Raw genomic sequence first — 57,671 nt, forward strand, 5'->3', positions numbered from 1 at the left:
CGGACGCAGGCCAATACAGCAGACCAGAATCACAGCTACACGCCGGAGCAGCAGGCTTACGACGGCGGAAAGATGGATCTGTTCCCGAAATATACCGGATCAGCAACATCTGGAAGCTCGGGTGCTTTCGGTACGAAGGGCCAGGTTCTGGGTTATTTTGATGGCAACACGGTCACAGCACTGTGGAATTACGCCCAGCATTACGCAATGAGCGATAATAACTGGACCGACACTTTTGGTCCGTCCACGCCGGGTGCTCTTGAAGTTGTGGCCGGGCAGACTAACGGTCTTCAGCCGATCGCGGGCAGCAAGCTGGGGAGTGCCTACATCAACGATGGCCAGGGCGGATATACCCTGATCAACGACGAAGACCCTGCGTACGACACCTGCTCGACCTCGACGCAGATGCTGATCAACGCCAAGAACATTGGTGATCTGCTGAACGAGAAGGGTATTTCCTGGGGTGGCTTCATGGGCGGCTTCGATCTGACGCTCACGAACGCGAACAGCACCACCGGATGCAGCCGCAGCACGTATTCCGACACTGTCGGCACGCGCACGGATTATATTCCGCATCATGCCTGGTTCCAGTATTTCGCCAGCACGGCCAATCCGACGCATGCCCGCCCGAACTCTACGGCTTCGATCGGTTACAGCACCGTTCCGGGAACCTCGACGCCCGAACCCGCAAATCATCAGTATGATACCGAAGACTTTTACGCTGCCGTAAAGGCCGGGAACTTCCCCGCAGTCTCGTATATCAAGATGCAGGCCTATCAGGACGGTCACCCGGGAAATTCCGATCCGCTTGATGAGCAGAATGGCATCGTCACCCTCGTAAACTTCATTCAGAGCCAGCCGGAATGGGCCAGCACGGCGATTATCATCGACTATGATGACTCGGATGGCTGGTATGATCACGCATTCCAGAAGCCACTGTGGGGTTCGTTCGACAGCACGGCGGACCAGCTCAACGGTGCCGGAATCTGTGGGACCGCAGGCTCAGCTCCGAAAGGCGTGGGCGGCAAAGCCGTCAATGGCCGCTGTGGCCCTGGCACGCGTATCCCGCTCATCGTGATCTCCCCGTATGCCCGCAAGAACTTCGTCAGTCATCGCATCACGAGCCAGGCGTCGGTCGTGCGTTTCATTGAGGACAACTGGCTGAGCGGCAAGCGTCTTGGTGGTGGATCGTTTGATGCGGCTTCGGGCCAGATCAACACGATGTTCGACTTCACACAGACGCCGAACACGACACCTCTGGTTCTGGATCCGGATACGGGTCTCGTTCAGTAAGGCTGGACGCTCCTGGGGAGGATCGTCAGGTTCTCCCTGAAGCGGACAAGGGGCGTGAAATGGCGAAAGCCGTTTCGCGCTTTCTGTCGCTTTGAGGTGCGACGGGTTCTGGTCGTCGCTCGTTCCGTGGACTGCGTTTTGGTTTCAGTTTTCCGTATTGGGAAACAAGGACTGTGCCGCATCCAGAACTTTCTGGCGGTAGCTCTCGTTCAGTGCCGGCGTATGGGAGTGGTAATCACCGATCGCCTGCATGACGTTGCCATGCTCCTGATTGATAAGTGTACGAAGAATGAGAGCCGCAGCAGCGACATTGAAGCAGGAATCGGAAACCAGCCGTGCGGCAGTCTGCGTCTCGGGAAGATGAGCGACAGCCGCGAGAGTCTGTATCCATCGTGTGTTGATCTGCATGATTCCGAGATCGGAGCTGCCATCCTTGTTGGGATGCACCATGCCCACTGCCCCACCTTCGACTCTCTGGATTACGGGAAGCACTCTTGGGGGAAGATCGTAGCGGATTGCACTGGCAATCACGCAGGCAAGAAGAGGGAAGGGCATGGGGTGACGATCTCCAGCGCGCAGGCAAAGCACGGCAGGTCAGAAAAGCTGTCTTATAGTCGGACGTCACATTTGGCGTCGTGTGAGGATTTTATGAAAAAGGTTGAATCCGGTTCAGGCGTAGATGAACGGGAGGGTGGCTTCACCCTGCTCGAGATTCTTGTGGTGCTTGCGATTCTGGCACTGCTCGTAGGCTTGGTGGCGCCAGCAGCGCTCAGGCAGCTTGGTGGCGCGCGCGTTTCAGTTGCCCGCCAGTCCATCGCACGTCTTGGGACGGTGCTGGATCTTTACAAGCTTGATGTCGGCAATTACCCGACAAGCGAAGAAGGTCTTGAAGCACTGATCCACAAGCCTTCCGGCGTGGAAAACTGGAATGGTCCGTATCTGAAGGACGGGAATGCGCCGAAAGATCCCTGGAATCATCAATATACATACCAGTTTCCGTCGTCCCGTGAGGCCCATGATTACGATCTGTGTTCATCGGGCGTACACGGAACAGGAGATGCGTCCCCCGGTCAGGCGGACGCTATCTGTAACTAGGCCGTGTTGACAAAAATTCCATATGATCTGCTTGAGATCTCATTCACTTTTTGGTTGGAGGATAGCACGTGGAGAGAAGATATATGGCGCGAGGCGATGTGACGGATAAGGAATAGGTAATTATTGGCCTGTTTCTGCTGCCTGAGCATGGCCGTTTGGTGCTTCTGTCCGGAGACAGACGCCAGTTTTTCAGTAGCATGCTGCATGTGCTGCGAACCAGTCGCCCGTGACGAGACATACATAGGAACTACGGCAAGTGAGACTCGGTCTATGTCGAGGTCCTGTCGTTGAACTGAATAGGGTGTGAGGGACGTCTTCTTGGCCTTGTTCTCACGGAGGCCAAGTCTCGGATTAAAAGCCACAGAGGTCCTGAGGAAAATACCAGCTTCAAAAGCAGAGCCATGCTGATCATTCCATTAGCAAAGGCAGAAGTACGCCCCAGAAATAGACTGGCGGCACTACCGTGATAGCAACTGCATTAAACGGATGTTCTAACCTTCTTAATGCAGTTGCGCGCGCATCGCGACCTGCTACGACAAGACAGCCTAGTCTTTTATTAGTTTCCTCAACCTCACCATCGTAAGATTCTGGATCAGGTCTTTTTTCAACGTGACTTAAGGGGAGTCTTTCCGTTAGCTTAAGCACGAGAGAAGTAATAATGGAAATCTAATTAAAAATAATAAATTCCTAAACGATAAACAAAAGATTATTCGCCTTTTGCTGCCCATATCTCTGATTCTTCTAAGCGGTAACAAAGATGATCTGGATTATCTTTTGAGAAACCAAACACTTGAACTTGATCAAGGTGCAAATAATTTTTTCCTATTATTTGAACGCGTAAAAATCTAATTTCTACAGGTACTTCTGGCTGCCATTTGTAAGGATTTCCATCTATTCCTCCAAATGGAAAATTTTCATCTCTTATAGTAAGAACTTCCCAATTTTCACCATCATAGCTCCCTAATAGTTTCAAACGTGCAGAGCGATGTTCTAAACCTTCAAATCGATTAAACAAAAGCACTCCTGTCACATAGGATTTTTCTTCAAGATCAACTTGCCACCATGCATTTTCATCGAAATCAGTATGAAACTGATAAGTGCCTTTTAAGAAACCGCTTACGGCTCCAGCAGAATCTAATTCTACTGTGTTCTTTTTTGACCACAAACTAATAGAGCTTTGCGTAGTTGGTTTGTCTTTGGAGATTATTTTCCCATTAATAAATGGTAATTCACTCTTAGGTTTATTAAGTAAAGGAGAAAATCCCTTTATCGACAACAAATTGTCAACGTTGACTGATAATTCATCAGCAACTCCAATTGGGTCGGTGATAATAAAGTTATTTCCAAAATATTCATCTCTTCCGATATTATATATATTACCTTTTGGATAAAAATAAATTGAGTTATTTTGGTTTGCTTTATCAAATAGCAATTGATTTGACCAAATTTCATTTCCATAGGAAATTCCAATTATGTTGTTTTTTGGGGTAAATATTCCTGTATGAAGAGCTGACCCCATACTTCCAAGAACTATTGGGTGTTCCCTAAATATCATTACTTGTTGCCTAAAATTAAGTTTTTCAGGAAATATTATTTCTATACCATTTTTTTTGAGTCTTTCACAAATAATATGTTCATTTTTTATTCTAGAAACACCTGAATTTATTTTTGTTTTCGCCAGATAAACAGGTATCTTCGAAATAGAAGCCGGATTGGAAACTTCAATCTCATCACCAATATGATTACAAAATTTGGCGAAAATTTCATAAACGAAATTATTTTCTTCGAAAGAGGGCTCGGGTATGGTAATTTTTTCAAAGCGAACAGGAATTGTAGAGTTTATAAAGTTACTTTCTTTTAGGCCTAATATATTAAAAATTTCGCCTATATATGGTATGGAAAACAGATCTTCTGGGGTTCTTTTGTCAGAATACACTATTTTTATATTATCTTCGATATTATTATTTAATACCCACCACAGACGACTAAGGGTTATTGTTAAAAAGTGACCGTAATGTGTATTGATGGGGCCAAGATAAAAATAATGCGCTGTTTTTTCTGCGAATTCATAATTCAATGCATCTAAATTGGTGAAGTAATCACCAAATATTAAATGATTATCGGGTATACCCAAGAAGACTCCAGAGGCTGTTATTAATTTTTTTCCTCTATCGTAACATCCTGGAGCGGAATCCATATAATTTTCAGGAACAAATAAAATATCCTCGTAGGAATCAATTCTTGGTGCTCCCTTTAATAAGGTTTCCCCCCCGTATACGCTATCGCAATGAGATAAAATCATTTCCTCGCCCATCTCGTATTTAAATTCGATCCTTAAAATATCCCTCAAAAGGATACATGATCAATGCATATATTTTAAGGATAATCAAAAATAGCTTTTTATCTAAAAATATGGATGTTTTTTATAAACCTGATTAGCTTCATTCAATTTTTCTTTATAACACGACATTTCTAACGTCCCTAGGGCAGTGAATACCAACGCTGAAAAAGCGACTCTTCAGACGGTCCGTGTCTCTGAGAAGTGGCAGAATAAGTTGGTAAAAAATAAGAACATGCTTGCAGCAGATCTTTCCAGCCCGTTTTCGGTTATAAATCCCACAGTCTCATCGGTTCAAAATTCAAGCTGATCGACGGCGGCGTCTGCGACCAATGGTCGCATGAGACTAAGAAAAAGATTACTTGATCGCAGCAACACAACGCTGACGTTTGGGCGTAACCATTCGGGCTCGAATTAGGGTGTAGCCTTGAAGGGACGACGGTGGAGAGGAAAACGGCCCATCACTCACAAAGCCAATAAAATTTTTATGGAAGACGGGATCTTCTTTCGAAGAACCATCGAAAAAACTGTATCCCACATTTGTGTTTTAATTTTAATATAGACGCGTATCAAATCTGGGCGAAGATTGAGCATATCTTGTCGATCAGAACTTAAAGAGAGGTTTTGCATCCACGGTGTAAGCTTCGATTAGGCCATCACGAGATCGGGCTGCTCAATATCATCTATAACTTACACCTATCCCTTTGCATGGAGGGATCAGTGCCAGTCTAGAGTAATCTCAAATAGCACAAAGTCGTCAATCAGAGCTTACACATGTTATTTGGTTATACTTAAAAATATTTTCTAGAAACAGAATATTTATTTACAATTTTTAAGTATTTTCAATATATTCTAAAAGACGATTTACATCATTTTTCGCTAATATGGGGATAATTTTATTTATCTTTTCATCTGGTAAATCCCACCAAGATGCAGAAATTAATCTTTTTATCAAGCTTTCTTCAAATCTATATTTTATAATAATGGCAGGATTTCCTATACTGATACTATATGGCGGTACAAATCCCCTGATAACTGTTCCAGCACCTATGATTGCACCATGTCCAATATTTGATTTAGGTAGAATGATGGCTCCCTCTCCAATCCATACATCGCTACCTATGATTACATCCCCTCCCGTATGGCATGCTGTGTGTTCGTCCGCGCCAGGCCACCAAGCCTTCAATGCATCAAATGGGTATGTAGAAACATTATTACCTTCGTGAGATCCCAATATAATTGTTGATTTTGCAATAGAACAAAATTTTCCAATATAAAGCTTTCCCCTATCCTTTTCTAGGACAGTTGGATTTCCATATGTATGATTTCCAATCTCCCATCCAAAGTTATGGATATCTTCAGACATACAAATTTTAGTTAGTCCAACATAGGGGGGATTTAACATTTCTCTTTCTCCAAAATAGTAAAAAATGTTCTTCGTAAATTTCATATAAAATACTTACAGATTTTATGGCTTAGATTTAAACTAATGACAAGGTCAATAAAGCTAGCCCTTCGATGGGATAAAACGGTTTAGCAGCCTCCTCAAGCCGCATTCTGAACACACCAGATTGATCATCTTACGGACTTTGAAATCTCTCGGGCGATCATGGTGTCAAAAACCTAGCACTAACTTTAATCAGATCTCATTTATCACCTACCATGCCGCACAGTGAGGTGGACCCGTCCGTTCGGACAGTTTTGTGGGCTTGATAAGCTATACCCGGTTGTCGTTATGCCGCCATTCTGACNTCTGGTCCGGGGTTAACCCCGGACCAGAGGGCCTCGGCACGTCATGATACGCCTCATCGGGCGTACGTCCAGCCAGCGCCGTATGCGGACGCTTCCCGTTATAATGGGCGATCCATCCGGCAAGCCCGGCCCGTAGCTCTGATCCGGTCTCGAACGCATGCAGGTAGACGCATTCATATTTCAATGATCGCCACAAACGTTCGATGAACACGTTATCCAGCCAGCGACCGCGCCCATCCATGCTGATGCGAACCTGGCGTCGTTCCAGAACCTCGGTGAACCGGGGCGTCGTGAATTGTGAACCCTGGTCCGTGTTGAAAATCTCTGGGGAGCCGTAGCGCACCAGCGCATCCCGGAGTGCCTCGACGCAGAACTCCGCATCCATTGTGTTCGACAGACGCCAGGACAGCACCTTGCGCGTGTGCCAATCCATCCACCGCCACCAGATAGAGAAAGCCCTTGTGCATCGGGATATAAGTGATGTCGGAACACCAGACCTGGTCAGGCCGATTGATGACCAGATCCCGCAGCAGATATGGATATTTCCGATGCTCCGGATGGGGCACGGTCGTGCGCGGCTTCTGGTAGATCGCCCGCAGGCCCATGATCGCCATGAGCCGCCGGACCCTCTTGCGGCCCACTTCATGTCCCAGGCGGCGCAGATGCCATGTCATCTGCCGTGAGCCATAATACGGCGTTTCCAGGAACTGGGCGTCGATCAGCCGCATCAGCTCCAGATTGGCCTCGCTCTGTGGCACAGGCCGATAGTAGACGCCCGACTGGTTGAGTTGCAGCAGCGTGCATTGCCGGATTATCGGCAGACGCGCTCGCTTCGGGTCAATCATCTGCCGCCTCTGATCACGCCCAACCGAGCAGAGGCATCGCGCAAAAAATCACGTTCCACCAGCAATTGGCCGATCTTCGCATGCAGCTTCTCCACATCGGCCGGGCTGGCTGTCGCTTCCGGTGCTGCCTTGCCAGAAAAGAGGCTCGCCATGCCCTCGATCGCCTGGCGCTTCCATTGGGCGATCATCGTCTGATGCACGCCGTGCTTCGACGCCAGTTCCGCCAGCGTCTGCTCACCACGGATCGCCTCCAGCGCAACACGAGACTTGAACTCACCCGAATACCGTTTCCGCGTAACCTTACCCATAAACCCGTCCTCTCTCAGATCGGATTATAGCTTATCGTCCTGTCCGAAAAATGGGGGCCACCTCACAGGTAGCATTTCGTCTTTCGAGTAATCTTGATCATAGAGGCTTTCTGTTCTGGCTGATCGTAGAGTCTGCACCATGTTGTGATATGAGTGAGGCCCTACTACCGAGGGTCAAAAGATTTATGGTGTGACTGCGATACAGATCTGTCTAATGCTGAAAGCTCTGGTCGGCTTTGCCTTGCGCCAGACGACACGTGGAGGGATCGAAGAACCGCTAACTGACGCGCTTGGCTTTCGGTATTTCAATTTGTGGTTGCCGTGATGACTTTTGATTTGCGTCTCTCACAGATCGGGAATTATCATCCTCTGGGTTGCTACGCCGTGGCGCTGATCCGTTTCAGGAAGGGAAGAGGTGCATATTATAGATGATATTGGCCAGCCCGATCCTTATGGTAGCTCGGGCGATGCCTACGGTCCGGATGAACAGTCCCGTCTGTAATTTCTGATCAGCAAAGACATGCTCGACAAGCGATCGAATGACCGACTTTTCGTCGTTAAATCTTTGGATATGCCAGGACATAAGCTTGAGATGTGGCTTCTTCCTGTAGACCTTCGAGACAAAGCCCTGCTTCTCCATGAAGTCTTCATTGACTTTCGAGCAATAGGCTGTGTCGGCCCAGACCGTTGAGGCCGTGTTGGTTTTATCCAGCAGGCCTGCGCGCAGTCTGGCGCCATCACTGGCGGCCGCATCGGTTGTTTTCCACTTTCGCATCAGACGGAAACTTCTGCTCGATGGAAAGATGCGATCTGTAGCCAGAGAATAGGATGGCGAGATCGGTTGGAGGGAGCGTCCCATCATCCTGACGCTTCGCCTTGGTGAACTTCAATGTCCAGCGGGCGTGCCTGTGCTTGTGGGGCAGTTTGGCTCACTTGTCTTGCCACTCTTTGAGAATACGCTCCGCAGGTAAACCCACTTTCTCAGTGTTAGTGGTGCGCTGCTGGGGGTTGCAACCAATGTCGCGTCTAGGATTTGGACTGACATGGGGAGATAACCAGTCTTCCCGAAACCTCGATTTCTCACTGTCGGAGTTGGGTTGCTCTGGGCGCGCGGGTGGAATTGGCGGGGACATAGAACCGGTTGAGCAAATTGTTAGCAGATTATAGCGTTCGGGAATCTCTACCTATGTCGCCGCTGTCCGGAAAAGGCTAAGGAATGTTATATAATACACGACAATTATCCATATGGGCGTTGTCGCATAGCTTGTTAGGTAGTAATGGCGACAAGACAGACCATTTATGATCGGCAAATTCGCAACACTAGCACTTCAGTAAGATTTCCTCAGTCCAAAGACTTGGGTCAAGGCAGCCGTTGAAAACCCATAATTTTTATAAGCTTGCGACCTAGAAAATTTATAAAAAATGTATAATGATGCAATACAAAATGAAAATCAAGGAAAACAAAAAAGTGAGCGATACATATAAATATAAATATTCAATTATGACGTGCTGTCGCTGGGAGTATAATAATATATCTGAGTGGGTATCCTTCTATAAAAAATTAGGATTCGATCATATTTATGTATACTGCAATGATGATGACCCAAGGGATTTATACACAAATTGTCTTCCATTTCTTTCAGGAGAAGAAAAATATATAACATTTGTTCATTACACAGAGGTTGGAAATCAAATTGGAATGATATTGGATTTTCTGAGGAGATTTAAAAACCAGACGGAATGGATTACGTTTTTAGATATAGATGAATTTTTGTTACTGAAAAATATTAATAACATTAAAGATTTTATGGTAAAATTCGAGGAGAATGATGCTGTTTACTTTAATTGGTCTATGTTTGGCACAAACTCTTTTGAAAAAAGACCTGAAGGAAGCGTTCTTCTGAATTATTGCTATAGAGAAGAAAAACTTCACCCGCTCACAAAAGTAATATCTAGAACAAAAATATATTCAGATGAATGGATTGAAAAAAATCCAGTTGATTCTATTCATCACGGAATAAGCAAATATCTTATGGATTTTAATTGTGTCAATGTTATTGGCAAAAATATGAATGAATTCATTGATAGTCCTATCGAAAGGCATATTGAATATTTATCTCTAGAATCTAATGCTATTAGAGAGATTGCTGTATTAAATCATTATTTTATGAAGTCTACTGAAGATTTTGTCCGGCGTTGGCAGCGAAGTGTAAGTAAGACCTTTTCGGGGCAGACGATTTGGAAGGATGCATTTGATAACGGCGGGTATAAGGATATAATTAAGTTATCCAATATAAAAGATACATATTTACGCGATTTTTGGAGAAAGACAACAAACGGTGCTTTTGATATTGCCGTAGGAGATAAGGATGTTGTTATTTCTCTAGGAAAAAATTGTACACAAAGTTCTTTATCGGAATGGTCCAAAGGGTCCTCCTTGGAAGAAGATGCGGGTCTGTTGGTTGGTGCTATAGATGATGGTGCTTACAGCAACCATACTGCTTTTGAAGAAAATCCTTGGTGGTCAATAGACCTTGGATCTATAAAAGAAATAAAAGAAATAAAGATTTACAACAGGAATGATTCTTCTTCAGATAGAATAAAGAATATATCTATTTATTTCTCGAATTTTGGAGATGATTGGAGAAATAAAATCTCGGTTAATGATATAAATTGGGTTGATGATAACGAGTTTTCTATAAAATTAATGGAAAATACAATAGATGCAAGGTTTATAAAAATAGAAGTTGTTGGAAATAATTTTTTGCACTTCAGGAGGGTGGAGATTTACTAATTATTGTTATTTGTTCGGTGGTGCACATTAAGAGTATATATTTATTTTCAATGGAGTGATGCATCTAATTTTGGCCAATTCTAACACTACAGTTGTGTTCTCAAAATGGTAGGCGTAGGCGGTTCTCTAATGCTTTCTTCGGGAATGTGACTCATGCTGGATATGGTTGAGAGAAATCCGTAGTTCGCCTGTGCTCTGATTTCGCCCATCAAGGCACAGGCAAGCATGATAGACGACACGTAATGACGGCCGCCCGCCCGCCAAGGCCACGCTTCATTGAGATCGAGGTCAAATTCTTTTTGTTCGTTTTGAAGCCTTCCTCGCTCCGCCAGTGTGTCCCTTGGACTTGGACAGGTGTTTTAGCCGGCGTTGTGCCTGACGAACATCAGGCGGTAAAATGCGAGAGATATCCAGCGGCTGAATTGTGCTTCAAAAGTAGAATCAAGATCTAGGCTCTGGAGCACCTGCGATATCGTCTACTCTTCCGAGGTGGGTGAGCGGAGATCAAAACTACTCATACTAGCCGCTGCCTCTCTTCCCATGTCCAACTGACAAGAATCAACTCGCGTTGATAAAAGATCTACTGGCCCTAGTTCTTTTCCAGACGGACCGACAGGCTGAGCGCATGGGCGTCCAGCCCTTCGGACTTTGCCAGAGCCACGCCGGCCGGACCGATCCGGCGCAGGCCGGCTTCGTCGGTTTCGATCGTGGTCGTGCGCTTGATGAAGTCGAAGACTGACAGGCCGGAGGCGAAACGCGCCGTGCGGCTGGTCGGCAGGACGTGGTTCGGGCCACCGACATAATCGCCCACGGCTTCGGGGCAATAGCGGCCCATGAAGATCGCGCCCGCATGACGGATCATGGGCGAGAACTCACGCGGGGCGTCGAGCATGACTTCCAGATGCTCGGGTGCCAGCGCGTTGACGATCTCGGCGGCTTCTTCCAGCGAACGTACCACGATGATTGCGCCGTGGTCTTCCCAGCTTTTCGTGGCGATGGTCGTACGGGGAAGCGTTTCCAGCTCCTTGCAGACGGCTTCGGCAGCACGCTCGGCAAAGGCGGCATCCGTCGTAATGAGGATGGCCTGCGCCTGCTCGTCATGCTCCGCCTGGGCCAGCAGATCGAGCGCTACGAGGCGCGGCTCGTTTTGGCCATCGGCCACGACCACGACTTCGGACGGTCCGGCGATGCTGTCGATTCCAACATGGCCAAAGACCTGCCGCTTGGCTTCCGCGACATACGCATTGCCCGGGCCGACGATGCGGTCCACCGGGGCCATGAGGTCCGTACCAAACGCCATTGCGCCGACGGCCTGTGCGCCACCGATGCGGTAGATTTCCGTAACGCCGCAAAGCTGCGCGGCTGCGAGAACCAGCGGGTTCAGCACACCATCCGGCGTCGGGACGCACATGGCCAGCCGCTTCACACCCGCCACACGGGCGGGTAGGGCGTTCATCAGCACGGAAGACGGATAGGCCGCCTTGCCGCCTGGAACATACAGCCCAACCGCATCCAGCGGGGTCCAGCGCATGCCGAGGCGAATGCCGTCCTCATCTGTGAAATCCAGATCCTTGGGCATCTGTGCGGCGTGAAACGTCTCGATCCGGCGGGCGGCGGTGCGTAAGGCATCCATCAGATCCGCAGGGACGCGCGCGGCTTCGGACGCGATTTCTTCAGCGCTGATCCGCAGCTTTTCAGCCGGAAGCGTCAGGCGGTCAAAGCGGGCAGTATAGTCGCACAGGGCTTCGTCACCCCGGCTGCGCACATCGGCAAGGATCGCGCGGACCGGCTCGGCCACGCTGCGTTCGTCGCTGCCACGCGCGGCCAGCAGTGTTGCGAAGTCTTCGGCGAAACCGGTAGCGGACGTATCGAGGCGTTTCATCAGACCGTCCCCTCCGTGGCGAGGGCCGCACGGAAGCGTTCGATCAGGGCGCTGATTTCTTCGGGACGGGTCTTGAGCGCGACACGGTTGACGATCAGGCGGCTCGTGACATGGGCGATGGTCTCGGTTTCCATCAGGCCATTGGCGCGCAGTGTGGAGCCGGTATCGACCAGATCGACGATCACGCTCGCCAGATCCAGCGTCGGCGCGAGTTCCATTGCACCGTTCAGATGCACGATCTCGGCGTTAATGGCGCGGGAGGCGAAATGGCGGCGGGCGATGGTGGGATATTTCGTGGCGACGCGCAGACGGGACTGGCCGGTCGCGGGGTCTTCCACCATGGCCTTCGGGCGCGCCACGCAGATGCGGCAGCCGCCAATGCCCAGATCGAGCGGGGCGTAGATGTCCGGATAGTCAAATTCCATCAGCACATCCGCGCCGCACACGCCGATATCAGCGCCGCCATAGGCCACGAAGGTCGCGACATCGAAAGAGCGGACGCGCACGACGTCCAGATTTGGATCGGACGTGCCAAAGCGCAGGCGGCGGCTGCTTTCGGTCAAACAGTCCGGGTCGGGCTCGATGCCCGTACGCGTCAGGACAGGAGCGAGCGCCTTGAGGATGCGCCCTTTCGGCAACGCCAAGATCAGCGGCGTGCGATGATGCGCGATCGTGTCCGTTCCGTTCCGGGGTATGATCGGGGGGTCGGTCTGGAGCGCTGTCATGCGACGTCTGGTCCTTGGCTGTCCGCAGTCACTGGGTAGGCAGCGCATATCACGAAGCCGGAATCTTCCCAAGTCTTGGCCGTAGGCGATGGCTCGGCCAGACGCGCCGACGGGGTCAGCGGCTGAAGCTGGCGACCATCTCCAGCAGGTTGCGCTGACGCCGCGTTGCAAGCCGCGCGGCTGTCAGAACCGAGCGGGCCTGCGAAATCGCCGTGTCCAGCTCCGAGTTGATGATCGTATGATCGAACTCGGCCCAGTGGGAAATTTCATCCAGCGCTGCCTTCATGCGCTTGGCAATTTCTTCCGGATGGTCTGAAGCGCGCTTGTTCAGCCGGCGCTCCAGTTCTTCTAAGGAAGGCGGCAGGACGAACAGGCTTACCACATCGTCCGGCAAGGCGGCGCGCAGAAGGCGGTGTCCCTGCCAGTCGATATCGAAGACCATGTCATGCCCGGCATCCAGTGCTTCCTCGACCGGCGCGCGTGGCGTGCCATATCCCCGACCAAAGACCTCCGCCCATTCCAGCAGTTCACCATCCGCAGCCATGCGGCGGAACTCCGCGATATCCCGGAAATGGTAATGTACACCCTCGACTTCCCCCGGACGCGGCCCGCGCGTCGTGACCGAGACGGAATGGCGCAGGGTTGGCTCCGAAGCGCGCAGGGCGTTGGCAATGGTGGACTTGCCCGCACCAGACGGGGCCGAGATCACCAGACAGACGCCACGGCGGGGCAGTTGGGTCATGGGGTCTCCTTGGAATAATGAACCGGACAGGAATGTTCTGCCGAAGCGTCTAGCGTAAAGGGGGCGGCTCTGGCCAGATATTCAGGGCGCTGCCCTGAAACCCGCCAAAGGCCGGGGGCCTTTGGAAACCGCTTGATTTGGAATCGGGATCAAAGGGGCGAGCCCCTTTGTGGGGCGCGGGGCAAAGCCCCGATCCTCACGGTTCTGACTGCAACTGCGCAACAATGGCACTACTGATCGTCCGCCTCGTCGGGCCGCCCAGCACATGGCCGAGCGGCGCCAGAACCTCGATATGGTCACAGACGATCTTGAAAACCGCGAGCATTGGCACGGACAGGAAGGCGCCCGAAATGCCCCACATCCAGTCCCAGAACAGCAGCGATCCCATGACGAAAACGGGATTGAGCGTGAAGCGCCGGGCCAGCAGCATGGGCGTGATAGTCTCGCCTTCCAGCACATGGATCAGCAGATAGATCGATGGCGGCAGGAGCGCGTAAAGCAGCGAGGGGAAGCTGAAGAGCCCGACCACGAAATAGACCACGACACCCGTGAGCGGGCCGATGATGGGAATGTAGTTCAGCAGGAAGGCTAGAACGCCCCACAGGAGCGGATTGGGCATGCCGGTCGCCCAGCACTGGATCATGTTCACCAGCCCGACACCCAGATTCATCATCGTGATCGTCACGAGATAGAGCGAGACGTTCTGCTCGATCTGGGTCGCCATTTCCACGAGACGGCGTTTCTTGGCGTAGGTCGGCATGATCTCGACGCAGCGCCGCAGAAGCGTGTCGCCTTCCGTCATGAGGAAGAACAGCATCAGCAGCATCGAGAAAAAGCCGCCCGCAAGTTCGCGCGTGCCAGCCAGAACGGAAGAGCCGAGCCGCGACAGGGCCGTTTCCCCACTGATCGGGGCGGTGACGCCATGAGTGGTGTGCGTACTGCCCGAATGTCCGCTGAACATGGCAGACAGACGCATGTAGTCGCGCTGAACGACGTCGATCGGCCCGCTGAGCACCGCCAGCTTGCTTTGCAGGGCGGGGAGCGTCTGTGGGGCGCGGGTGATCCAGCCGGCGGCAGGAACGGAAATGGTTGTGGCGATTCCGCCTACGACTCCGAACATCATGACGATCAGCAGCAGTCCCGCCAGATGCCTGGGCAGACGCAGGCGCTGGGTCAGGAATCGCATGGGTGCGATCATGAGCAGGTTCAGAACGAGCGCGAAGACGAAGGGCAGCAGGATGGGTGCCGTGAAATACAGCGAATAGAACACGGCCAGAATTGTCAGGATCAGGACGCACATGTCCCGGATGTTCAGGTGTTCGCGCAGCAGGTTCCGGTCGAGGGTCGGATCTGGAAAATCGCCGTCGGGCGCCAGTCTTTCACTGGGTTTTCCGGATGGGGGCGGACTATCGCTACAGGCAGGGTCGGCGGAAGACGCAGAGGGACGGCCGGACATGTTTTTTTGCCTGTAACGAAGACGGATCGTCTGGATCAAACGATCCGCGAAAGGACACAGTTGCGTGTTCTGCCCAAAAACCCCCTTGAACTCCAGTGCCATCAGGTCACTAAATAATGAGGAGCGCCTGTGGGTGTGCATGGATGGACCATCTGTCGCATTCACCGGTTATCGCAGACTTAAGGAGAACCATTATGGCCTGGAACACACCGAAAGTTACCGAAATCCCGCTGGGCGCAGAAATCAACTCGTATGTCTGCGGCGAGAAGAAATAAGCTCTTTCCCCAGGCCCCGTCCTTGAGGAATATGGCACGGCCGCTCCCCCATGGAGCGGCCGTTTTCGTTCATGGGTGCCGCAGGGTGCCCCAGTCAGACGGTTTGTGAAAAAATGATTGATGTCATCGTGCTCGGCGCGGCGGCAGGGGGCGGTTTTCCGCAGTGGAACTCCGCAGCGCCCGGCTGTGTGGCCGCCCGCACGCGACAGGGCGCAAAAGCCCGGACCCAGGCCTCCATTGCCGTCAGCGCCGACGGAAAACGCTGGTTCATTCTCAACGCCTCGCCCGATCTGCGTCAGCAGATCATCGAGACCCCGGCCCTGCACCATCAGGGCAGCCTGCGTGGCACACCCATTCAGGGCGTCGTGCTGACCTGTGGCGAGATCGACGCCATAACCGGGCTCCTGACATTGCGTGAGCGTGAACCTTTTACGCTGATGGGGAGCGACTCGACCCTTCAGCAGCTTGCGGACAACCCGATTTTCGGCGCGCTTGACCCCGAAATTGCTCCGCGCGTCCCGCTTATTCTTGATGAAGCCACGTCCCTGATGAACAAGGACGGGATCCCGTCCGGTCTTCTGCTCACGGCGTTTGCCGTTCCCGGCAAGGCGCCTCTTTACGCGGAAGCCGCAGGCTCACGCCCGGACGAAACGCTGGGCCTGTCCATTACGGATGGAAAGAAGACGCTGCTCTTCATTCCCGGCTGCGCGCACATCACGCCGGAGATCGTGGAACGGGTCGCTGCGGCCGATCTTGTGTTCTTCGACGGGACGTTGTGGCGGGATGATGAAATGATCCGCGCCGGATTGAGCCCCAAGAGCGGACAGCGGATGGGGCACGTGTCGGTGAATGACGCCGGTGGGCCGGTCGAATGTTTCACAACATGCGAAAAACCTCGCAAGGTGTTGATTCATATCAACAACTCAAATCCGATTCTGTTTGAAGACAGCCCCGAACGCAAAGACGTCGAACGCGCCGGATGGACGGTTGCGGAAGACGGCATGACTTTCAGACTGGACACACCATGACGCTCCTTACGCCCGACCAGCTTGAAGCAAAGCTTCGTCAGATCGGTGCCGAGCGGTATCACAACCGCCATCCGTTCCATCGCAAGCTGCATGATGGCAAGCTCGACCGCGCGCAGGTTCAGGCCTGGGCGCTGAACCGCTATTATTATCAGGCCCGCATCCCTGCCAAGGACGCGACGCTTCTCGCACGTCTGCCGACGGCCGAGCTGCGCCGGGAATGGCGTCGCCGGATCGAGGATCATGACGGCACGGAGCCCGGAACGGGTGGTGTCGCGCGCTGGCTGATGCTGACGGACGGTTTGGGACTGGATCGCGAGTATGTGGAAAGCCTCGACGGTCTGCTTCCGGCGACGCGCTTTTCGGTGGATGCCTATGTGAATTTCGTGCGGGACCAGTCGATTCTGGCCGCCATCGCATCGTCGCTCACGGAACTGTTCTCGCCGACGATTATCAGCGAGCGCGTGTCCGGAATGCTGCGGCACTATGATTTCGTGTCGGAAAAGACACTGGCCTATTTCACCCCCCGTCTGACGCAGGCGCCGCGGGATTCCGATTTCGCTCTGGCTTATGTGCGCGAAAACGCCCGCACTCCTGAACAGCAGAAAGAGGTTCTGGGCGCGCTGGAGTTCAAGTGTTCCGTGCTGTGGACGATGCTGGACGCGCTCGACTACGCCTATGTGGAAGGTCATATTCCGCCAGGCGCCTTCGTTCCATGACGGAAGCCCCCCCGGGTATCGCGGAGGAGACAGTGCTCTCCTTCGCCCGTGGCCACCGGCTCCAGCACGATCGCGTGCGGGATCTGTGGATCGTGCAGGCCCCTGAAAAAGCGTTTGTGATTGAGGGCTCCGCGCCGCATATTCTGCGGCTGCTGGATGGGAAACGCAGCGTCGGCGATATCATCCAGCAGCTTGCAAACGAGTTTTCCGCCCCGCGTGAGGTCATTGCGAAGGATGTCCTCGCGCTTCTTTCTGAACTGACAGAAAAGAACGTTCTGCACATATGACACTTCCTTCGCCGCCGATGAGCCTTCTGGCTGAACTGACGCATCGATGCCCACTGTCCTGCCCCTACTGCTCCAATCCGCTTGAGCTTGAACGCAAGGCGGCAGAACTCGATACAGCCACCTGGCGCACCGTGCTGGAGCAGGCTGCCGAGCTCGGTGTGCTGCAGGTTCATTTCTCCGGCGGCGAGCCCATGGCCCGTCCGGATCTGGTTGAACTGGTTTCCGTTGCCCAGAAGCTCAACCTGTATTCCAACCTGATTACGTCAGGCATCCTGCTGGACGAGCCAAAGCTGGAAGCGCTCGACAGGGCTGGCCTGGATCATGTTCAGCTGTCTTTCCAGGATGTGACGGAAGCGGGCGCCGAGCGTATTGGCGGTCTCAAGGGGGCGCAGCAGCGGAAGATCGAAGCAGCACGGTTGATCCGGGCGTCCGGCATTCCGATGACGCTGAACTTTGTGGTGCACAGGGAAAATGTTGCCCGTATCCCCGAGATGTTCGCATTGGCGCGGGAGCTGGGGGCGGGGCGGGTCGAGATCGCCCATACCCAGTATTATGGGTGGGGTCTGAAGAACCGTGATGCGCTGCTGCCCAGCCGCGAGCAGCTACAGGAATCCACGCGCGCCGTGGAGGTGGAGCGTGCGAAGGGCGGTCTTTCCATCGATTATGTGACGCCGGACTATCATGCTGACCGACCCAAACCCTGCATGGGAGGCTGGGGGCAGCGGTTCGTGAATGTTACGCCTTCCGGGCGTGTGTTGCCGTGCCATGCGGCCGAAATCATTCCCGATGTCTCGTTCCCGAATGTGAAGGATGTGAGCCTGTCCGAGATCTGGAACGCCTCGCCGCTCTTCAACATGTTCCGTGGTACGGACTGGATGCCCGAGCCCTGCCGGTCCTGTGAACGCAAGGAACGGGACTGGGGTGGCTGCCGGTGTCAGGCAATGGCGCTGACGGGAAATGCAGCAAACACTGATCCCGTCTGCAGCCTTTCTCCGTTCCACGACCGGGTGGAACGGGCTGTGACCGAGGCGTCAGAAAGGCCGGAACTTCTTTATCGGCGTTTCTGACGGAACGGGCATAAACCCCTTTTTGGGATGATCAGGGCTGGCCGGGAACGTTGCGCAGGAAGGCCACGCTTTCGACGCAGGCTGCGGCGGCTTCGCGGCCCTTGTTTTCGGCGTCCTTGCGGGAGCGGTCCACGGCCTGCTGCTCGGTGTAGGTCGTCAGGATTCCGAAGGCGATCGGCACTTCTGTTGCAAGCTGGGCCTGCATGATGCCAATGGTCGCGCCCAGCGAGATGAACTCGAAATGCGCAGTGTCACCCTTGATGACGCAGCCCAGGCAGATCACGCCTTCATACTGGCCGGACTTCGCCAGACGCTGTGCCAGAAGCGGCAGCTCGAAAGCGCCGGGCGCGTCATAGACGTCCACATCCGTGATGCCGCGCTCTTCGAGCCATTCGAGCGAGCCGTTCTTCAGGCCGCCCGTGATGTTCGTGTTGAAGCGGCTGACCACGATAGCCATTTTCGGCGCGGGCGAAAGACGCAGATCGGGGGCTACGGGGATGTGCTTGCTCATGCCGGCTGTTCCTGAAGGAAATGGCCCATCCGCGTGCGTTTGGTCGCAAGATAGGCGCGGTTGAAAGGATTGGCTTCGATTTCCAGACGCTCGCTGGATTTCACGTCAAAGCCGAAGCGGACGAGGTTGGATTCCTTGTCCGGATTGTTCGTCAGAAGGCGCAGCGAACTCACGCCCAGATGGCGCAGCAGGTCGGCCGCCGCATCCCATTCGCGGGCATCGGCGGGCAGGCCGAGGGCCTCATTAGCCTCGACCGTGTCCATGCCGTGATCCTGAAGTTCATAGGCGCGGATCTTGTTGGCCAGGCCGATCCCGCGGCCTTCATGGCCCCGCAGATAGACCAGAACGCCGGATTCCGACGCTGAAATCCGCTCCAGTGCCTCGCGGAGTTGCGCGCCACAGTCGCAGCGCAGGGAGCCGAGCGCATCGCCCGTCACGCATTCGGAGTGCAGCCGGATCAACGGCACGCCTTTGGATGGGTCGCCCTTCACCAGCGCGACGTGCTCCACGCCATCGACGGCGCGGAAGGCATGGATCCGCAGATCGTGGCCCCCGAAGATGCTCGGCAACGCGGAGTCCGCCACCATTTCGCCCGCAGCCGGAACGGGCGTGCAGATCAGGTCATGACCTGCCACGGCGCCGCGCCCGTGCTCGCGGCACCAGTCCTGAAGGTCCGCGATGCTGACGACGGGCATGTTGTGGCGGGCAGCATATTTCCGAAGTTCCGGCAGGCGCATCATGCTGCCGTCATCGGCCATGATTTCGCAGATCACGCCAGCGGGTTCCAGCCCGGCTAGACGCGCGATGTCGATGGAGCCTTCGGTATGGCCATTGCGGCCCAGCACGCCTTCCGGATGCGCGCGGAGCGGGAAGATATGCCCCGGCGAGACAAGATCGTCCGCCTTGGCCGCGGGATTGGCAGCCACGACAATCGTGCGGGCGCGGTCGGCGGCGGAAATGCCGGTCGTCACGCCTGTTGCCGCTTCGATCGAGACCGTGAAGGCCGTGCCGCGCGGGTCGCGATTGCGCGCCACCATGGGAGGCAGGGCGAGACGGTCGGCCTGTTCGGCTTCCAGCGGCAGGCAGATCAGTCCGCGCGCCTCACGGACCATGAAGTTGATTGCTTCCGGCGTGGCGAACTGCGCCGCCATGACCAGATCGCCCTCGTTCTCCCGGTTCTCATCATCGACCATAACGACCATGCCTCCCGCGCGGATGGCCTCGATGGCGGCTTTCAGGGACGGCTTCATGAGGCCACCTTTCCAAGGCTGGGGGAGAACCGCAGCAGGTTCTCGACATATTTTGAGAGCACATCGACTTCCACATCCATCCGGTCCCCGACCGACAGTGTGGAGAGGTTGGTGTGTTCCCAGGTGTGCGGAATGATCGTCAGGCCAACTTCGAAACCGGCCTGATTGCCGCGCGTGATGTCGTCATGCAGGTCGTTCACCGTCAGGCTGATGCCGTCGAAGGTGATGGAGCCCTTTTCCACGACATACTGGCGCAGCGCCTGTGGAACGAACACACGCAGGGCATAGGAATCGCCTGCTTTTTCAACGTTGGCGAGGGTCGCGACGCCATCCACATGGCCCTGCACGATATGGCCCGAAAGGCGCGTGCTGGCGGCAACGGCGCGTTCCAGATTGACGCGTGATCCGGCCCTGAGCTGATCCAGGGGGGTGCGGGACAGCGTCTCGCCGCTGAGATGGAACGTCGCCACGCCCGCTGCATCGAAGGTCTCGACCGTCAGACACACGCCGTTCACGGCCACGCTCTCGCCGAGTTCCAGATCGGGGAAGCCTGTCTCCACGGTCAGGTCCATGGCCCTGTCACGGACAGAAGCCGAGCGGACGGTTCCCAGACGCTCTATGATTCCAGAGAACATGCGTTTTCCCTCAGCAGTCGCAGCGGGCTCTCGTCCCGCGATTTCAGATCAATGCGGTCAGCGCCCGCAGTTTTGTGACCCGCAGTTTTATGAATGGTGAGCCAGTCGTCCCACAGCCCGGCTTCGGCCACTGAGGCCAGCAGGGCAGGCCCGGCTTCGATCATCGCCCAGTTCGAGCCGCGCTCCGCCAGCATGGCGGGGACCGAGAGCAGATCGGGGCTGGAAATGACGTCGAATCCGGCCTGCGTCATCTCGGCTGTCCAGTCTGCCGGAAGTCTTCCGTGCCGGTCGCACACGACGAGCAGGCGCGGCTTGCGGTTATCATGGTCCGGCACATGCCGGACCGTGAAGCGCGGGCGGTCCGTCAGAACGGTGCCGATGCCCGTGATGATCGCATCCGTTGCCCGGCGCAGGCGATGCGCGAGGACGAGCGAGTCCGAGGATGTGAAGGTTTTCTGCCCTGGCGGCGGCACCATGGAGCCATTTTCGTCCAGCGCCTGTTTGACGCTGATCCAAGGGCGGTGCCGGACGACGCGGCTTGCGAAAGGTGCCAGAAGGGCCCGGCAGTCCCGCGCCAGATCCGCCATATCCGGCCGATCCGCCAGCATGACCACGCGCTTTGCACCCGGCATTTCGCGGAGCCGAGATGCCCCCCCCGCAGCCTGCGGGTTGGGGTCGGCCGCACCGATCCAGACCTCGCGGACCGGGCTGTTGCGCAGGGCCTCGCTGCATGGCGGTGTGCGCCCCGTGTGATTGCAGGGTTCCAGCGTGACGAGAGCCACACGCGCCTGATCCAGCACACCCGCTGCCCGGGCCTGCGCCAGAGCCATCGCTTCGGCATGGGGCTGTCCGACGCGCGGATGAACGCCAACCGTCAGGATGCGGCCTTGCGCATCCAACAGCGCGCATCCTACAGACGGGTTGGGAGCCGTGGCACCGAAGGTTTCGACAGCCTGCGAAATGGCCGTACGGAACCCGTCGCGGATTGCGTTCAGCGCTACAGTGTCGGAAAGGGTGATCTGGTCAGCCAAGTTGCGTCTTCTGGTCCCGTTACAATCGGGACGCTCGCAAGGCGCACGCCGCCCTCAGCCGATACGGAAAACAGGCCGGGCAACAGATGCCCGAACCTGTCCGTCACCGGACAAGTGCTGCGTTCTCTTCCATCCGGACTCTAACCGTCGGCTCCGGAGTCTCACCGGATCTGCTTGTCCCTTCCAGACCGAAATCCGGAAGGCGCTCGCGGGCTGAGGCGGAGAAATCCGCCAATACCGCCGGTGGGGAATTTCACCCCGCCCTGAGAACGTCTTTGTTCAACTCAAACTATGGGACTGTCTGAGTACGGATGACAAGTAAAAATCTGCATACTGCCTTCACCTGAGGGAGAGGCGGCCTGCTGGAGGGTGGGCAGAAGGGAGCAGGGCAATAAAAAACCGCCGGTCGAGAGACCGGCGGTTCAATGAACCCGAGCTGGATGTCAGGCTCAGTGTGTGGATGCGTCCGTGTTGCGCTGAATGGCATCCTGTGTCGCATTGGCCCCGCGAGAGACATTGTGTCCAATGGAGCTGACGTCCTGACCCGCACCGTGGACCGTGTTGCAGGCTGAAAGCGAAACGCCAGCGCCGGACAGGAGAGCCAGGGACAGGGCAATGCGTGCGATGGACTTGGTGGACATAGGTAAAATTCCTCTAAAGAGCGTTTTGCCTTGTAAACGACATCCGGGAGCAATGGTTCACCGCAGGAAAGGAAAATTTTTCTCAGGTAATCATCTGCGCAGGCCCAGAAATAACTTAATCCTGTTCTGGAAAAAGCCATTCTGAACGAACGGTGCCGTCAGGCGCTGTATGAAGCGTTTTCCCCTGCTGTGAGGATCCATGTCCAGTTCCCAGAACCGCCCTGCCATCGTCTGGTTTCGAGACGATCTGCGCATGGCAGATCATCCTGCCTTGCATGAAGCGGCAGCGTCGGGTCGCCCGCTGATCTGTGTTTATATTCTTGATGACGAGACCCCGGCCCTGCACCCGCCTGGCGCGGCTTCGCGCTGGTGGTTGCATGGCGCGCTGGCGGAATTGCGAGGGCATCTGGAAGCGCAGGGTGGCACGCTGCTGACGCTTTCAGGCTCGGCGGAGAAACTGCTTCCACAACTGGCGGAACAGACGGAGGCAGCCTCCGTGCATTTGCATCATCGTCTGCATGAGCGGGAGCGGACGCAGGATGATCGTATCCGGCAAGCACTGGGGCGGCAGGGAGGCGAGGTCAGGGCGCACTGGGGGACGGTTCTGCTTGATCCGGATGCTGTGCGGACAAAGCAGGGCGGGTTTTATAAAGTCTGTGGGTCGTTCTGGAAGGCGTTACAGACGCATGCCGTTCCTGAGCCGCTTGAGGTTCCGGTCAGTCTGACGTTTCATGCGGTTCCAAAAACCATTCTGTCCGGGGCGCGGCTGAACGAGAAAGATCTTTGCCCGCAGACTCCGGACTGGGCGGAAGGGTTTCGGAAAACCTGGGAGCCGGGTGAGGCGGAAGGGCAAGAGCATCTTGAGGATTTTCTCAAGGATGCTGTCGCCGGTTATCCAAGGGGGCGGGATCGCGTGGCAGAGGAAGGGACCTCACGTCTGTCTCCCTATCTGGCTTCCGGCGCGGTTTCGCCACGGCAGGTCTGGGCGGCCCTTCAGAAACATGGCGCGCATACGGATGGCCCGCGGATATTCCTGTCGGAACTCGGCTGGAGGGAGTTTGCCCGCTACACGCTGTACCATCTGCCGAACCTGCCGTTTGAAAACCTGAGCCCCAAATTTTCCGCCATGCACTGGCGGAAAAGCGCGTCTGATCTGAAGGCGTGGCAGCGTGGACAGACGGGGGTGCCGATCGTGGATGCGGGGATGCGTCAGCTCTGGCAGACAGGCTGGATGCATAACAGGGCGCGCATGATCGTGGGCTCTTTCCTGACAAAGCACCTGCTGATTGACTGGAAGGCAGGGGAAGCCTGGTTCCGCGACACGCTGGTGGACGCCGATTTCGCGAACAATGCCATGAACTGGCAGTGGGTTGCGGGAACGGGCATCGAGGCCACGCCATTTTTCAGGATTTTCAATCCGACGCGACAGGCCGAAAAGTTCGATCCGGACGGCGATTATATTCGCCAGTGGGTGCCTGAGCTGGGCCGCCTTTCCGGCAAGGCCCTGTTTGAACCCTGGGCAGCGGGAGAGGAGGAACTGCGGAAGGGAGGAGTCATTCTCGGCAGAACCTATCCGCGTCCCGTTGTCGATCTGAAGGAAGGGCGGGACCGGGCCCTTCAGGCTTTCAGATCTCTGTAGGCTGCTGAAACCCCGGCCCTGTCACGCCTGACAGGGCCGGGGCGGTCGGATCAGAGACCGCCGTTCAGGAAGTTGTTAACGTCACCGCGGGTTTTGGTGCCAAGGGCGTTGGCGCGGTCGCGCTGTTCCTGCGGGGCATTTTTGAGCTGCTGCAGACGCTGGGTCTGCTGGTCACGCATATTCGTCAGCTTGGACTGCTCGCCGCTGATCTGCTTCTGAAGGCGGGCCTTCTGATTGGCCGGGGCGTTCGTGTACTTGTCCTTCAGGTCCTGAATCCGCTTCTCACGGCTGGCCTGCGCATCCTGGGACTGCTTCTGATAGTTCTGAACCCGGTTGTTCAGGCAGTCTTCCCGCTGTGCCAGACGTCCAAGGACACCATTCTGGCCGCTCTGCTGGCAGGCTGTGGACGTCGTGCTGTCGACGGCATGCGCCTGCGGAGCAAGAGATACGGCTCCGGCAATCAGTCCTGCGGCAAGCATCGAGCGGGAAAAAAGGGTGAAGTTCATAAAATCTCCTGTAAACGGATCAGTAAATCAGAGCACGCCCTGATGGCGGGAATGTGGCCCTTGAGGAAAAGGGCTATTCCATGCCTTCGGCGATCGTCGATATCCGTTCGGGCATCAGTAACGTGATATGGGTAATGCTTCTGATACTGATAAGTTTCTCTTTTTTGAATGCGCTGAGGATCCGGCTGACTGTTTCAATAGTGAGTCCGAGGTAATCCGCAATATCGGTGCGCGGCATTGGCAGGTCGAGTTCGATCGGGTGCGACAGGTCGGGTCTGTCCAGATGGGTGCAGCGTTCGATCAGGAATGTGGCCACACGTTCACGCGCTGTTTTGCGTCCCAATAGTGTCATGCGGGCCTGCATCAGGGCGAGCTCGCGGGAGGCTTCCTCGCGAAGGCGATGTTCGAGGCTGGGAAAGCGTTCGGTCAGGCGCTGCATGCCGGCATGGGGGAAACGGCAGAGTGTGGCGCTGCCGAGGGCTTCGGCTCCAAAAGCATAGCTCGTCGAGGCTGCAAGCCCGAGAAAGTCCCCGCCTTCCGCAAAGCCGGTAATCTGGCGCCGGCCATCTGGAAGAAGGGTGAAGAGCTTGACCCTGCCGCCGGTCACGACAAAGAAATCATGGGCCGGAGCACCCTCTTCTATAAAGGACCGACCGTCTGAGACTGTCATGCGGGAAGACTCGTTGGCAAGAACGGCCAGATCACAGTCGTCAATGCTGCTGCAGATACTAAGACGTCTGCCCACGCAATGGGCGCATCGATCATGGACATCCTCTGAATTATGTGACGCTGACATGATGAACCCTGTTCCCGTTGCGCTGATCTCGGCCTGAAGACTTTCAGCCACACTACCACATAATTTACCAGACTTGATTCAGGTCAAGGTGATGGGTGGGGAGGAGTGCTTTGTGAGCCTCAACGAATGTTGATGGAACTTTCAAATGAAACTTAACGCTTTCGCGCTGGCTGCCGTAATCGGTGCCGTTGCAACTCCCGCGTTTGCCCAGACGGCTCCGGCAGCTGCTCCTGCCGCACCCCAGGTCATGATCAGCGCGCCCATGACGGCAGCTCCGGTGCCTTCCGTGAACATCCATGCGCCGGCTTCGGGCCATTGCGGCCTGTTCCAGACCTGCTCCAACACACGCATCGGACTGGGCAAGGGTGATTTCATTGTCCGTCTGTCCGCGCTCGGCGTCCTGCCGGAAGACCGTGACAGCAGCCTGTCCCTGAACGGCGCCCATCTTGGCGGTCGCGTGAAGACGACGCGTCAGGTCATGCCGGAGCTGACGTTCGAATACTTCTTCACCGATAACCTGTCGGTTGATCTGATCGCCGCCAGCACGCGTCACGAAATTGCTGCTGAAGGCGTTCCGGGTCTGGGCAAGGTCGATGTTGGCAGTGCCTGGGTTCTGCCGCCGACTGTCACGTTCGCCTGGCACTTCCGTCCGCACAAGCGCTTCAATCCGTATGCGGGTGTTGGCGCAACGCTGGCGTGGTTCCACAACGTCTCCCCCGCCGGTGGCCCGCTCACGCAGAAGCTTAATGTCGGCGTGACCGGCGGTCCGTCCGTCAATGTCGGCTTCGATTATCAGGTCGTCGGCAACTGGTTCTTCAACTTCGACGTGAAGCAGATGTTCATGCGTGTCCATGCCTGGGCCCAGAACAATGCCGAAACCACGAAGATCACGGCACATGATTCCCTCGACCCGACCGTCGTGGGCGCAGGTATCGAATACCGCTTCTAGTCTTCGGATCAGAGCACAGTGTCTGGGAGGCGGCCTTTCTCCGGAAAGGCCGCTTTTTTGCATTTTTGTGGCAATCTCATAAAACTTTTGCAATACGGTCATTCCATCAGTGCAAAAGTCCTTTCGTTTCCGTATGTGACATCTGACGTCCTGCCATGACCATGGTAAGACCGTCTGCCATGAAATTGTCCGAGTGATGGCAGACAGATCATTCTCCAGACGTTTCGGACGAAACGGGACGTCTGTCCTGACAGATTACGGGGTTTCCTATCAGCATGCGCGTTACACGCGTCGGCGCGCTGGCCATTGGCCTGCTATGCCTGGCCATTCTTCTCGTCGTTGTTCTGCGATTCCGAACCCCGCATTCACCCGTCACAACGGCTGAATCCCCCATGGTGACATCGTCGCAGGGTCATCTTGTGGTCCGCGAAGGCAGTCCACTTGAGAAACGCCTGACCATACAGGCTGTTGCAAGTGTCTCCCGTGGTCATGGTCTCGCGCTTCCGGCACAGGTGATGACGGAACCTGACCGGCAGGTGAATGTCTACGCTCCCGTAACCGGCCGGATCACGGGTGTGTCCGTGCATCTGGGGCAGCGCGTCCAACGTGGTCAGGTGCTTGCCACCATTGCCGCTGGTGATCTGGATCAGGCCTGGGCTGACGATACCCGCGCCCGTGCTGCCCTTGATTTTGCGCGCCGGGCCTATGCGCGTGCGCAGGGTGTTCAGGCGATCGGTGGCAATGCCGTCAAGGATCTGGAATCCGCCCGCAATGATCTGGCTCAGGCGCAGGCGGAAGCTGAACGTACGCAGCGCAGGCTTCAGGTTCTGGGGGCGCGGCCGGGCTATTCCGCTCAGGGTCAGGCCCCACTGGTTTCTCCCGTGGACGGTGTGGTGTCCATGACCGTGATGGCGCCGGGAGAGAACATCACCGATCCGACCGCCATCCAGATGACGGTGCTGGACCTGTCCGAAGTCTGGATTGCCGCAGCCATTCCCCAGGACAGTCTGGCCCAGATCAGCGACGGCAATGTGCTGTCAGTCAGTTTTGACGAGTTTCCGGGGCGCACCTGTTCGGGACGTGTCGTCAGCTTCGATCCTGCGCTTCATGCCGATACGCGCCGGGTCAATGCCTATATCGCCTGTCCGAACACCGATGGCGTGCTGCGCCCCGGCATGTTCGTGGACGCGACACTCAATGTTCCGCAGGGAAACGACATCATCATTCCCAAGACTGCACTTCTGATGAACAACGACCAGGTTTCCGTGTTTGTCGAAACGGCACCACGCACATTCCAGCGCCGCGATATCGTCATCAGCTATGATGAGGGCGACAGCGTCCGCGTGCTCAAAGGGCTGCTCGCCGATGAACGCGTCGTGACGAGCGGTGCCATCCTTCTGAATGATGACTGATCCGGTGGCCCTGAGCTGATGATCGAACGTTTCATCTCCTGGTGCTTCAATCACCGGAACATTGTTTTCTTTTCCGCCCTGATTCTGGCGCTTCTCGGCGGTCTTTCATGGAAGATCCTGCCGGTCGAGGCGTATCCGGATCTGGGTGCCGTCAGCGTGTCGATCACGACCCAGCAGGAGGGTCTGGCCGCCGAGGAAATGGAGCAGCAGGTCACGATTCCGCTGGAGCGGACGCTGGCCAGCGTTCCCGGCGTGACCGACAGTCGCTCCACCAGCACGTTCGGCCTGTCGCTCATCACGCTGATCTTCCGTGAAGGCACGAATGTCTATGCGGCGCGCCAGCTTGTCGAGACGCAGCTTGCCAATAACCCGCTGAGCAACGGCGCCATGCCGTCGTTGGGGCCGATTTCCGGCCCGAGCGGTGAGATCTATCGCTACACGCTGGAATCCGACGACAAGAACCTGCTGGAACTGTCCGATCTTCAGCGCTGGACCGTCATTCCGGCGATCCAGCATGTGCCGGGCGTTGTCAGCGTGGACAATTTTGGCGGCCTGACGCGCGAGTACCAGCTCGTTCTCGATCCTGCCTCGCTGATGCGCTACCATATCGGCCTTGAAGACGTGCTGACGGCCATCCGCAACAGCAACGTCAATGCCGGTGGCGGTCGCGTCAGCCGGGGTGAGCAGTCCTACATCATCCGCGGGATCGGCATGATCCACACGCTGGATGATATGGGGAACATAGTCGTCGCCAGCCATGGCGGTGTGCCGGTCTTCGTGAAGGATCTGGGCCGCGTCCAGTTCGGGCATCAGGTCCGTCAGGGCATCCTCGGCAAGGACCGCAATCCCGATACGATCGAAGGCGTGGTGACAATGCTGAGCGGGGAAAACCCCTCGCTTGTGCTCGATGGTCTTCACACTACGGTGGCCAAGCTACAGCAGCAGCTTGCCCCGAGCCATGTCCGCATCGTGCCGTATATGGACCGCGACCATCTCGTCCTGTCCACGACCCATAAGGTCACGGAAACGATGATCGAGGGCATCGTCCTCGTCGGTGTGATCCTGACCCTGTTCCTTGGCAGTCCGCGCAGTGCCATCGTCACGGCTGTGACGATTCCGCTCGCGCTGTCAGTCGTGTTCGTGCTGATGCACAGCTTTGGCATGTCGGCGAACCTGTTCTCGCTCGGCGCCATTGATTTCGGCGTGATCGTGGACGGTGCGATTGTCATTACCGAGACGATCCTCCGTATCCGTGAGGAACGCCCGACTGAAACTCTTGATCCCGTCGAAGTGCTGCCCGTAGCGCAACGGGCCGGGCGGGCGATTTTTTCGTCCACCCTCGTCATCATCGTGGCCTACAGCCCGCTTTTTGCCTTCGAAGGCAGCGAGGGGAAGCTGTTCCGCCCGATGGCCTATACCGTCAGCTTCGCGCTGCTCGGCGCGCTGCTCTGTGCCCTGACGCTCATTCCGGCGCTGACCTATCTGGCGCTGCGCAAGCCCAAGCACATCTGGCACAATCGCCCGCTGGAATGGCTGCATGCGCGTTATACGCACTGGCTCGGCCATTTTATCGACCGTCCGCTGATCGCCTATGGCGCGGGTGTTGCGGCAATGGTTGCGGTTGTGGTCCTTGGGGTGTCGATCGGTCGGGAGTTCCTGCCGGATCTGGATGAAGGGTCACTCTGGCTTCAGGTCCAGATGCCGACGGGTATTTCGCTGGAAAAAGGCGAGTCCATCGCCAACGAACTGCGTCATGCGATCCGCGAGTTCCCCGAGACATCCTATGCCATTACGCAGCTTGGACGCTCGGATGACGGCACCGACCCCTGGACGCCCTCGCATATCGAAATGCCAGTCGGGCTCAAGCCGTATGACCAGTGGCCGTCCGGCGAGACCAAATCACAGTTCGTCGAGCGCCTGCGGACGCGCCTGTCGCAGATTCCGGGCATTGATTTCGGCATCAGCCAGCCCATCCAGGACAATATGAGCGATCTGGTCGGCGGTGCGCACAGCCCGCTCGTCCTGCGCGTCTATGGCAACGATTTCCAGGAACTGCGCCGCATTGGCCAGCAGATCGTGGATATCCTCCATCAGGTTCCCGGAACGGCTGAGGCGTCGATCTTCCAGGAGCCGCGTATTCCGCAGATTGACGTGGTGGCGGACCGTCTGGCTGCGGCCCGCTATGGCATTCATATCTCGGACATCTCCGATGTCGTGTCGAATGCCATTGGTGATGCGCCCATCACGACCGTCTATGTGGATGACCGTTTCTATAACGCGACGCTTCATATCCGCCGCAAGGACTTGCAGGATCTCCAGTCCCTGGCGCAGATCCCGCTTCTGGATGCGGACGGCGCCTATATTCCGCTGTCGCAGGTTGCGCATGTCGGGCTGCATATGGGCGAGAGCAATATCGCCCATGAGATGAGCCATCGTCAGATCACCATCCGCGTGGATAATGGCAAGCGGCCCCTGTCGCAGTATCTGGCGGATGCACAGGGCCGTATCGACCAGCAGCTGCATTACGACAAGGAAAAATACTCGCTCGAATGGGCCGGCTCCTTCCAGCAGGAAGAACGGGCCCAGAAGCGTCTGATGATCGCGCTGGGCGTGATGTTTGCCGTCATGCTGGTGCTGCTCTTCGCCGAGTTCCGCAAGATCCGTCAGGCGTTGCTGATCCTGAGCGTCGTGCCGCTGGCGACACTGGGCGGCCTGATCGCGCTGCATGTCCGGGGTGAGACGCTGAATATCGCGACCGCCGTGGGCTTCATCGCGCTGTTCGGTGTGGCCGTGCAGAACGGCATCATCATGATCGCCAGCATCAACCGCCATCGGGTGGAAGGTCTGGGCGTGCGGGATGCGACCATCGCCGGTGCGGGCGAGCGGTTCCGTCCGGTTCTCATGACCGCGACGGTGGCGACGGCCGGGATGCTCCCGGCTGCTCTCGCCACGGGTGTTGGCACGGACGTGCAGCGCGGCCTGGCGACGGTCGTGGTGGGTGGTCTGGGTATTGCAACCCTCCTGACGCTGTTTGCCCTGCCGGTCTATTTCAGTGAGCTTGAAATGTGGGTTGAACGCCGCGATGCGAAGAAGCGTCCGAAACCTGCCACAGAGGGAGCCGGATCATGATGCGGCACTCCATGATGTCCCGTCATGCAACGCTTCTGCTGTGCCTGACGGCGCTTTCCGCCTGTGCGGTTGGGCCGGATTTCCATCGCCCGGATCTGCCGAAGAACGCGGCCTATCAGGGCCAGCCGCTGACCGCGACCACCGGACACGGTGCCGCAGGTGCAACCGTGCCCCAGCAGTTTCAGGCGGGCGTGGATATTCCGGGCAAGTGGTGGACGGTGTTTGGCAATCCGTCCCTGAATGCGCTTGTCGATCAGGCACTGGCGAACAACCAGTCCCTGCGCGCCATGCAGCAGGGACTGAAATCTGCCTGGGAACAGCGCCGGATCGAGGGCGCGGGCCTGTATCCGACGCTCTCCGCTTCGTTCAATCCGACGCGGAACAAGACCTCGAAGGTTTACTCCCCCGTCCCGAATTCGAATGTGTGGCTCTATAACGTCCATACCGCGCAGCTGAATATTGGCTATGTGCCGGATCTGTGGGGCGGAACGCGCAGGGCGATTGAGGCGGCCGGAGCGCAGGCGGATCTCCAGAAGTTCCAGCTTGAAGCCACCGCGCTGACCATGATTTCCGATCTCGTGAATGCGACGATCGAGGAAGCCACGATCCGCGCTGAAATCGACGCCACCAACGAACTGATCCGCAGCCAGCGCGCGGTGCTGAAGACCGTGACGGCAGAGCAGGGCATCGGCAATGCATCGCGGCAGGACATGGTCCAGCAGCTGGCCTCCGTGGCGCAGCTTGAGGCGACGCTTCCGGGCCTGAGCCTGCAACTGGCCCAGACACGGGACCAGATGGCCGTTCTGGTTGGTGTGACGCCCAATTCACCGCTGCCCGAATTCCGGCTGGAGCAGTTCACTCTGCCCAAGACGCTCCCGGTCTCGCTGCCGGGTGATCTGCTGAACCAGCGTCCCGATATCCGGGCTGCGCAGGCGCAGATCCAGTCCGCCAGCGCGCAGATCGGTGTGGCCATCGCCAACCGTCTGCCGAACGTGCAGCTTAGCGCCACACCGGCGCAGGCTGTCGGGGTGATGAGTGACTTCTTCAAGCCCGGTTATGGCAACTGGACGATCGCTGCGACCCTCATGCAACCAATCTTTCAGGGTGGTTCGCTGCTGCATGCCGAGCGTCAGGCGCGCGACAACCTGCTTCAGGCCAACGAGACCTACAAAGCTACGGTCCTGTCCGCGATTCAGGACGTGGCGGACAGTCTGCATGCCGTCACGTTCGACGCCGATGCCCTGAAGGCCGATGAGGATCTTCTGAAGGCAACGACGCAGAGCCTGACGATTGCCCACGGGCAGTTGCGTCTGGGAGATGTCAGCGAACTCGTGCTGCTTCAGGCGCAGCAGACCGATGCTCAGGCGCGTCTGGCCTACGTTCAGGCCGAAGGTGCGCGTTTTTCTGACAGTGTGGGGCTATTCCAGTCGCTTGGCGGTGGCTGGTGGAACCGTAATGACATGGGAATGACGCCGGCCGCGCAGAAGGCGCTCGGGAAGTCGCTGCTGCCTTGGTGAAGGTATTCAGGGCTCTGCCCTGAAACCCGCCAAAGGCCGGGGGCCTTTGGAAACCGCTTTATTGGAATCGGGATCAAAGGGACCGCGTCCCTTTGCGGGGTATGGGGCAGCGCCCCATACAGGCTGATCTGACTCTTCACAGGATCAGATCAGCCCAAGACGCCCCTTACGGACGCGGCGCGTAAATCGCGCTCAGGCGATCCGGCGTGCCTTCGATGCGCTCCAGATGCGGGTAACGCAGGCCATCGTGATAGGGGATGGAGACCGTGCTGACATGGTCGCCGGATTTCACGATCAGGCGGATGTCCTGCTTCGGATCCTTTTGCGCGTCCGTGACGGCATGGAGCAGACGCTGGGGCGTGAAGCTCATGTCGTTGACGGCCACGATCGTCGTGCCAGGGATCACGCCTGCCTTGAAGGCCGGGCTCATCCAGTGCTCGCGTCCCACATGTCCGGCGCCATTCACTGTCAGGCCGAGGGAGAAGGACAGGTCCGTAGAGTGACGGGCGGCTTCGCTGGCTTTGACGAAGGAGGTGGGCTTGGACGTGTAGACCAGCTTGTAGCCGCCATTGGTCAGGCCATTGAGTGGAGCATGCAGCTGGATTGTGTCCAGACGGTCGTGCAGGAACTTCGCCCAGTCATAGGGCTGTACGCTGTTGAGCGTCGCGACCACATCGTTGAACTGATAGGGGCTGACGACGAAGCTGCCGCTGTTCGTGCCGAAGAAGGCCTTGGCGAAATCATCCAGCGACTTGTGGTCGTTGGACAGCTTGCGGATCAGAGCATCGGCATCCAGCCAGACGAGCTGGCCTTCGACGTAATAGTCTTCCGAACGCTGCCAGTCGCGCCATGACAGCGGTGCACGCTGGGCGATAACCGGATCGTTCGTCGTGTCTTGCAGCGGGCGCCACTGACGGCCCGTCTGGTTGTCATAGGACGCCGCCATATAGGCCAGCGCTTCGAAGCCCTGATCCTTCGTCACGAGCCCGGAGCGCGCGGCCAGAACATTGCCCCAGTACTGCGTCTGTCCTTCATAGACCCAGAGCAGGGAGCCACGCTGCGGCGTGTTGAAGTTCGGCGCCCACATATCGGCCGGACGGCGATACTTGCCGTTCCAGGAATGGGTGTATTCATGGGCCAGCAGGTCACGCGTAGGGAATGTCTTGTCCCATTCCGTGAAATAGCCCGGTGCCGCGCTGTTCTCGCTGGACTGGTGATGCTCGAGGCCGATGCCGCCAAGCTCTTCCGTCAGAGCCAGCAGGAAGTCGTAATGGTCATAGTGATGCGAGCCGAACAGGGATGTGGCCTGACGCACGAGGTTCTGATGCGCGGCAACCTGCTGCGGCGTGGCGTCCAGTGAATCCGGATCATCTGCCACGACATCCAGCGAGACCGGAACATGGTCCGGCCCGGTCAGGTCGAACTTGCGGAAATAGCGCCCGGCGTAGATCGGTGAGTCCACGAGCGTGTTGAAGGTCGTGGCGTTGAAATGCGTCTCGTCGCCATAGGTGGCAGCACGGAGGGCCGAGCCGATCTGCCAGCCATGCGGCACGCGCACGGAGGGCTGAACCGAAATATCGCGGGTAAAATACCCGGCCGGGTAGAGCGAAACCTGATCCCACTGCACGTTGACGATGGACGGCGTCATGACCATCCGGCCCTGACCCGGCGCAATCGGGGTCATAAGCTGGAAATGCAGATCCAGGCTCGGCGTGCTGCTGGAGACCGGGACGTGGAAGGCGGCGACGTTCACCGTGTCGCGCTTCCACTCCAGCGTGCGCCCACCGCTCTGTACGTGCAGGCTGGCGAACTGTTCGATGACGCCCGTCGGGGAATGGTCGCCAGGGATCCACATCGGATACAGAAGGATCATCTCGCCCTTCTGCTGCGCCTCTTTCGGCACAGGAACCGTCTCATGGATCGACATGACATGATGGACTGTGTCGGTCGCATCGACTGAAACCGTCAGGTTGCCCGGGAAGGGGCGATCCAGCGGTTCGGGGATGGGAGCCGGCATGGGAAGCGGCATCGGTTGGGTCTGGGCAAGTGCAGGGGAGACCAGACCGCTGAAAGCCGTCAGGGCAGCCAGAAGGCGCAGAGAGGACATGAGGATATTCCGCTTGTAAATCAAATTACTCCAAGCCCTAAACGGCTTGGCAAACCTTCACAAGAGGCTGTTCGGCAGTTTCAGATCAGGGCGGGGGTGTGGATGGTCCAGCCGGCCTGTCCGGGTTCGAGAAACATCGGCACGGCATTGGGCAGGCGGACATTTACCGGGAGTCCCATTCCTGCACGCAGCCCTCTGAAAAGTGCGCCATGAGCCACGAACAGCGGGGTTCCTCCGGCTGCGAGTTCGCGGTTGATGGCGGTGACGGCGCGGGCCGTCAGGGCATCAAAGCTCTCGCCACCTTCCAGAAGGTGGCCCTGTTCGATCCAGGGCTCGTACCAGTCTCCCATCGGTGTGCCTTCCTGAACCCCAAAGCAGACTTCCGCGAGTTCGTCCTCGACCCTGAACGGCAGCGTCACACCAGTCATGTCGCGAATGGCGTCATGGGTATGGGTGGCGGTCACAAGTGCGCGGCTCAGGGGAGACGACACGATCCGGTCGAAAGGCTGCTGCCCGTCACGGAAAAGCCCGGCAAGCGTCTCTCCCGCCCGCGTCGCCTGGGTCAGGCCGGTTTCGTTAAGGGGGATATCCGTTCGACCCTGTGCCAGTCCCTGACGGTTCCAGTCAGTTTCACCGTGGCGAAGATACCAGTAAGAGCTGAGGGCAATCTGCGACATGGCGAAAGTCCGTTCACGAAGACTGGACCGTGAAACGGGCCGATAAACCTCAGTCGAAGAGAGAAGAGACTGAGCTTTCATCGGCAACGGCGCTCATGGCCCGGGCGAGCAGGTTGGCTGTGGTGATCTGGCGGATATTCGGGGTCTCGAGGAGAGCCTCGGTTGCCGGAATACTGTCAGTCAGCGTCAGCATGTTCAACGGACTGTCTTTCACGCGCTGGCAGGCATTGCCAGTCAGAACGCCGTGAGTGACGTAAGCTTCCACGCCCTCTGCACCGCGGGCCATGAGGGCGTTGGCAGCGTTGCACAGCGATCCGCCACTGTCGATGATGTCGTCCACCAGGACGCAGTAGCGACCTGCGACGTCACCGATGACGTTCATGACTTCCGACACCCCCGCGCGTTCACGGCGCTTGTCGATGATGGCGAGATCCACATTCAGGCGCTGTGCGAGCTGACGGGCACGGACCACACCACCCACATCCGGGGAGACAATGATGAGTTCGCGGTCAGGCAGACGGGTCTTGAGGTCGCGCACGAACAGCGGCGCGGCATAGAGATTGTCGGTCGGGATGTCGAAAAAGCCCTGGATCTGCATGGCATGCAGATCCATCGTCAGGATGCGGTTGGCACCGGCTTCGGTCAGCAGGTTCGCGACGAGTTTGGCGCTGATCGGTGTGCGCGGGCCGGATTTGCGATCCTGCCTTGCGTAACCGAAATATGGCATGACGGCCGTGACGCGCTTGGCCGATCCGCGACGCAGCGCATCGAGCATGACCAGCAGTTCCATGAGATGGTCATTCGTCGGCATGCAGGTGCTCTGCACGACGAAGACGTCCTCACCGCGGACGTTTTCCTGAATCTCGACGAACACTTCGCCATCGGCAAAGCGTTTTACCACGGTTTTGCACAGAGGCATCCGGAGTTCATGGGCGACCGCGCGGGCCAGCGGCAGGTTACTGTTGCAGGCTACGATCTTCATGAAAAACGGCCTCGTCCGGTGTCCGACAGGGAAGTTGCTGGCCTTCTAACAGCGCAGCGCCCCCCTGTCATCCGTCCTGTCTCATTCTTTCTGCGTACCAGTTGGTCGGCATCTGCATGCCGTGCCAACCCGATACACTCAGTCCGGCTGTCTCAGAACTGCCAGGCCAGTCCGGCGTGCAGCTTCAGACCGTTGCTCAGGGCACTTGAGGTGCCTGAATAGGAATATGCCGATACCACCTGGTTGCTGAATACTTCGCCATTCCGGTCACGGCCGTAGGAAATATAGGAGTAGTCTCCGCCCGCCGTCAGATGGAGACGCCGCGTCATGCGGTAATCCATGCCAAGCCCACCTTCCCACAAGGGACGTGGCTGGTTGTTGTAGGAAATACCGGAATTGAGGACTTCCGCCCATCCGAACCGTCCACGCAGGACGAGGCGGGATGTGAGGGCGTAATCAGCCTTCAGGCCGGCACCGGCGAAGTAACGTCCGGACCCGTAGCCGAAATCTCCGTCACTGCCGCTCGTGACATATCCACCCTGAATGAAAGGCGTCAGCAGAAAGGTATCGGAGAGCAGAAGAAAACCCTTGCCGATCTCTCCCCGATTATCCGTGCCATTGGAGCTGTCGTTTCCGCCCGCTGAAAATCCGAACGGCGCAGAATTGCTGGAGTAGCTGCGATAATGAGACTTGTAGTTCCTCTGGCCGTCTTCAAGCGAGAAATGCAGGGCGCCGTAAAGATTTTCGATCCCGAAGGCATTGAACATGACCGACGCATCGGCCTGAAAACCTGGGGTCCAGCCGATGGTGCGATAGCGCGAGGCGCTTGCGGATTGGGTGATAAATCCGGAACCGCCATTCTCCGTTGCGCGGGCATTGTAGCCGCTGACGCTGTTGCGGAACGTACCTGTCATCGAAAGGCCGATCTCACGGTTCACGGCAATGACAGGTGCGGGGTCAGCGAGGGCGGAAACAGTGGGGATGAGACCCGCGCAGAGAGTCACGGTGGATAGGAGAGGACGGAACAAGCGACGCATCAGAAACTCCGGATGAAAAAGCCAGAGTCGTGTAACAAACAGGATTACATAAATATACAAAGAGTTACAAATATATGTCTCTGTTATGATTTCATCTGCGATCAGGCGGCTTTTTTCGGCGTATTCTTCGTCTCCGGCAGAGGAGCATGTTCCCGGCCCGAGAAGTTTGTGACGATGGTCCGCACGCCCTGAGCAGCCTCTTCTGCGGCCATGTCGGCGGTATCGCCCCATGCGCCATCCAGCGAGTGGGGGGCGATGTCGTGCAGCTGGGTGGCGGCTCCGGCCTCTTTTCCGGCCGGTGTCAGGACGTGCCAGACAATCTCGATATGATCGACAGGATGTCCGGTGTTGCCCGCTGCGCCTGTTTTGAGGTCGACCGTTCCACGGACAATGAAGTCCGCGCCCTTTTCAGTGGTTGTCACTGTGTTGGTCTTGTCTGGCAGTGAGGAATAGAAGGCACGGGCCAGTGCGACATTGCCGTCGCCGGGTGCGCCGGTGACACCCTTGAAGCAGATCTTTGCAGGCCGGTTCATGAGGCTGTGCGGGTCCTGCTGCATCATGTTGGCCTGGATGCCCGTGAGCAGGTTCGCCAGCTGGGGTGCTTCCTGAACGGCAGCGCCCTGAAGTGCCATCCTGTCGCCAGCGCTCCATCCCGCCATATCCACCGCGGGTCCGTCCGTTTCCGCCCGGATCTTTCCTTCCGGCGTCATGATGACGTAGTGGGGCACAACTGTCCCTCCGTGGGTGGCTGCGCTCATTTTCAGCCACCAGTCCCCCTTCTTGCGCGGCTGGGCGATGGCAGGAACGGACTGGCCGACCATGGCCTGTGCCATGTCATGAGCCCAGAGTGCGGCGGCATCGTCGGACAGCAGGGAGTCTGTGGGTGTCGGAACGGCGAGGCGGGCCGGGGGTAGATTTGCCGCTGTCAGATATCTAGCCTGCTGCCCCGGATCGGCGAAGGGCCGTGAAAGATTGAAGCACCCTCCCAGGACAAGGGGGAAGCAGAGAGGCAGCAGGGTAAAGCAGAGGCGGCGCATCGGTGTTCCGGTAACAGGACAGTGACCCGGAGGACTGTATGGGATTGCGGCTCCGATGTCGAAGCCGCGCCCTCTGCCCTTACCGGCGGATCAGGATGTAGTTGATCGTCACGTCGATATCGAAATGGTCGCCCTTCATGTCCGGCGGAACCGGTGGCAGATGCGCGCCCTGGAACATGCCGGTCGTCGCGGCATCCAGCGAATAGGACCCGGACTGGCTCATGAGCCGGACGGACTTCACATGGCCCGAACGGTCCAGCACCACATGCACCGAGGACGGACCATCCTCGCCGGCGCGGGCGGCCTCTTCCGGATAGTACATATGCGCCCGGATCCAGCGGTCGATCTCGCCGCCGTAATCCTCGCTGACGCCCTTAACGCTCGTGCGGGTCTGATACGGTGCGTTGATGGCGCCGTTCATGCTGAGTGGCCCCAGCGACATATCGATTGGGCCGCCAGACCCGGATGCACGACCGCGATGACGACGATAGGGCGAGGGCTGTTCGCCGAACGACAGGTCCATCGGATGCGCGAATGGATTGTTCCGATCGGAGCGCACGGAACGCTGCGAGTGATGGGCGTGCGGGGACGTCTGCTGGCTGCGATGGCTTGGCGCTGCACCAGGTGTGATGGGCGCAGGCGTGGGCGCGGTCTTGGGCAGTTCGGCCGAGGGTTCCTCGGGCACGTCGGGCGCGGATGGCGTTTCAGGTGTCGGGACAGCCGGGGTCGGTGCAGCCTGTTCCTTTTCCGGCTGCTGCTGGTTTTCCTGCGTCTCCTGCGGACTCTCGGCCGCGGGGGGAGGCGGCGCGCCACCTTCCTCATGCTCGCGGGGGCCGCGCATGCTGCTTTTCGATGGCGGCGTATCGAAGACCATTTCAACCTGCGGCTGTTCCTGCCCGGCAGGTGAGCCATGCACGCCCTGATGCTGCATCAGGAGGAAGGCCAGAACGGCGGCGTGAAGTCCGGCCGAGAAAATGAACGGAACTGTCGGCCCGTTCTCGACAATGGTCTGCGGCCGCATCATCGGCGTCAGCACCGGGCGGACCGGAACTGCTGGCGGTACGTAGTCTCTCAGGCGCTCGCGGGTGCCTGCGGGGGCATGCTGTGGACGTGCGGGAGCTGTCCGCGCCGAGGGGGCGAAGAGCTGGGGCTCGCGTTTCTGCGGCTTTCCGGACGTGACGGCGGCCGTTCCGCTCATATGCGGATCAGTCCATCGGGAAAGGACCTGGCAGAAAACAGCCGGTCGGCGAAGGGAAGGTGGCGTCGCATCATCGCCAGACCTTTTGCACCAGGGCGGTCGGGGTTGTCATCCGGCAGGCTGGTTATCCGGGGCTGGGGGTGGGCGTATATCTTGGCGTATCATGGCAGTAATGCGAGACCCACGAAAGACACAAAGAGTCACGCGAACCTTAACTTCCGGAAAGGCATGTTCCTGATGGCTGATTCTGCCACACTTCTTGGCGCAGATCCCGATCTTGCGGCGGTCATCGCCCGGATTGGACCGTGCACCCTGCGCGGTGATGATGGGCAGGAGCCCTATGATGCCCTTCTGCGAGCCATTGCCGGACAGCAGCTGCACGGTGCGGCGGCGCGGAAGATTTTTGGGCGTCTGTGCCTTCTTGGTGAGCCGGGCAGCCTGGAGGGACCACCACCGGTGCCGGAGCGGATTCTTTCGCTTTCCGAAGAAAGTCTTCGGGCCTGCGGTCTTTCCGGAAGCAAGCTGCTGGCTATGAGGGGCGTTGCACAGGCGCGTCTGGATGGCATCGTGCCCAGCCGTTCCGAAGCCGCTGGCATGACGGATGAAGAGCTGATCGCACGTCTTATCACCCTACGGGGCATCGGGCGCTGGACGGTCGAGATGCTGTTGATGTTTACGCTCAACCGTCCCGACGTAATGCCGGTTGATGATTTTGGTGTGCGGGAGGGGTGGCGCCGGATCAGGAGACTTGAGCTGTCACCCAAGCCAAAGGCATTGAAGGAAGAGACGGCCCGCTTCTCTCCCTACCGCTCTACGCTGGCCTGGTATTGCTGGCGCGTGGCGGAGGAAGGGAAGAAAACGGCTCCCAATCCGTTGACGGCCTGATGCCCGCTCAGGAGGCTTCCATTACGGCCGGAATTGCAGCCATGAACTGGCGGGTATCTTCGGGAGACAGGGGGCGTGAGAGCAGATACCCCTGCACTTCCGTGCAGCCCAGACGCTTGAGGTAGGATAGCTGTTCCTGGCTTTCCACACCTTCCGCGGTCACAGCCACACCGAGATCGATCGACAGATCGACCACGGCACGAACAATGGATGCAGCCCGGGATTCGCGCAGCATGTCCCTGACGAAAAGGCCATCCAGCTTGATCTTGGAGAATGGGAAAAACCGCAGATATCCGAGAGACGAGAACCCTTTGCCGAAATCGTCGAGCGCAATGGAAATCCCGGCGCTCTGAAGACGGCTCAGCAGGGTGAACGTCGCGGCATCCGGCTCCATGAAGATGTTCTCGGTCATTTCGATCTGAAGGCAGCGGGCTGGAAAGCCGGTATTCTCAAGAATCTGGAACGTGTCTTTGAGGAACGCAGGAGCTTCCAGCTGCCCGACCGAAACATTGATCGAGAGGATCAGCCCTTCGTCCCACTCGCGCGCAAAAATGCAGGCCCGTTCCATGACATAGACGCCAAGACGGTGAATGAGCCCTGCTTCTTCCGCCAGCTGGATGATCCGCTCGGGCGGCACGCGGCCATATTCGGGGTGAGACCAGCGGATCAGCGCCTCGAATCCACAGAGTTTCTGACTCTGGGTGTTGAAGAAGGGCTGGTACACAATTCCCAGCTTTCCCTCCTCGAGGGCCTCAGGAAGGGCGCGGATCAGGTCCCGGTTCCGCTTGGCAACGGTGCGCAGTTCAGGATTGTAAAAGCGGTGCGTATGGCCGCCGAGACTCTTGGCCTCGTAAAGCGCCAGGTCACTGGCTTCCAGCAGACTTCCCACGCGTTCCGAGCCCCCGATGGACAGGACGATTCCCACGCTGAGGCCGACTGCGCAACGCACGCCTTCGCCAATCCGGATAGGAACATTTGTCAGCGCATTGATCAGACCCGTGGCCGTGGTGGCGACCTGAGCGGGGGTCGTCTGGCGCTCCAGAAGCATGAATTCGTCGCCACCAAAGCGATAGAGCCTGTGACGCTCGCTCAATGTCCGGCTAAGAACGACCGTAACTTTCCGCAGCATCTCGTCGCCGGCGGAATGGCCATAGCGGTCATTGATCTGCTTGAAACCGTCCAGATCAAGGTTGAGCAGCGCAAACGCTTCGCCCGTCCGTTCGGCCTCGATGAGATAGCTTTCCATGTCGTCGAGGAAGGCGCCGCGGTTTGGCAGGCCAGTCAACAGATCATGCCTTGCCCGGAAAGAGGCGCTTTCCTGTGCCCAGTGCGTCTGGGTCACGTCCGTTCCGACGCCGCGATAGCCGATGAATATGCGGTCCTGAAAAACGGGACGGCCACTCAGCGACCAGAAGCGCTGCTGACCATGCAGGGTTCCTGATACGACGATGTCCCGGAAGAAAATCCGGTTGTCGAGACACTGGCGCAGTCGGCCGAGCCCGGTGCGCTCGTCACCGTCAAAAGCCGACGGGCCTGCAAGATCGGACAGGATGTCAAAAAAGACCCGCTTTTCCAGCCATTCCCGACTGTTGCCGAAAGCAGAGGCCAGACTGGCCGAAACATTGTGCAGGGTGCCTGACGCGCAGGTTTCCCAAAGCCAGTCGCCGGTGTCGTCATCGGCATTCCGAAGCAGAAGCTGCACGATGCTGTTGCGCTGTTCGAGGGAATACCGGCTGACCAGGAATGCCTTGAACAGGGCCCGCACTGCCATCGTCAGGGACAGGACAAAGAACAGATACACCGCGAGTTCGATGGCGATGTAGAAATAGAACGATCCGTGGTCGATTTCCCACGCCTGAAAAAGAGCGCTGCAGCAGGAAAAGACCAGCATGAGGGCAATGATCTCTCCCAGTCCCGTCAGGGGCATCAGGGTGATCGTCGTTGCCGTCAGTCCAACCATGATCCCCGCGACCATGACCCTGTCATTGGCATCCCCATAGGGAAAGACGATGGGCGGAAGTGTGATCCAGCAGAGCGCGAATGCGAAATTGAGCCCTTTGAGAATCCAGGACTGCCGAGTGTCGACCAGCTTTTCGGTGGGGATCGCATAGAAGCAGATGTTGTAGACCACGAGCAGGAACATGACGGCCCCGGCCAGGATCATGCCGTAGGTCGGATAGTTCCGCATCAGGCAAAGGCCAGCAATCGGGCCGCAACTGATCTGGGGAACGAAATGAAAGAAGTTCAGGCCGCGGAGCACCCGGCAGCGCGAGAGACGAATGTCTTCCTCCGCTCCGGCCGGGATTTCAGCGCGGAAGGGAAAAAAACGCGTCAGCTGCATCTGTTTCAGCAGGGCGGTCATTGTGACGCGCATGCCCGGGAGGGGGCAACAGGATCCGGTGAGACAGGCAGGGGCATCATGAACCTTCCCAATAGAGGAGGAGGGTGCCACGATGACAGGGATTTATGAAGTTTTTCTTTGTGGCTTACGAATTTGTTGCGGGCAACATCTCCGTGCGTCGGTTATGGCACACCGTGCACGGAGATTGCCGGTAAAAGCTTAATGTTTCGTTAGTGAGCCATTTCCGGCGTTGTGGCGTAAATTTCGAAGCTTGCCTTTTCGAACATCTCGATACACTCGCGCATGTTCGCCGTCAGAGCGGCGCGCGTGATGTCCGGATCGTTGGACGGATAGTAAGCGCGGGCCAGATCTTCGTCGATTTCCAGATGGGACGGGCCGTCATGCTCGTGTTCGTCATGGGCCAGGCCCCAGGTCCAGTGCTTCTTTGCGAACAGGCTGGTGAACTTCGGTGCATGACACAGATAGGCGGCCAGTTCCTCGGCGATGTATTCCACCGCTGCAAGCCAGGAGAAGAAGATCACGGGATCTTCGCTGTCGGCATTGGCAATCAGCTTCTGGACGGTTGGCAGCGTATCGTAATGGGTTCCGAACAGATCGAGGCCGAATTCCTTTGCGCCATCGGCCCACAGGATGGCGTGTGAGCCTTCCTCTTCCTTCATTTCGCGGACAGCTTCACGCGCTTCCGAGAAGAAGGCCTTGATGCGCGTCTGTCCAAAACGCTGGACGAGCGGCTTGATGGGCAGGTGGCCGACACGCACGTCAATAGCGCGCTCAAAAGCCTGAATAAAAGGCCACCATCCAATCATCATTGCCCGAATAGTCTCTTTATCGCCGTGGGCTGCACCACGGGCCAGCGCGGAAGAATAGATCTTCTCACGTGTAAAGACACGCATTTCGGTACGATTTACCAAAGACTCGGAGAACAGTAGAGCGTACATCCGCGTAATCCTGATGAAGTTTATTACATGAGCCGTTCTGGCCTTGTTGTTGTAGTTGTTAATTTTTCAGAAAAGTAACTTTTTTACTTTAATTTTAATTGAGTTTTATTAAAATATCAAAAAATTAATATATTAGAATTTCATTATGTTGCTTTATCGAAATAAAATGATTCGTACAAAACCGCCGTCTTTTGGTCTGATTTGATTGTGTAACGTTTCCCGTCAGGCCGGAGCGTTAAGGAATTCCATCATTTCCCGCAGGAATGGACGAGGCTGTTCGGCATGGAGCCAGTGTCCGGCATCAGGAAGGGACCGGATCATGGCGTGAGGGAACAGGGATCGGATCTGGTCGTGATGCTCGGGTCTGACATAGGGCGATGCACCGCCGCGAAGGAAAAGAACGGGTCCTTCGTAAGGTGCAATCTGCAGATTTGGCCAGTTCTCGATCTCATGAATATCACGGGCCAGATCATCGAAACCGATGCTCCAGCCAGGGGATTCGCCCAGCCGGACGTTCTGGAGCAGGAGCTCGGCAACAGGTCTGCTGCCTGCGGCTGGTTCAAGAAGATCCAGACCTTCCCGCCGTTCAAGCGACGCCGGGAATGTAATGTCGGCCAGTCGGGCAATCATGTCGCCATGACCGTGGCCCGTCCGGGCCGGTGCGATATCCGCAACCATCAGCTTCGTCACGCGCTCGGGGGCGGCGAGAGCCAGCATCATTCCGACTTTTCCGCCCATGGAATGTCCCACGACGGCGAAACGCTCGATTCCCATATCGTCCAGCGTTTCGAGCACGTCCTGCGCCATGAGAGCATAGGTGACAGGGCCATGCGGGCTGTGTCCGTGATTGCGCAGATCCAGTGCAAGGGTGCGAAAATCCGCAGATGCACCGCGCTGGAGAAAACCGAGGTTCCGGGCGCGTCCGAACAGCCCATGAAGGAAGATGACCGTCTCCGGGCCTTCGCCCCGTTCGATGACATGCAGTTTCATCCATGATCCTTCCATGACAGCTGTTGATCGGCGGCGCGCTTGCCGTCAAACAGGACCACACCTGCCGCCCGGGAGCCCGCTTGTCCACCAGTCCCGCCCCTTTTCAGGATCGTTCGCGTGCCATGCGTCAGCAAATGAGCCGCTTTCAGGTGCGTCTGTTTCCGCATGCGCCATCAAATCTGCGAACGCTGGTGCGTGGAAACGAGATCTGGCTGAGTGTTCTGGCGGGGTTTGTCGGGATTCTGTCAGGTTTGTGCGTGGTCGCCATGACCCATCTCACCTTCTTCATGCACAGGCTTCTTTTTGGCATGCCGGGTCTGTCCGGAGGCCACCTGTCCGGTCTGACCGTCCTGCCACCCCTGCGAACGGTTGCCGTGCTGACCGGGGGAGGGCTTGTGATCGGGCTGTTCGGCGTCATGATCGCAAAAATCATGCCCCGCAGCCCGGTCGATCCCATTGAAGCGAATGCGCTGCATGGCGGCCGTATGTCCGTGCGGGACAGTCTGGTTATTGTCTGCCAGACGGTTCTGTCCAACGGCGTGGGTGGGTCTATCGGGCTTGAGGCCGGATTTACCCAGATCGCGGCGGCTTTCGGTTCCCGCATCGGGCGGTCCTTCCGTGTCCGTCGGGAGGATCTGCGTGTTCTGGTAGGCGCCGGGGCCGGCGCGGCCATCGGGGCCGCGTTCGATGCGCCGGTGGCCGGGGCGTTTTATGCGTTCGAGCTCGTCATCGGGTCCTATTCGCTGGGCAGCCTGTCTCCGGTGGCTGTTGCCGCGCTGGCGGGTGTGGGTGTGACGCGGGTGCTCGGAAGCGTCCCGCCCGGGATCATTATTCCGTCGCCGGGCACCTTGTCGTGGGAAGGGACGGCCGGTGCGGTTCTCATCAGCGTCCTCACGGCCCTGACGGCCATCGGCCTGATGTTCTGCGTTACGCAGACCGAAGCCCTGTTCCGACGGCTGCCCGGCCCGGTCTGGCTGCGGCCCGCCGTGGGCGGCCTGATCGTAGGGGGGCTGGCGACGCTGCACCCCTCCGTCCTGTCCGCAGGTCATGAGGCAATGCGCGCCGTCTTTGCCGGGAACGTGACCGCACGCATGGCGGTGGTCCTGCTGCTCATGAAGGCGCTGGCATCCTGCCTGTGTATCGGTTCCGGATTTCGCGGAGGACTGTTCTTCGCATCGCTGTATCTCGGGTCTCTCGCAGGGACGATTTACGGCACGCTTCTGGCGCCGCTGGGCATTGCGCCGGATTCCGTCACGGCCTGTGCCCTGATCGGCATGAGCGCGATGGCTGTGGCCGTCATCGGCAGTCCTATGACCATGGTCTGCCTGATGCTGGAACTGACCGGCAGCGTGTCCATGAGTGGTGCCACACTGGTGGCTGCGGTCCTGTCCCTGCTCACGGTCCGTCGCCTGTTCGGTTACAGCTTTGCGACATGGCGCTTCCATCTGCGAGGCGAATCCATCCGCTCCGCCGTTGATATCGGCTGGATGCGTTCGCTCAATGTGCGCCGCATGATGCGTGGACAGGTCCGGACCCTCCCGTCCGAGACCTCCCTCAGCCGCGCGCAGACCCTCTTTCCCCTTGGCTCGGCCCAGCGGATCGTCCTGCTGGATGGGGACGGGCATTATGATGGCATCGTCCAGCTGGCGGACCTGCACGCCGTACCCGGCGCCCAGACAGCCATCGGAACGCTGGCCCTGTTCCGCAAGGCCATGCTCACCCCGCATATGAACATCCGCGAGGCCATCGAACTGTTCGAAAAGGCCGAGGCCGACGCGCTGGTGGTGGTCGAGGACCAGCAGTCCCGGCAGGTGATCGGCACCCTGACCGAACAGCACGCCCTGCGCCGCTATGCCGAAGAACTCGAACGCAGCCGCAGAAGCCTTGCGGGCGACGAAAGTCCGCCAGCCTGATCCGGCTTCCCACCGTGCCCCCTTGGCAGCAGGCCGTTCCCGTTTCAACATGCGGCCCTGACAGATGCCCACTCTGGGCGCCCGAACCGGAGACTTTCCCATGACCGCGACCCCCGAATCCCGCCTCGCCGCCCTCGACATCACGCTGCCGGTCGCAGCCGCTCCGGTTGCGAACTACGTCACGACCGTTCTGACGGGAAACCTGCTCGTCGTGTCCGGTCAGCTCCCGCTGGTGGACGGCAAGCTGCTTATTACAGGCAAGCTTGGTGACGCAGTTTCGGCCCATGCCGGTGTGGCCTGTGCCCGCGCCTGCCTCATCAATGTTCTGGCACAGGCCAAGGCAGCACTGAACGGCGATCTTTCCCGCATCACGCGCGTTGTCCGTCTGGGCGGCTTCATCGCCTGCACGCCCGAATTCACCGATCATGCCACCGTCATGAACGGCGCGTCCGATCTGGCTGTTGACGTGTTCGGGGATGCCGGACGTCACGCGCGCTCCACCATTGGCGTGCCGAGCCTGCCCGTAAACGCTCCGGTCGAAGTCGAGGCACTGTTCGAAATCGCCTGATCACCCCGGATGGGAGAAACCGAATGGGAGAACCGGACACCGTCCCCACCCCCGACTGGAGCCTGAGCCTCCACGCCTCGATCCACGAGATCGGGGCCGAGGCCTGGGATATTTGTGCGGGAGCCGACAATCCGTTCGTCTCTTTCGGTTTCCTGTCCGCCCTTGAAGATAGCGGTTCTGTCGCGGACCGCTCCGGCTGGCTTGTGCGCCATGCCGCATTACGCGCGCCAGACGGGACCATCGCAGCTCTCGCCCCGCTCTACGGAAAATCCCATTCCTGGGGCGAGTACGTCTTCGATCAGAACTGGGCGCGCGCCTATGAGGCTGCGGGCGGTCGCTACTATCCGAAATTCGTCTGCGCCGTCCCGTTCTCACCTGTCCCCGGACCCAGACTGCTGCTGCGGCCCGATCTGCCCGATCCGAAAGGCGTAGCGCAGGCTCTTGCCGCCGCGCTAATTCAGGCCACGGCCCAGCTTGGCCTGTCATCCCTGCATGCCAATTTCTGTGATACCGCTTCTCTGCAGGCCTTTACCGATGCCGGATATCTGCCACGCACGGGCCTTCAGTATCACTGGCAGAATAACGGCTACACCACGTTCGATGACTTTCTGGCCGCTTTAGCCTCCCGCAAACGCAAGGCCATCCGCAAGGAACGCAATGCCGCGCAGTCCTGCGGCCTTGCCTTCAGCACCCTGCGCGGGGACGAGATCACGCCGGACGACTGGCAGGCATTTTACCGCTTCTATCAGTCCACGATCGACCGGAAATGGGGCAGCGCTTACCTGACCGAGCGCTTCTTTCCCATGCTGTCCGAACACCTCGGAGACCGCGTGGTCCTGATGATGGCCCGACATGACGGAAAAGCCGTCGCCGGGGCCCTGAACCTTATGGGGACAGACGCGCTGTTTGGCCGCAACTGGGGCTGCGAGGGGGACTGGCCCTTCCTGCATTTCGAGCTGTGTTACTATCGTGCGATCGAGTTTGCGATTGAGCACGGCCTGTCCCGTGTCGAAGCCGGGGCGCAGGGTGAACACAAGATCCAGCGCGGCTACCTTCCGGCATTCACCCATTCCGCCCACGCCATTCTCGATCCCGGCCTGCGACAGGCTGTCGCAGCCTTTGTGGACGAGGAACGGACCGCCATGCAGGCAGAGGCGGCGGAGCTGCTGACTCTTTCACCATATCGTCACGACGAGTCGGGTTAAGGCCGTTCGTTTAACGATTGGGAAAGCTTTCTACCGCTACGCTGTGCTCTGAAATCGGGATTGACCGGAGCCTGTAAAGCCCATGGAGAACAGTACCTATATCGCGCTTTCGCGCATGGATGCCCAGCAACGCGCCATGTCCGTGGTCGCGGCCAACATGTCGAATGCGTCGACCGTGGGCTACAAACGCGAAAATGTCCTTTTCAGTGACTTCCTGTCCCATCAGCACGGCTCCAAACAGCCGGAGGGTGCGGATACGGAATCCTATACGCAGGACCGCGCGACATACAGGGACTTCCAGCAGGGTGACATGCAGTCCACCGGAAATCCGCTTGATATGGCGCTAGGGGGCGAAGGCTATTTTCAGGTCCGCACTGCCAACGGTGTGCGCCTGACACGGGCAGGGCGCTTTGAAGAACAGCAGGACGGCGCCGTTGTTGATGAAAACGGAAATGCCCTGCTGGACCGCGACGGCCAGCCGATTGAAATTCCCCAGACGGACCATCGCATCACCATTTCTTCCGACGGCGTGATCTCGACCGAAACCGGCGAGCAGGGCCAGATCGGCATCGTGACAGCACAGGACGATAACAAGCTTCAGGCAGAAGGCAGCAGGCTTCTGCGTACCGACCAGCCGACTACGGCTGTCGAGCGGCCCAATATCGTGCAGGGCATGGTGGAAGGTAGCAACGTCCAGATGATGACCGAAGTCACGAAGATGATGGAAATCCAGCGGAACTTCGACTTCATGGCGCAGTTCGTCGACGCCGAAGCGACGCGCCAGAAGAACGCCATCGACAAGATCGTTCAGGTCTCGGCCTGATTACTGACCCTTACGGGACAAGGATAACTCTCCATGCGCGCACTCGATATCGCCGGAACGGGCATGCAGGCCCAGCAGACCAACGTCGAAACCATTTCCAACAATATCGCGAACATGAGTACCACGGGATACAAACGCTCCCGTGCCGAATTCCAGGATCTGATCTACCAGAACATCCGCCGCGTGGGTGCAAGTTCGTCCGATACTGGCACGACCATCCCGGCAGGTGCCCAGGTTGGCCTCGGTGTGAAGACGGCCGCGATCTACCGCATCAACGATCAGGGCAGCCTTGAGCAGACCAGCAACTCACTGGATCTGGCTGTTCAGGGGCGCGGGTATTTTCAGGTCCAGCTTCCTTCCGGTCAGCTTGCCTATACCCGTGACGGCACGTTTTCGATGGACAACAACGGCTCCCTCGTAACTGCAGACGGCTATCTCATCAGCCCGACGATCACGATCCCGAACAATGCCCAGAGCATCTCGGTTGATCAGTCGGGTCAGGTCAGTGTGCAGATTGCCGGGCACGACACTTGTCGGACAGCTTCAGCTGGGCATCTTCACCAACGAGAACGGTCTGGCCGCAATGGGGCAGAACCTGTTCACGCAGACGACGGCATCCGGCGATGCCATGATGGGTAACCCCGAAGCTGTCGGATACGGCAGCATCATGCAGGGTTACGTCGAAAACTCGAACGTCAATGTCGTGACGGAAATCACCGATCTCATCACGGCCCAGCGCGCCTATGAGATGAACAGCAAGGTCATCACCGCGTCTGACGACATGATGAAAACCGTGACCAATCTGGGTGGTGGTTAAACCATGAACCGCATCCTGCTGACAGGTGGCATGCTGCTGCTGGCAGGATGCTCTGTCCTCTCATTCGCCTCTGCCGCGACATTGCGGACGAACGTCAATGTTGATCACCCACGCGTACGCCTGTCCGATCTGTTTGCCGATCTGGGCAAGGGGCAGGATACCGAGATCGGCGACGCGCCAGCTCTGGGCGCCAGCTATGTTGTCGGCGGTCCGCAGCTGACAGCCATTGCTGCACAATTCGGTGTGGATTGGCCCGATGCGTCGCCGCTGGTCTCTACGACCGTAACGCACACGGCCCGCATGATTGCCGTGGATGATGTCCTGCCTGTTATCCGGGAGGGGTTGGAGTTACCTTCCGAGGCCCGGGTGGAAGTGGCTCTGACGGGATTTAAACCTGTCGCGGTTCCGGTTGGGGATCAGGGTGCACCGACAATCCTGCATATTGATCGCCCCCCTCATGGGAGTGAACATTTTACAGCGCGGCTCGAAGTCCCTTCGGCAAGCGGTGGCCAGGGCACGACTTTCAATGTGAGCGGCACGGCGACGATGGAAGTGCGGGCGGTGACCCTGCGCCATGCCATGCATCTGGGGCAGCCGATTCTTCCTGAAGATGTCACCATGACATTTGTCCGGGTTGGTCTGATTCCGGATGACGCTTTGCAGGCACCAGAAGATGCTGTCGGTCTTGAGGCGCGAGGCGTGCTTGCTGCCGGTCAGGTTCTCAGTGTGTCGGAACTTGCACATCCGCAGCTCGTGCATCGCGGATCGCCCGTTGTGGCGACATTCTCTGGCCAGAGCCTTCATTTGACTGTTTCAGGAACAGTTCTGGAAGCCGGTGGAAAAGGTGACACTGTGCATGTGTACAATGCCAGCAGTCATATGGTCCTGACGGGACGCGTCGTAGATCGGACGGAAGTGGACGTCATTCCCGGTATCATGCCCCTGTCTGCAGATAACCGGGCGCGCCAGCAGACAACGGCCCTGCCCTCGCTCTGACTTTACAGAGTGGAGAGGGCAGCGCCTGATCTGATTGTCTTATTTCACCAGATAACGGTCGAACCAGTGAATGGTGCGCTGTACGGCGTCGTCCCAGGCCTGTGGGCTGCTCATGCCATGTCCCTGTCCGGGATAGATGACGAGTGAGCTCGGAACATGCAGCGTCTGGAGCGCATGGAAGAATTCCTGGCTCTGGGGCATCGGGCATTCCTCATCAGCCGATCCGACGAAAATGAAGGTCGGCGTATGTGCCTGCCGGATATAGAGGATGGGTGAGGAGTGGGCGTAGATGTCCGGATCGTCGTAAACGGATTTCCCGAAGAACGGCAGCATCCAGCTGTCGATGTTGTTTTCGCCGTAATAGGAGAGCCAGTTTGAAATGCCGGCTCCGGCGACAGCCGCACGGAAACGGTCTGTCTGGGTGACGCTCCACATCGTCATGTAGCCGCCATAGGAAAAGCCGGTCAGACCAAGGCGGTGATCATCGACGGGAGCCACTTTCTCGGCTGTATCGATCCCGCGCAGGACGTCACGCAGATCTCCATGTCCGAAATCCCGGCGGTTTGCGGCGGTGAACGCCTCACCCTGTCCGTAGCTGCCCCGTGGGTTAGGCATGAAGACGTCATAGCCCGCATTCAGGAGCGCCATCGCCAGCTTGCTGTTGTCGCGGAAATAGCGCGGGTTGGAGGCGCTGGACGGTCCGCCGTGAACGTAGACGATCATCGGAACCTTGCCGTTCTGCTCCACGCCCGGCTTGCGTGTCAGGGGTTCCAGAAGCCAGCCCTGCACGGAATAGCCATCGCTTTTCCATGTCAGGCTTCGCGCCTTGAGATGCGCCGGAAGGGCGGCATTGTCGCGATTGACGGGCTTCCACTGTCCGATGGGACCAGCCGCAATCTCCGGTGCTTTTTCAAAGCTCTGCCGGATAATGGCGGTGTGCTGCCCGGCGCAGGACAGGCTTGGTTCGGAGCGTCCGTTGGACAGCATCATGGTCTCTTCCCACAGCGACCTTTGGCCTCCCTGAAGGGACCAGATAACGCTGCGGTCTCCCTTGAGACCTGTTGCAATAAGGCCTGGCCCACAATCCCAGGAAAGGTCGGTAACAGTGGCCTTTAGCCCTGGTGTCAGGTTGACGGGTTTTGCACCGGCCTTTGTCAGATCCAGACTGTAAGCATCGCCGCCAATCGCGCCATAGTCACTCATCAGGCCGCCGATGAAGGAAACCTGTTTTCCGTCAGGAGAGACGCGCGGAAGATTGAGCTGCTGTTCCTGAGGCGGACTGTAAAGCACGGTGTCCGTGCCGTTTCCGATAGCGTGGAGCTTTGCAATCCACCAGTGATCGTCGCCGTTTCCCGGAGCAGCGGTGGCGATAAAACCCTCGCCGTTCGGGCGCCAGTCATATTCATAAACATACAGATCGGCGGGTGACTGCCAGTTCAGGCGACCATTTTCGATCGTGGCGATCCGCTGTTCATCGATCTGTGCGTTGATTTCTCCAGCCGGAGGCGCGCCCGCTTCCATCGCCCCGGGCTGGCGGTGTGCATTTTCGATTGCCAGAACGCCAAGCTGCCCTTTGGGTCCGTAGGACAGGGACTGAAGTGTCCCCGTGAAGGTCAGGACCTGCTTTGCATGCTGACCATCCCGGTCCGCTTCCCAGACCGACAGTGTTTTGACCGAAGGGTCTTTCAGAACATAGGCCAGTGCCTGTCCGTCCCGACGCCAAGCGAACGCGCTTGCTTCACAACCATGACACAGAGACAGAGTGCTGCGGGCCCCGGACGGGAGAGTGTACAGTACGGGCTGGGAAATGGTGTTCTGCGGAGACTCTCCAACCGGCTCCTGCAGCGAGAGCAGTCGGCTTCCATCAGGGGAGATGGAAATGTGGTCGAAAAGCTGAACGGGCGCAGCAAGCGCCGTCATGGGAAACAGGGCTGCCAGCAGTGCGATGCGACGGGATAGGGTCATGGGGCGTTATTTTATCCGGTTTCAGATCTGTTTGGCGGAAGGGCTGGCGGTGCCGTGGCGGCGCAGAAGCCCGAGCAGCCAATGACACAGACGCTTCGTTCTCGCACCGATGGCATCCATCCACAGATAGACGATCGGTGTGGTGTAAAGGGTCAAAAGCTGACTGACAACCATTCCGCCCAGGATCGAAACACCCAGTGGACGGCGCATTTCCGCGCCATATCCATTGCTGATGATGAGCGGGACTGCCCCGAGTGCGGCTGCCAGAGAGGTCATCAGGATAGGGCGGAAACGGGTGATCGAGGCTTTGAAGATGGCATCCCTGGGAGACAGCTTGTCGACGCGCTCGGCATGGATGGCGAAATCGATGACGAGAATGGCGTTCTTCTTGACGATGCCCGTCAGCAGGATGATGCCGATCATGGCAATGATGCTGAAGGACTCTCCCGCGATCCACAGGCCCAGAACCGCGCCGATACCGGCGGAAGGCAGGGTGGACAGGATCGTGATGGGGTGGATCAGGCTTTCATAGAGAATGCCCAGAACGATATACATCACGGCAATCGCGGCGAGGAACGCCAGTGCGCCGTTGACCATGAGCTTGCGGGTGTCGCCTGCCGTTCCGGTGAAGTCACCCAGGACGCCATCAGGAGCGCGGGTGCTCTGCATGGTCTGTTTGATCAGCTCGACCGCGTCATTGTAGCTCACGCCGCTCGCCAGATCGAACGAGATATTGGCGGAATAGTAGTTGCCGCGATGGGTGATATCGAGAGGCTGTGGCTTCCACAGAACGGAGGCGACATTGGTCAGGGGGATCATGGTTTCGGTCGCGGAGGAGACAGCGCTTCCGCTTGAGGAGTTGCCCGAAATCTGGTTGGCCAGTGAGTTCTGGATGGACGCCGTGGCCAGGGACGTGAAGCTGCTTGCCGAGGTGCTGGCATCACTGCGGGCTCGGATCAGGTTCGAGGCAACGCCACCAGCCGCCGTGCCCGCAGATGTGGAAATCCAGACCTGGCTGAGTGTGTTCGGGTCCATGCGGTATTGCGGTGCCAGCACCATGACCACGCGGTGTTCGGTCGTGGGCAGATGGATTGTCGAGACGATGGCCTGACCGTAGGAATCGTACAGGACGTTCTGGATCAGCTGCGGTGTGACGCCGTAGCGCGCTTCCGTATCACGGTGGACGGTGATGTAGGCCGCAACGGACTGCCCTTCGGTCGTGGATGAAATATTGACGAGCTTGCCCGAGGCCCGCAGGGCGCCCAGCAGGGTTGGGAGGTATCCGAACAGGTCGGCAACGTTTTCTCCCCGTAGGACATAACGGTAGCTGCCGGTATTCTTGGAACTGCTGCCGCCCTGGCTGCTGCCACCAACGCTCCAGAACGATACGTCCGCTCCGGGTTCGTTGGGCAGGCGTTTGCGAATACGATCCAGAACGGTTTCGGCGGACGCGCGTTCGGCCTTTTCCTTCAGATGGAGGTAGAGCTCCCCACTGTTCTTGTCATCGCTGAAGATGGTGGTGGAGATGACGTCCGGGTCCGTCTGGGCGATGGCGCCGACTTCCCGCAGACGGCGGTCGATATCCTGGAATGACATGGTGGCGTCACCCTTGATGCGTCCCGCCAGCAGCGACATGTCCTGCGAGGGGATGAATTCCTTGGGCATCAGGGCCACGGAGCCGACCAGCACCATGAAGCTGAGCGGAAGGGTCAGTCCCATCAGAACCGGATGGCGGAGGCACCAGTGCATGGAGCGCGCATACTGTTTCAGCGTCCAGTCCAGCGAGGTCTCCGTAATGACGACAATGTAGCCCAATACGCCCTTCCTCGGCTGGTCGCCGTGGTCGATTTCCAACAGATGTGCGCACATCATCGGCGTCAGGGTCAGGGACAGCCACATGGAGATGACGATGGCGGAGATCATCGTCATGCAGAACTCGAACATGATCGAGCCTGCTCCGCCAGGCAGGAACAGCAGCGGGATGAACACCGCGACCAGCGAGGCGCTGATGGACAGGACGGTGAAGCCGATTTCCGAAGCGCCGATCAGGCTGGCCTCGTACCGGTCCTTTCCGTCTTCCATGTGCCGGGCGATGTTTTCCAGAACGACAATCGCGTCATCAACCACGAAGCCAACCGCGATGGTCAGGGACATGAGTGACAGGACATCGAGCGTAAAGTTGAAGGCAGCCATGGCCGCCAGCGTGCCGGACAGGGCGATGGGGACCGTCACGGCGGGAATGAGCGTCGTGATCATCCTGCGGAAGAACACCAGGATCACAAGCACGACCAGCACGACGGACAGGATCAGTGTCAGACGGGCATCCGCGAGGGATGCGCGGATCGAGCGGGATGTATCGAGTCCCACGACCAGATTGACGTCCGCCGGCAGGGCGTCGCGCAGATGTGTCAGGTTGGCGTTGATGCCGTCCACGATGGCCACGGTGTTGGCATGGGGCTGGGCCGTCACGACCAGAGTAACGGCGCGATGGCCGTTGATATAACTGGTCTGATAGACGTCCTGAACGCTGTCGCTGACGGTAGCGATATCACTCAGCCGGACAGGATAGAAATTGTTGCGGTAGCCGACGATCAGGTCGCGATACTGAGCCGCATTGATGGCCTGATCGTTGGTGGACAGCATCATCCGTTGGCCATGGCTGTCGATGAAACCCTTGGGCGTGAAGGCATTGGCCGAGGCCAGGGCAGTACGCACATCCTCAAAGCCGATGCCCCATTTGTAGAGCGGACCAGGATTGAGCTCGACACGTACGGCGGGGTTCGTTGAGCCCACGACTTCCACACGGCCCACGCCCTTGACCTCGGCCAGGAGCGGTTTGATGCGGATATTGGCAATATCGTAAAGCTCGGCCTGGGTTTTCTGATCGCCGGTCAGACTCATCAGATAGACTGGAAATCCACCGCCATCCATTTTGAAGGCCTGCGGGTCGGCATCCATGGTTCCGGTCGGCAGGTCGGCTCGGGCAGCGCGCAGGGCCGCCTGCGTGTCACGCAGGGCGCCGTCGATATTGCGCGACGATGAGAATTCGAGAAAAATCTGGGCCTGTCCGGCACTGGTGTCGGACTCGATGCTCTCAAGATCCGCGATGGATCCGAGTCTTCGCTCCAGCGGTGTGGTGACGGATGTCGCCATCTGCTGCGGGTCGGCACCCGGCTGGGTTGCCACGACCATGATGGCGGTCGTGGTCATGTCTGGCATCGTCGCGACGGGGAGAAGCGGATAGCAGATGAATCCCGCCATGAAGATGGCAATGGACATCAGTGTCGTCGCGACCGGGCGGTCTATGAACAGGCGGCAGAAATTCATGCGGTCAGTTTATCCACAAAACCGCGCTTCGGGTCATTACTGATAGGACACAAAATGTCAGATATCTGCCGTGCGGAGCGTCAGAAGTCGGGCATACCCGCTGGCTGGGCAGAAGGCTGGGTTCCGTAATACCGTTCTGCCAGACGGGGTGGCAGCAGGTCCATAAGGCGCGAGCCCATGACCAGCCATGCCGGGAAGATTATCCGCCGCGTCTGGCGCAGCGTGCCGCGCAGGATCCTGCGCACGGCTTCTTCCGTGGACACCAGACCCGGCATTGGAAAACGGTTTCCCTTCACCATGGCCGTATCGACAAATCCGCAGCACACGCTGGTCAGGCTGATGCCAAAACTGCCCAGACGGGAGGCGTTGCCAATAATGAAGCGGTCAAGTGCGGCTTTGGAGGCGGAATAGGATGGCGTGCCGGGATAGCAGACGAACCCCGCGACGGAGGCCATCACACAGATCCGGCCCCGAAGGTTTTCGCCGTTTCGGTCCTGCGTGCGCATGGCTTTCACGACTGGAAAGAACGTGTTGAGCGTTCCAGTCAGATTGGTGTCGAGCATCTCCCACACACGTTCTTCGCGCTCCAGCACCAGACCGTCGTCGGCTTCGGGAGGCAGGCCCCCCGTGATGCCCGCACAGAGGAACGCCATGTCCAGCCGCTCGCCCGATGCTGTGGCGATCCAGTCCGCCATGCCCTGCCGGTTCCGTGTGTCCAGAATGGCCGGGACTGTGTGCGCGCCCTGCCTGTCGCACTGTCGGGCTGTTTCTGTCAGGCCTTCTGCCGCATGGTCGCAGAGTTGAAGGGAAACGCCCGGCCGGGCCAGCTTCAGGGCAAGACCGCGTCCGATACCGGATGCGGCCCCTGTAATCAGGATATTCATCCGGCGGAGTCTAACAGAGTGTTTCCGGGATGCGACCCCCGAGGGGCGAAAACATCTCCTTCCCGTAGGATCAGTGAGGTGAATTGCAGTCCGAGCGGGGTTTCGTGCCCTCAAGGAGTTGTCCGGCGAAACTGTGGGCATCCGTGATCATGGCGGCGAGTGTGCCATTGTGGCTGGCGTCATGAATCCGGTGCGTCACGGGCGTTCCGGCGGCGCAGAGCCGCGCGACAAGGCGTTTCTGCTGGCCGGTGGATGTATGAAGATCCTGCGCGCCGGATTCGATAAGGACAGGTGAGGGCAGGGAGAAGCCCGGATATTTCGCCCAGTCGAACACCGGCGCC

General features: G+C 58.0%; 46 protein-coding genes, 3 pseudogenes and 1 riboswitch (2 of these 50 running past the window's edge). Of the genes and pseudogenes, 20 read left to right on the forward strand and 29 right to left on the reverse strand.

From position 1 onward, the window contains the following. Nucleotides 1-1,293: the 3' portion of a phospholipase C gene (locus JK202_RS09940; protein ID WP_249199915.1), read on the forward strand. It extends 339 nt beyond the left edge of the window; only the last 1,293 of its 1,632 coding nucleotides appear in the window; its start codon lies beyond the left edge, outside the window; the stop codon is at nucleotides 1,291-1,293. A 144-nt stretch (nucleotides 1,294-1,437) separates the two neighbouring features. Here the strand turns inward: JK202_RS09940 and JK202_RS09945 are convergent, their stop codons facing one another. After that, nucleotides 1,438-1,848 (reverse strand): lytic transglycosylase domain-containing protein, encoded by a 411-nt coding sequence (locus tag JK202_RS09945; protein ID WP_211560634.1) that lies wholly within the window; start codon nucleotides 1,846-1,848, stop codon nucleotides 1,438-1,440. A gap of 93 nt (nucleotides 1,849-1,941) precedes the next feature. On the opposite strand from JK202_RS09945, the gene gspG reads away from it, so the two are divergent. Beyond that, nucleotides 1,942-2,388: a type II secretion system major pseudopilin GspG gene (gspG, locus tag JK202_RS09950; protein ID WP_211560637.1), complete on the forward strand. Its 447-nt coding sequence runs from the start codon at nucleotides 1,942-1,944 to the stop codon at nucleotides 2,386-2,388. A gap of 706 nt (nucleotides 2,389-3,094) precedes the next feature. Here the strand turns inward: gspG and JK202_RS09955 are convergent. From JK202_RS09955 to JK202_RS09970, 4 genes and pseudogenes are all read right to left on the reverse strand, one after another. Beyond that, nucleotides 3,095-4,702 (reverse strand): glycosyltransferase 61 family protein, encoded by a 1,608-nt coding sequence (locus tag JK202_RS09955; RefSeq protein ID WP_211560640.1) that lies wholly within the window; start codon nucleotides 4,700-4,702, stop codon nucleotides 3,095-3,097. Nucleotides 4,703-5,558: 856 nt separating this feature from the next. Beyond that, nucleotides 5,559-6,176: a CatB-related O-acetyltransferase gene (locus tag JK202_RS09960; RefSeq protein WP_211560643.1), complete on the reverse strand. Its 618-nt coding sequence runs from the start codon at nucleotides 6,174-6,176 to the stop codon at nucleotides 5,559-5,561. Nucleotides 6,177-6,443: 267 nt separating this feature from the next. Then, nucleotides 6,444-7,631, reverse strand: a pseudogene (locus JK202_RS09965) (IS3 family transposase). A 377-nt stretch (nucleotides 7,632-8,008) separates the two neighbouring features. Next, a pseudogene (locus JK202_RS09970) lies at nucleotides 8,009-8,691 on the reverse strand (transposase); the annotation flags it as partial. Between the two features lie 408 nt (nucleotides 8,692-9,099). Between JK202_RS09970 and JK202_RS09975 the strand changes: the two are divergent. Next, the gene (locus JK202_RS09975; protein WP_211560646.1) at nucleotides 9,100-10,425 is read left to right on the forward strand and encodes a discoidin domain-containing protein; all 1,326 of its coding nucleotides are present in this window, start codon (nucleotides 9,100-9,102) and stop codon (nucleotides 10,423-10,425) included. Nucleotides 10,426-11,014: 589 nt separating this feature from the next. Here JK202_RS09975 and hisD read toward each other — a convergent pair. The 4 genes from hisD to JK202_RS09995 form a co-directional block, all read right to left on the reverse strand. Further along, on the reverse strand, nucleotides 11,015-12,307 hold the full coding sequence (gene hisD / locus JK202_RS09980; RefSeq protein WP_211560648.1) for a histidinol dehydrogenase: 1,293 nt from the start codon (nucleotides 12,305-12,307) through the stop codon (nucleotides 11,015-11,017). Next, nucleotides 12,307-13,032 (reverse strand): ATP phosphoribosyltransferase, encoded by a 726-nt coding sequence (gene hisG / locus JK202_RS09985; RefSeq protein WP_249199917.1) that lies wholly within the window; start codon nucleotides 13,030-13,032, stop codon nucleotides 12,307-12,309. Before hisG ends, hisD begins: the two co-directional genes overlap by 1 nt. A 115-nt stretch (nucleotides 13,033-13,147) precedes the next feature. Then, on the reverse strand, nucleotides 13,148-13,774 hold the full coding sequence (gene gmk / locus JK202_RS09990) for a guanylate kinase (protein ID WP_211560651.1): 627 nt from the start codon (nucleotides 13,772-13,774) through the stop codon (nucleotides 13,148-13,150). Between the two features lie 196 nt (nucleotides 13,775-13,970). Further along, nucleotides 13,971-15,230: an AI-2E family transporter gene (locus JK202_RS09995; RefSeq protein WP_211560654.1), complete on the reverse strand. Its 1,260-nt coding sequence runs from the start codon at nucleotides 15,228-15,230 to the stop codon at nucleotides 13,971-13,973. A gap of 194 nt (nucleotides 15,231-15,424) precedes the next feature. On the opposite strand from JK202_RS09995, the gene pqqA reads away from it, so the two are divergent. From pqqA to pqqE, 5 genes are all read left to right on the forward strand, one after another. Then, complete coding sequence (gene pqqA, locus JK202_RS10000; RefSeq protein ID WP_010502998.1) at nucleotides 15,425-15,505, forward strand: pyrroloquinoline quinone precursor peptide PqqA; 81 nt, start codon at nucleotides 15,425-15,427, stop codon at nucleotides 15,503-15,505. Between the two features lie 113 nt (nucleotides 15,506-15,618). Beyond that, nucleotides 15,619-16,533 (forward strand): pyrroloquinoline quinone biosynthesis protein PqqB, encoded by a 915-nt coding sequence (pqqB, locus tag JK202_RS10005; RefSeq protein ID WP_211560656.1) that lies wholly within the window; start codon nucleotides 15,619-15,621, stop codon nucleotides 16,531-16,533. Continuing rightward, nucleotides 16,530-17,249 (forward strand): pyrroloquinoline-quinone synthase PqqC, encoded by a 720-nt coding sequence (pqqC, locus tag JK202_RS10010; protein WP_211560658.1) that lies wholly within the window; start codon nucleotides 16,530-16,532, stop codon nucleotides 17,247-17,249. Before pqqB ends, pqqC begins: the two co-directional genes overlap by 4 nt. Then, complete coding sequence (gene pqqD / locus JK202_RS10015) at nucleotides 17,246-17,536, forward strand: pyrroloquinoline quinone biosynthesis peptide chaperone PqqD (protein WP_211560661.1); 291 nt, start codon at nucleotides 17,246-17,248, stop codon at nucleotides 17,534-17,536. The genes pqqC and pqqD overlap by 4 nt, the downstream gene beginning before the upstream one ends. Continuing rightward, entirely contained in the window at nucleotides 17,533-18,603 is a 1,071-nt protein-coding gene (gene pqqE / locus JK202_RS10020; protein WP_211560663.1) for a pyrroloquinoline quinone biosynthesis protein PqqE, read from the forward strand. The genes pqqD and pqqE overlap by 4 nt, the downstream gene beginning before the upstream one ends. A gap of 31 nt (nucleotides 18,604-18,634) precedes the next feature. On the opposite strand, the gene ribH is transcribed toward pqqE, so the two are convergent. The 5 genes from ribH to JK202_RS10045 all read right to left on the reverse strand — a co-directional run bounded on the left by ribH (nucleotide 18,635) and on the right by JK202_RS10045 (nucleotide 22,671). After that, nucleotides 18,635-19,114: a 6,7-dimethyl-8-ribityllumazine synthase gene (ribH, locus tag JK202_RS10025; protein WP_062459559.1), complete on the reverse strand. Its 480-nt coding sequence runs from the start codon at nucleotides 19,112-19,114 to the stop codon at nucleotides 18,635-18,637. Next, nucleotides 19,111-20,364 carry a 3,4-dihydroxy-2-butanone-4-phosphate synthase gene (ribB, locus tag JK202_RS10030; RefSeq protein ID WP_211560665.1) on the reverse strand — a complete coding sequence of 418 codons (1,254 nt, stop codon included), beginning with the start codon at nucleotides 20,362-20,364 and terminating at the stop codon, nucleotides 19,111-19,113. The genes ribH and ribB overlap by 4 nt, the downstream gene beginning before the upstream one ends. Continuing rightward, on the reverse strand, nucleotides 20,361-20,999 hold the full coding sequence (locus JK202_RS10035; RefSeq protein WP_211560666.1) for a riboflavin synthase: 639 nt from the start codon (nucleotides 20,997-20,999) through the stop codon (nucleotides 20,361-20,363). Before JK202_RS10035 ends, ribB begins: the two co-directional genes overlap by 4 nt. Next, nucleotides 20,981-22,030 (reverse strand): bifunctional diaminohydroxyphosphoribosylaminopyrimidine deaminase/5-amino-6-(5-phosphoribosylamino)uracil reductase RibD, encoded by a 1,050-nt coding sequence (ribD, locus tag JK202_RS10040; protein WP_249199918.1) that lies wholly within the window; start codon nucleotides 22,028-22,030, stop codon nucleotides 20,981-20,983. The genes JK202_RS10035 and ribD overlap by 19 nt, the downstream gene beginning before the upstream one ends. 117 nt (nucleotides 22,031-22,147) lie before the next feature. Beyond that, a riboswitch (FMN riboswitch) is annotated at nucleotides 22,148-22,305 on the reverse strand. Nucleotides 22,306-22,479: 174 nt separating this feature from the next. Further along, on the reverse strand, nucleotides 22,480-22,671 hold the full coding sequence (locus JK202_RS10045) for an entericidin A/B family lipoprotein (protein ID WP_211560668.1): 192 nt from the start codon (nucleotides 22,669-22,671) through the stop codon (nucleotides 22,480-22,482). 199 nt (nucleotides 22,672-22,870) lie between these two features. Here JK202_RS10045 and JK202_RS10050 point away from each other — a divergent pair, with 199 nt between their 5' ends. Then, a complete protein-coding gene (locus JK202_RS10050; protein WP_211560669.1) occupies nucleotides 22,871-24,310 on the forward strand; it encodes a deoxyribodipyrimidine photo-lyase in 1,440 nt (479 codons plus the stop codon). 50 nt (nucleotides 24,311-24,360) lie between these two features. On the opposite strand, the gene JK202_RS10055 is transcribed toward JK202_RS10050, so the two are convergent. Both JK202_RS10055 and JK202_RS10060 read right to left on the reverse strand, forming a co-directional pair. Next, nucleotides 24,361-24,816, reverse strand: coding sequence for a hypothetical protein (locus JK202_RS10055; RefSeq protein WP_211560672.1), 456 nt, complete (start codon nucleotides 24,814-24,816; stop codon nucleotides 24,361-24,363). A gap of 73 nt (nucleotides 24,817-24,889) precedes the next feature. Then, nucleotides 24,890-25,486, reverse strand: a complete 597-nt coding sequence (locus JK202_RS10060; RefSeq protein WP_211560675.1) for a Crp/Fnr family transcriptional regulator — start codon at nucleotides 25,484-25,486, stop codon at nucleotides 24,890-24,892. 271 nt (nucleotides 25,487-25,757) lie between these two features. On the opposite strand from JK202_RS10060, the gene JK202_RS10065 reads away from it, so the two are divergent. The 4 genes from JK202_RS10065 (at nucleotide 25,758) to JK202_RS10080 (ending at nucleotide 32,619) form a co-directional block, all read left to right on the forward strand. Continuing rightward, the gene (locus tag JK202_RS10065; RefSeq protein ID WP_211560678.1) at nucleotides 25,758-26,561 is read left to right on the forward strand and encodes an OmpW family protein; all 804 of its coding nucleotides are present in this window, start codon (nucleotides 25,758-25,760) and stop codon (nucleotides 26,559-26,561) included. Between the two features lie 275 nt (nucleotides 26,562-26,836). Continuing rightward, nucleotides 26,837-27,973, forward strand: coding sequence for an efflux RND transporter periplasmic adaptor subunit (locus JK202_RS10070; RefSeq protein WP_211560681.1), 1,137 nt, complete (start codon nucleotides 26,837-26,839; stop codon nucleotides 27,971-27,973). An 18-nt stretch (nucleotides 27,974-27,991) separates the two neighbouring features. Continuing rightward, a complete protein-coding gene (locus JK202_RS10075; protein WP_211560684.1) occupies nucleotides 27,992-31,102 on the forward strand; it encodes an efflux RND transporter permease subunit in 3,111 nt (1,036 codons plus the stop codon). Then, entirely contained in the window at nucleotides 31,099-32,619 is a 1,521-nt protein-coding gene (locus JK202_RS10080) for an efflux transporter outer membrane subunit (protein WP_211560686.1), read from the forward strand. The genes JK202_RS10075 and JK202_RS10080 overlap by 4 nt, the downstream gene beginning before the upstream one ends. Nucleotides 32,620-32,785: 166 nt before the next feature. Here JK202_RS10080 and JK202_RS10085 read toward each other — a convergent pair whose 3' ends face one another. The 6 genes from JK202_RS10085 to JK202_RS10110 form a co-directional block, all read right to left on the reverse strand. After that, nucleotides 32,786-34,726: a M61 family metallopeptidase gene (locus tag JK202_RS10085; RefSeq protein WP_211560688.1), complete on the reverse strand. Its 1,941-nt coding sequence runs from the start codon at nucleotides 34,724-34,726 to the stop codon at nucleotides 32,786-32,788. A gap of 80 nt (nucleotides 34,727-34,806) precedes the next feature. Next, nucleotides 34,807-35,403, reverse strand: a complete 597-nt coding sequence (locus JK202_RS10090; protein WP_211560690.1) for a histidine phosphatase family protein — start codon at nucleotides 35,401-35,403, stop codon at nucleotides 34,807-34,809. 49 nt (nucleotides 35,404-35,452) lie between these two features. Beyond that, nucleotides 35,453-36,385 (reverse strand): ribose-phosphate pyrophosphokinase, encoded by a 933-nt coding sequence (locus JK202_RS10095; protein WP_211560693.1) that lies wholly within the window; start codon nucleotides 36,383-36,385, stop codon nucleotides 35,453-35,455. 152 nt (nucleotides 36,386-36,537) lie between these two features. After that, nucleotides 36,538-37,422 carry a hypothetical protein gene (locus tag JK202_RS10100; protein WP_211560696.1) on the reverse strand — a complete coding sequence of 295 codons (885 nt, stop codon included), beginning with the start codon at nucleotides 37,420-37,422 and terminating at the stop codon, nucleotides 36,538-36,540. A 101-nt stretch (nucleotides 37,423-37,523) separates the two neighbouring features. Beyond that, nucleotides 37,524-38,459, reverse strand: a complete 936-nt coding sequence (locus tag JK202_RS10105) for a hypothetical protein (protein ID WP_211560699.1) — start codon at nucleotides 38,457-38,459, stop codon at nucleotides 37,524-37,526. Between the two features lie 79 nt (nucleotides 38,460-38,538). Further along, nucleotides 38,539-39,657: an energy transducer TonB gene (locus JK202_RS10110; RefSeq protein WP_211560702.1), complete on the reverse strand. Its 1,119-nt coding sequence runs from the start codon at nucleotides 39,655-39,657 to the stop codon at nucleotides 38,539-38,541. A gap of 237 nt (nucleotides 39,658-39,894) precedes the next feature. Between JK202_RS10110 and JK202_RS10115 the strand changes: the two genes are divergently transcribed. Next, on the forward strand, nucleotides 39,895-40,542 hold the full coding sequence (locus JK202_RS10115) for a DNA-3-methyladenine glycosylase family protein (protein ID WP_408872150.1): 648 nt from the start codon (nucleotides 39,895-39,897) through the stop codon (nucleotides 40,540-40,542). A 7-nt stretch (nucleotides 40,543-40,549) separates the two neighbouring features. Here the strand turns inward: JK202_RS10115 and JK202_RS10120 are convergent, their stop codons facing one another. From JK202_RS10120 to JK202_RS10130, 3 genes are all read right to left on the reverse strand, one after another. Further along, nucleotides 40,550-42,904, reverse strand: coding sequence for a bifunctional diguanylate cyclase/phosphodiesterase (locus tag JK202_RS10120; RefSeq protein ID WP_211560707.1), 2,355 nt, complete (start codon nucleotides 42,902-42,904; stop codon nucleotides 40,550-40,552). A gap of 209 nt (nucleotides 42,905-43,113) precedes the next feature. Next, nucleotides 43,114-43,797 carry a hypothetical protein gene (locus JK202_RS10125; protein WP_249199919.1) on the reverse strand — a complete coding sequence of 228 codons (684 nt, stop codon included), beginning with the start codon at nucleotides 43,795-43,797 and terminating at the stop codon, nucleotides 43,114-43,116. Nucleotides 43,798-44,064: 267 nt separating this feature from the next. Further along, nucleotides 44,065-44,832, reverse strand: a complete 768-nt coding sequence (locus tag JK202_RS10130) for an alpha/beta fold hydrolase (protein ID WP_211560713.1) — start codon at nucleotides 44,830-44,832, stop codon at nucleotides 44,065-44,067. Between the two features lie 134 nt (nucleotides 44,833-44,966). On the opposite strand from JK202_RS10130, the gene JK202_RS10135 reads away from it, so the two are divergent. From JK202_RS10135 to flgA, 6 genes and pseudogenes are all read left to right on the forward strand, one after another. Then, nucleotides 44,967-46,745 carry a chloride channel protein gene (locus JK202_RS10135; protein ID WP_211560814.1) on the forward strand — a complete coding sequence of 593 codons (1,779 nt, stop codon included), beginning with the start codon at nucleotides 44,967-44,969 and terminating at the stop codon, nucleotides 46,743-46,745. Between the two features lie 100 nt (nucleotides 46,746-46,845). Then, nucleotides 46,846-47,313 carry a RidA family protein gene (locus JK202_RS10140; RefSeq protein ID WP_211560717.1) on the forward strand — a complete coding sequence of 156 codons (468 nt, stop codon included), beginning with the start codon at nucleotides 46,846-46,848 and terminating at the stop codon, nucleotides 47,311-47,313. A 23-nt stretch (nucleotides 47,314-47,336) separates the two neighbouring features. Continuing rightward, nucleotides 47,337-48,518, forward strand: coding sequence for a GNAT family N-acetyltransferase (locus JK202_RS10145; protein ID WP_211560720.1), 1,182 nt, complete (start codon nucleotides 47,337-47,339; stop codon nucleotides 48,516-48,518). An 82-nt stretch (nucleotides 48,519-48,600) separates the two neighbouring features. Next, entirely contained in the window at nucleotides 48,601-49,341 is a 741-nt protein-coding gene (gene flgF, locus JK202_RS10150) for a flagellar basal-body rod protein FlgF (RefSeq protein WP_211560723.1), read from the forward strand. Between the two features lie 33 nt (nucleotides 49,342-49,374). Then, nucleotides 49,375-50,158: pseudogene (gene flgG / locus JK202_RS10155) on the forward strand (flagellar basal-body rod protein FlgG). 3 nt (nucleotides 50,159-50,161) lie between these two features. Next, nucleotides 50,162-51,154 carry a flagellar basal body P-ring formation chaperone FlgA gene (gene flgA, locus JK202_RS10160; protein WP_211560726.1) on the forward strand — a complete coding sequence of 331 codons (993 nt, stop codon included), beginning with the start codon at nucleotides 50,162-50,164 and terminating at the stop codon, nucleotides 51,152-51,154. 39 nt (nucleotides 51,155-51,193) lie between these two features. Here flgA and JK202_RS10165 read toward each other — a convergent pair whose 3' ends face one another. From JK202_RS10165 to JK202_RS10180, 4 genes are all read right to left on the reverse strand, one after another. Then, nucleotides 51,194-53,119 carry a S9 family peptidase gene (locus JK202_RS10165; protein ID WP_211560728.1) on the reverse strand — a complete coding sequence of 642 codons (1,926 nt, stop codon included), beginning with the start codon at nucleotides 53,117-53,119 and terminating at the stop codon, nucleotides 51,194-51,196. Nucleotides 53,120-53,140: 21 nt separating this feature from the next. Further along, nucleotides 53,141-56,446, reverse strand: coding sequence for an efflux RND transporter permease subunit (locus tag JK202_RS10170; RefSeq protein ID WP_211560732.1), 3,306 nt, complete (start codon nucleotides 56,444-56,446; stop codon nucleotides 53,141-53,143). Nucleotides 56,447-56,526: 80 nt separating this feature from the next. Beyond that, nucleotides 56,527-57,330, reverse strand: coding sequence for an SDR family oxidoreductase (locus JK202_RS10175; protein WP_211560734.1), 804 nt, complete (start codon nucleotides 57,328-57,330; stop codon nucleotides 56,527-56,529). A gap of 70 nt (nucleotides 57,331-57,400) precedes the next feature. After that, nucleotides 57,401-57,671 carry the final stretch of a lipase family protein gene (locus tag JK202_RS10180; protein WP_211560737.1) on the reverse strand. 926 nt of this gene lie beyond the right edge of the window, so only the last 271 of its 1,197 coding nucleotides appear in the window; its start codon lies off the right edge, out of view; it ends in the stop codon at nucleotides 57,401-57,403.

The organism is Gluconobacter sp. Dm-62, from assembly GCF_018256155.1.
Classification (GTDB): Bacteria; Pseudomonadota; Alphaproteobacteria; order Acetobacterales; family Acetobacteraceae; genus Gluconobacter.

Coding starts and splice junctions, on each gene's coding strand:
- JK202_RS10175 (WP_211560734.1), bottom strand. CDS start 57,330: ATGAATATCCTGATTACAGGGGCCGCATCCGGTATCGGACGCGGTCTT.
- flgF (WP_211560723.1), top strand. CDS start 48,601: ATGGAGAACAGTACCTATATCGCGCTTTCGCGCATGGATGCCCAGCAA.
- JK202_RS10080 (WP_211560686.1), top strand. CDS start 31,099: ATGATGCGGCACTCCATGATGTCCCGTCATGCAACGCTTCTGCTGTGC.
- JK202_RS10100 (WP_211560696.1), bottom strand. CDS start 37,422: ATGCGTCGCTTGTTCCGTCCTCTCCTATCCACCGTGACTCTCTGCGCG.
- JK202_RS10055 (WP_211560672.1), bottom strand. CDS start 24,816: ATGAACTTCACCCTTTTTTCCCGCTCGATGCTTGCCGCAGGACTGATT.
- pqqA (WP_010502998.1), top strand. CDS start 15,425: ATGGCCTGGAACACACCGAAAGTTACCGAAATCCCGCTGGGCGCAGAA.
- JK202_RS10110 (WP_211560702.1), bottom strand. CDS start 39,657: ATGAGCGGAACGGCCGCCGTCACGTCCGGAAAGCCGCAGAAACGCGAG.
- gmk (WP_211560651.1), bottom strand. CDS start 13,774: ATGACCCAACTGCCCCGCCGTGGCGTCTGTCTGGTGATCTCGGCCCCG.
- JK202_RS10070 (WP_211560681.1), top strand. CDS start 26,837: ATGCGCGTTACACGCGTCGGCGCGCTGGCCATTGGCCTGCTATGCCTG.
- JK202_RS09995 (WP_211560654.1), bottom strand. CDS start 15,230: ATGTCCGGCCGTCCCTCTGCGTCTTCCGCCGACCCTGCCTGTAGCGAT.
- JK202_RS09955 (WP_211560640.1), bottom strand. CDS start 4,702: ATGGGCGAGGAAATGATTTTATCTCATTGCGATAGCGTATACGGGGGG.
- JK202_RS10120 (WP_211560707.1), bottom strand. CDS start 42,904: ATGACCGCCCTGCTGAAACAGATGCAGCTGACGCGTTTTTTTCCCTTC.
- pqqB (WP_211560656.1), top strand. CDS start 15,619: ATGATTGATGTCATCGTGCTCGGCGCGGCGGCAGGGGGCGGTTTTCCG.
- JK202_RS10050 (WP_211560669.1), top strand. CDS start 22,871: ATGTCCAGTTCCCAGAACCGCCCTGCCATCGTCTGGTTTCGAGACGAT.
- JK202_RS10065 (WP_211560678.1), top strand. CDS start 25,758: ATGAAACTTAACGCTTTCGCGCTGGCTGCCGTAATCGGTGCCGTTGCA.
- JK202_RS10045 (WP_211560668.1), bottom strand. CDS start 22,671: ATGTCCACCAAGTCCATCGCACGCATTGCCCTGTCCCTGGCTCTCCTG.
- JK202_RS10060 (WP_211560675.1), bottom strand. CDS start 25,486: ATGACAGTCTCAGACGGTCGGTCCTTTATAGAAGAGGGTGCTCCGGCC.
- JK202_RS10105 (WP_211560699.1), bottom strand. CDS start 38,459: ATGCGCCGCCTCTGCTTTACCCTGCTGCCTCTCTGCTTCCCCCTTGTC.
- pqqE (WP_211560663.1), top strand. CDS start 17,533: ATGACACTTCCTTCGCCGCCGATGAGCCTTCTGGCTGAACTGACGCAT.
- JK202_RS10115 (WP_408872150.1), top strand. CDS start 39,895: ATGGCTGATTCTGCCACACTTCTTGGCGCAGATCCCGATCTTGCGGCG.
- JK202_RS10125 (WP_249199919.1), bottom strand. CDS start 43,797: ATGCGTGTCTTTACACGTGAGAAGATCTATTCTTCCGCGCTGGCCCGT.
- JK202_RS10170 (WP_211560732.1), bottom strand. CDS start 56,446: ATGAATTTCTGCCGCCTGTTCATAGACCGCCCGGTCGCGACGACACTG.
- JK202_RS10140 (WP_211560717.1), top strand. CDS start 46,846: ATGACCGCGACCCCCGAATCCCGCCTCGCCGCCCTCGACATCACGCTG.
- JK202_RS09960 (WP_211560643.1), bottom strand. CDS start 6,176: ATGAAATTTACGAAGAACATTTTTTACTATTTTGGAGAAAGAGAAATG.
- JK202_RS10145 (WP_211560720.1), top strand. CDS start 47,337: ATGGGAGAACCGGACACCGTCCCCACCCCCGACTGGAGCCTGAGCCTC.
- pqqC (WP_211560658.1), top strand. CDS start 16,530: ATGACGCTCCTTACGCCCGACCAGCTTGAAGCAAAGCTTCGTCAGATC.
- ribH (WP_062459559.1), bottom strand. CDS start 19,114: ATGAGCAAGCACATCCCCGTAGCCCCCGATCTGCGTCTTTCGCCCGCG.
- ribB (WP_211560665.1), bottom strand. CDS start 20,364: ATGAAGCCGTCCCTGAAAGCCGCCATCGAGGCCATCCGCGCGGGAGGC.
- gspG (WP_211560637.1), top strand. CDS start 1,942: ATGAAAAAGGTTGAATCCGGTTCAGGCGTAGATGAACGGGAGGGTGGC.
- JK202_RS10090 (WP_211560690.1), bottom strand. CDS start 35,403: ATGTCGCAGATTGCCCTCAGCTCTTACTGGTATCTTCGCCACGGTGAA.
- hisG (WP_249199917.1), bottom strand. CDS start 13,032: ATGACAGCGCTCCAGACCGACCCCCCGATCATACCCCGGAACGGAACG.
- flgA (WP_211560726.1), top strand. CDS start 50,162: ATGAACCGCATCCTGCTGACAGGTGGCATGCTGCTGCTGGCAGGATGC.
- pqqD (WP_211560661.1), top strand. CDS start 17,246: ATGACGGAAGCCCCCCCGGGTATCGCGGAGGAGACAGTGCTCTCCTTC.
- JK202_RS09945 (WP_211560634.1), bottom strand. CDS start 1,848: ATGCCCTTCCCTCTTCTTGCCTGCGTGATTGCCAGTGCAATCCGCTAC.
- JK202_RS10165 (WP_211560728.1), bottom strand. CDS start 53,119: ATGACCCTATCCCGTCGCATCGCACTGCTGGCAGCCCTGTTTCCCATG.
- JK202_RS10085 (WP_211560688.1), bottom strand. CDS start 34,726: ATGTCCTCTCTGCGCCTTCTGGCTGCCCTGACGGCTTTCAGCGGTCTG.
- JK202_RS10035 (WP_211560666.1), bottom strand. CDS start 20,999: ATGTTCTCTGGAATCATAGAGCGTCTGGGAACCGTCCGCTCGGCTTCT.
- JK202_RS10130 (WP_211560713.1), bottom strand. CDS start 44,832: ATGAAACTGCATGTCATCGAACGGGGCGAAGGCCCGGAGACGGTCATC.
- hisD (WP_211560648.1), bottom strand. CDS start 12,307: ATGAAACGCCTCGATACGTCCGCTACCGGTTTCGCCGAAGACTTCGCA.
- JK202_RS10095 (WP_211560693.1), bottom strand. CDS start 36,385: ATGAAGATCGTAGCCTGCAACAGTAACCTGCCGCTGGCCCGCGCGGTC.
- JK202_RS10075 (WP_211560684.1), top strand. CDS start 27,992: ATGATCGAACGTTTCATCTCCTGGTGCTTCAATCACCGGAACATTGTT.
- JK202_RS10135 (WP_211560814.1), top strand. CDS start 44,967: ATGAGCCGCTTTCAGGTGCGTCTGTTTCCGCATGCGCCATCAAATCTG.